Consider the following 47,117-nt stretch of genomic DNA (forward strand, 5'->3'; position numbering starts at 1 on the left):
CAACAGCGGATCCGCAAAATCGCCAGCGCGCTGGAACCGTGGTGTCGAGCCGGCTCGCTGGTGTTTGAACGCACCATGACCAGCTCGGTCACCACCGCCTGGGGCGTGGACTGGGACGAAACGCTGATTGCCCGCGACCTGATGCAGAATTTCTTCGACGCCAATCGGGAGCGCTTGGAGGAAGTGGTCGTGCAGCATGACGCTTCGACCGTCGCGGTCACGGCGCCGACGCGCTGCGTGCTGGAAAGACTGTTCTTTCTGGGCAGTGAAAAGGGAGAGCAAGACATTGGCCAATATGGAGAGGGTTTCAAAGCCGCCACCACCTGTCTGTTGCGCGATCATCGCACGACGCCGATTGTCGCCTCGGGCAACCGCGTGGTTTGCCTGCGGGTCGCGACCGAGGCGGTCGCCGACAGCCGACTCATGTTTCCCGTGGAATATGATTTTTACCGCACGAAGTCAGAAATTCCCGGAACCGTGCTGGTGCTGGATGGTGCCTCACGAGACTTGATCGCCGCCATGCGGGTCGGCCTGCAACATTTTTTGCACGACCAGAACCCGCTGTTGGGCGCGCTGCGCTGGGAGCATCATTCGGGAAACTTTTCCCTGTACGATTCCACGGATAAAGACGGCCATATCTTCTACCGCCGCTTGAAGCGCGGCCAGATTGAGGGAGTTCCGGTCATTTTGGTGATTAACCGGGAATACGCGGAAATCGAGCGTAAAACTCGTCAGGATCGTGACCGCAAAGCCTTTGGAGAGGAATTGATGCAGAAGTTCTATGACGTGTTTTCCAAACACGGTTCCAGTAGCGCGCGGATCGCCCAGCACGTGATCGTCGAAGCGGCCCGTCCGTTCTGGGAAAAAGGGCACCCGCTGCTGCGCGCCGTGGCCAGTGGTGCTCACTACTATGCGGCGTGGCCGGCCGAGTTAGTCGCGGAAGTGTTCGGCAACCGTTACTATGCCCGCAGTCAGCGCAGTCACGATCAGGCCCAGCAGTTGCAGTTCGAGACGATTGAGAGGTCGTGGCAATCGCAAGGCTGGCTGGGGTTGCCGTCTTATTTTCGCCAGTTTGGCGTGCCCTCAGCCGACGAGGAGGTCAAGAAGGCCAAGGACGAGGCGGATCGTGAAGCCCGTCAGCAAGGAAGTCGTGGTCCCACCGTAGCGGAGCAAGAGTGTCTCCGGCTGTTGAACCAGGTCCTGCACGATTTGAATCCGGCCACCGCCCAGGTCTTTGAGCGCGGCACGACAAAATATACGGTCGCCAAAACGGACGTGCTGCTTGGACAACTGCGCACCGCCCGCAGCTATCATTCCCATGAAGTATTTTTTGCGGAATCGGTGTTTGTCGGCGACTTCTCACACGCCCTGGCGGTCCACCTGCACGAGCACAGTCATATTTTCGGCTACGATGGCAGTCGCGGGTTCACCGACGCGCTGACGGAACTGATTGAAGCTGCCGTGGCGCATCGGGGCGATTTTGACGACTATGAGGCGCGTTGGAATCGGACTCGTGATGCGGTGCGATCGGAACGCGAACAACAAGGGATAGCCAGCCCAGAGGACGCCGTGGCTGCGCGACTCGCGAAGCTGAGCAAGGCGCAATTGCGCGAACTCGTCGGTCGAGTCCCGCAGGGCATTCTCAAGAAACTTTTCGATGATCACTAAAAGCACTGGCGCCCAATTGGCATCGAAGAACCCTTGCCGTTGGATGTCGCGCCGACCGATTGTTCGTGCAACTTTCCGGCGATTGTGGTAGAATCACTGGTGGAGGCAGATCAATGAATTTGATATTAACTTTACCCCCGGAAACCGAAGCCAAGCTCAAAGAGCAAGCTCGCACGCTGGGCAAGGCGCCCGAAGTGGTCGCTCTGGAAGCGCTCAATGATCGCTTGGCGAACGACGTTGAACAGCAGCCAACGCTCCCGCCCGACCAGTGGCGGCGGCAATTCAATGCTTGGCTGGGAAGTCTCAAGTCCCGAAACCCCAACGTGGATGATTCCCGAGACAGCATCTATCCGGACCGATAGCCATGTTGATTTTGGTGGACACCAGCGTCCTGGTCCGGACGGTTGAGCCGGGACATGCCCGGCATCTTGACGCCACCGCCTCGCTGCTCAAGTTGAGCGATGACGGCCACGCGCTGTGCGCGGTCCCCCAGGTCTATTATGAGTTTTGGGTCGTGGCGACGCGGCCCATTGCGAACAACGGATTGGGCATGACGGCGGACGAAGCAAAAGCCTCGCTCGAAAACCTTGGCCCGCCGCTATTTCGTTTCCTGCGCGATGAGCGGGCGATCTACGAACCGTGGTACGAACTGGTGTCGAGGTACCAGGTTCTCGGGAAGCCGGCTCATGACGCGCGCCTGGTGGCCGCCATGCTGCGGCATGGCCTGACGCACGTGTTGACATTCAATGGCAGGGATTTTACGCGGTACAATGAGATCGCTGTTCTGGAGCCCGCCGCGGTCATTGCAACATCATGATCGTTCGTTGCCCTTTAGGATTTGGCTCAAGCAGCCCGCTGAATCTGGGATTGCTGGTGTTTTGTCAACGCGCGGTACAGTCCAATCGTCGCCATCACATCGGCCAGGGCCTCGTGGGCGCTGGCGGCATGGAACGGCACTCCGAAATACTGGCACAGCGTGGCCAGCTTAAAATCTTTTGGCGGCACGCAATCCACTTCGCTGAAATACCACATCGCCCGCTGGAGTGTGCAAAGCACTTGCTTGCGAGCCGGCAAATAAATCCCCAATCGCTTGTACCAAGCTTGCAAGAACTCGCCGTCGAAACTGGCGTTGTGGGCGACCAGCTGGGCGACTTGGTATGCACTGCCGCTGGCGCCGATCATGGGAACGGTCGCGTGGCGGCGCAGGAATTCGGCGAATGACCGGGCCACATCTTCCGGTTCCCTTCCCTCTTTGGCCCAAATGCCCGGATGGTAGTGATTCTTTCGTAGGCTGTTTTTATTGGCTCGTCGCTCGTCGAAGCGGAGCTTGGCTTCAAAGGCTTCCAGCGGTTCTAGCGTTTCATCCACCGCCACGGCCGCAATTTGAATGATGGCATGGCGCTTGGGGTCCACGCCGGCGGTTTCTAAATCGAACGCGATCAGTTTGCGCGCACCTGCTTCCATGCGCCGATGGTCTCACAGTTTTTGGTGCTACTCAAATCGGGTTCACAAATATTTTTGAGTAAGGATCGGTGTTGTGGCATGATGCGTTTTGTCAACCTGTTTTCAAGGAGGAAGTATGGAAACGACGACGGAGAAACCAACCAACGCGAAGCACAGCCCGAAGCTAATTAAAAAACCCAAACCCAATGAGCCACATCAGGTGCTCTCTGCCGGCAATATCGAGATCGCTTTGTGGCTCAGCCAGACGCCCACCGGCATCACCTATCCGCAGTTTACTTTGAGCCGTACGTTCACCAGCCAAAGTACCGGCCGGCAAGCGGCCTCCAGATACTACGACGACACGAATGAAGCCGAACTTTTGGAAGCCATTCGCCAAGGCGTCGCCGCCACGCGGGCGCTCAGGGAGCGTTTAGCCGCCACTCGCAAGGCTGCCTAATGAAGCTGCCAAGCATGCTTGATGGAGGATCATGACCGGACCTGACGTAGAACAAAAAAACTCAATTCAACAGCCGGCGAGCGAGACTGCGCAATCGTCACTCACAGCGCAGCAGCAAACCGATCTCAATGATCCACAAACGCAGGCCCGCTACTGGGAAGAATTCAATGCTCAGATGCGAAAGCTGTATTGTCCCGGCTGCGGAGAAGGTTAGCCGCGGCTGCATTTACCGAATACATGCTGCGTCGCCGATGCGCATCTTCGGGGCCCCTTCACATCACAATGGCTTGCCGTTTCGCACATCGCCGTGCTAACTCTGGAAGCACTGCTTCGGGCTGTTAGGCCGAACTGTCGGACCGAAAATTTACGGAAGACATGAATGACGTTTCGCGCGCGAACTTTGGCCTAGTGATCGCTTTTGTGATCCCAGGCTTCATTGCTTTGTGGGGACTGGGCAACTACGAGCCGGCCCTCGGCGATTGGCTGGGTAGCGCCTCGGTTAAATCCACTTCGGTTGGAGGATTTTTGTACGTGATGCTGGCGGCCATCGCGGCGGGATTGACGATCAGCACCTTCCGCTGGCTTACCATTGACCGGCTGCATCATATGACAGGCGTTCGTCCGCCAGTGTCGGACTTTTCCCGGCTCGGCGAGCGCGTGGAGGCGTTTCAAGTGTTGCTCGACGGCCATTACAGGTTCTATCAATTCTACAGCAACGGTCTGACAGCACTGGTGTTCACTTACCTCTCATGGCGCATGACGCACGCGGTTACGCGAACCGGCGACCTGTGGCTGGACGCCGGCTGCTTGGCAGTGGCAATAGTGTTTTTCCTGGGTTCGCGCGACACGCTGAAAAAATACTACCAGCGCGTCGAAGGGCTGTTGAATTCAGGGCCTAGCGGTCGCTACGGCCAGGATGATAACTAGCTTCGATCCCCGCTTTCCGCCGTCACTCCAGCCCAGCCTGTCTTAAAAAGGTACTGAGGCGAATCCCGTACAGCCGGCAGAAATCCGCCAATTCCACCACATCCAATCGCCGTTCCCCCGACTCGATCTTGGAGACGAACGAGGCGTGGGCATCAAATTGCTTGGCGACCTGGACTTGCGTCAATCGGGCCGATTTGCGGGCCGCGCGCAGTGCCACCAGCATCTGGTCATAGCGGGTCGTATAGCGGGATTTGGACATGGACGCTGGCCGTGAGTGTTGCCAAAGCCTAGACGCGCCGCTAGAATTTCCCAAAATAGGAAATCCCGATGTTGGGAAATCGTATTTCCAGCGTCGCCGATCAGTTCCCTTTCCCCTTTTGCCTGGAGAACGTGACATGACCAACGGCATCGGCCATCCCCCGGCTAACCCCAAGAAATCCGCCATCACGAAAACTCGGGCCCAAAACGCGGGCACCAAGAAAGCCAGCCAGACGAAATCTGCCGCCCCCAAGGAAAAATAAGCCGTTTGCGACCGCTCCTTGACAGGCTGCCGCCCAGTGGCACAATGAATTGTCGTTTGCTTCGGCGAACGATCTGGCCCGTGGAGTACCTGCCCCACTTCACGGGCTTTTTCGTGCGCGCGCAAGAGGCGCTAGCGGAAAAATTTCAGCGCCATCTTGGCAAGCAGAAGCGAGCGGAACACAATGCGGCAAACTCCTTTGCGGTATTGCCTCGCAGGCACTCCGTGGAAGCTGGTCTGCCAAGTCCAGGGATGAATTTGGCGGATCGTTTTGCAATCGCTTGGAACACATGAAAACTGTTGGTGGCTCCCCGGTTCTCGCGCATGTTTGCACGATCAGCGTCAGGCCGCCTGACGCTGTGTCCCCTCTTCCACCGGCTCAAACACCTTGACGATGTCCCTGCGATAGCGGAATACGTCAGCCGGAACTCGGTTGTAGCCCGCGGTCCTTCGCTTCTGGTTAATCAAAAACAAGAGTTTTAATAATTGCTTGCGGACCGGTGCGTAGGGTTCGTAGGGGATCAAGCGCAGCTCGGCAGAAAGCCTCTCGACCGACCAGTTCCAGCGCTCCGCGAGGAAATATGCTCTCAAATCCCGATACGCTTCGCGGCTGATCAGCACCCGCACCCGATACTTGCCGTCGGGTGTCGCCACATCGTCGCCGGAGCCGCGCTTGAGGAAATTGCCACGTTTGACCCACTGCGAGTAGCCGACCGCTTGGATCGGGTGCTCACGCACGTCGCGAATGTTCTTCGCTTCTTCAACTTTGAAGAGATGGTCGCCGTGCGTCGCCAGTAAAATCCACCGTCGCTCGAATCGCAAATAATGAACGTTTGCAAGTCCCGAGAGCTTGCGCCGGGCTCTTTGACTCCGCGAGATTTCGACCCCGTACTTGGTCATGAGCTTCTTGTCGATCTCGCGCGGGTCTTTTCCTTCCGGCACGTAGCCCTGTACATAGAAGTAATACCCGTGCGTTAAAATGTTCGTCGCAAGTTGCTGGACGAACCCCTTTTCACTTGTTGCCTCGTACCTGTACTGCATACGCTGCACCTCCTTTTGAAGAGCCAGCGAACCATTTCGCAGACTCTTAAAAAGGGGGAAGCCATCGGCTTTCCCCCAGCGCAAATCCTTGGCTCGAAGCTTTTTCCATAGCGCTGCCGAGTCGTTCGACAGACGCTTTCGATTACGTCAAAAGCTCCCAGAAACCTCCACGAAAACCAAACCGTAGACGTTCTGGAACACCTCTTTTGAATGCCAACGCCGCACGGTGGCGGCGTGCCTGCTAGTTTCCTAGCAGCACGCCGCCCGATTCCATACGTGTTGCATCCTAAAAACCGCGAGATGAACGCCATCCGTGCAAAGGCACACGTGTGGCGTCCACCTCAACTCGCCGCCAAAGGACTGTTCCTCGCCAGAGGAACACTCGTTTGACCACTCTGCTTCCAACCAAGGAATGCCCAAGGCAGCGGCGGCCCAAAGCCACCGTGCCCTGCGCACCGAATCTTCTGACTGGCTCTAGGCCAGTCCCCGCTTTCGTCGGCTTAGGTATCGGGTTACCGGCCCGATACAGCACGATCCGTGAGTGCCTTCCCACGACAATCGCCAAGTGCATCACCATGCTTCCGCATGACAGCGCACTTGCTTTCTACTTGCGGGCCACTCCCAGACTGCTGCGTTTGAATTACCTGGTTGATACCAGGCGCCGATTACCAATCGGTAGCAACAGTCCTTCCTGCGTTAGCCATTCTCGTTATCTGCATGATCTCGTGGCTAGTCGGTGTGACCCGACGAGGCCAATCGCTCTATGCGGAGCCGCCAGGCTCCCATACTTTCCGCCATGTGAAATTTTGCACACGGCGATTTCAAAGTGCCGAAACTAGAAGCGCACTTTTACCAAATGAGCATTGGCCGTTCACCGTGTCGTGCAATCTATTGGCTGCACGACACCATTTCGGCGTCGACTTCATGCAAACTGACCGGTAAGCGCTTTCGCGCCTTTCCACGTTGAGCTATTTGCTGCCCAAGACTTGCTTGGGACACCGGAGATCTCACTCTCCGGCACGGCACATTGCTATGCGCATGACTCCCGTGACCGGCGCGCGTTAAACGGCCCACTATGTGGGACCGAATCCCGCGGGTGGATTTGAACTGCTAAATGAATGGCAGCTCTCACCAACTTCGAGGATGACGGGTCGCCGGCTGGCGACTATGTCCGCATCGCCCTGATTCAACAACAACCAAGGTGAGAACCTATCGGATAGAATCGTGAGATTACTCGTCTGGGCTACAAAGCCAGCCGGATTACTTCACGAAGCCTCCATCGAGCACGAGCAAGCATGTCTCCATGCACTCGGCTCTACCGGCAGAAAGCGTGACGGTTGGTAAATCTCCGTCCCCTTAGCGTGGTTGGTAGCCACGTTTACCGGGTGCTGTCCCCAATCAGAAGACCGTTTCAAAGCTCTACGAACATTGAAAGTCGAAGGGTATCCGACCCCTTCTGTGCCCGAATATAGCGCAGCCCCGTAAGTTACTCAAATTTTTGCGTAGCAATCGCAGCCGCGCTATGCTCCGACATGGACCACAAAATCATGCTCGGCTATTTGAAAGCCCGCCGCCGCGCACGTTGGACCGCGAGTGAATGGCCCTTTCGTCTGGCTGTCGTCATTGTTGCCGCAGCGATGTTGATGCGGATCGTTTGGCGTTAGCCTTTAGCACCGGGCGCGGAGTGCAACTCGATGGGCGGTCCAATGCGGTCCCTAATTCAACCACAGCAGCCAGCAGCACTCGCCAGCCAGCAGCACAATTCCGGTCAGCAGGATGCCCAAGAAGGCCAGGATGAAAAATAGGTTTTCTTGATAGCGTTGCCACCAGGAGCCATGCTCATCCGGTTGGATCGACCGCACGCTGCGTTTGGCAATCCAGTCGTTCATGTTCTTCCTGCTGCGCCGCCTTCAACGGATTCGCAGACTCTGAATTCACTACTTGCTGCCGTCGAAGATATGCTTGGATCAATCCCAGCCGCAACGCCTCATATGCCGGTCCACCGGTCGATTGCAGATGCCGATAGCGCTGTTGCGCAAACGGTGCAGCCGCGGCGACGGCGGCGTGTTCCAGCTCGCCGCACCGCTCGCCAGGCAGATGGGCTAGATATTCGCGCAGCTTTTGGAATTCATGGTTCAATGCGTCGGCGGATTCAACCTGGGCTGGGGCGCGATGACGCACCAACGTTGGCGATTCGTTGATTTCCGCTCGCTCGCTCAACAAACCGCTTGGCCACCACGTAATTCTTGCGAATCGCATTGACCAAAAACCCCGGCGCGTTGCGGCTGATCCGTTGGTCGGCGCGCCGCACCAGCCAATCGAACCAGGCGAGTTTTTCGCGGATTTGTGTTTCTGGACAAGAAGCGACGAGATTATGAGCGGTTTGCGAATGGACGCCGCGCTGGACCAATTCGTCAACCAATGGATTGGATTGCTCGGGTTGTACGGCACCGTTTGCCACAGCAGTTTTTTCGGCAATTTCAATCGACCAGGCGCCGGGCGCTTGTTTGCTATAGCGTGGCGAGTGGATTACGCCGACCGTTTGTAGTTCGTCGAGCGCCGGCTTGAGCCGAGCTTTGAGTTGGCCGGTGTCATAGTTCCGCGACAGGCCAATCTTCTCGAAGGCGAACGTTTTGAGGTCAAACGTCCAAACAGGCCGGTGGTAAAACCGCTTGGTCAAAAACCGGTAGGCCCGCTTGGCGGCTGGCCGCTTGAGCGACCGATACACGCCGAAATCGAGCCGGTTCAAATAACCACTCTGGAAGCTCTGAAAGAAGGCTTCGTTCCACATGAAGTAACTTTCGTCACTGTCATCACCGGTGGCCTTGCGCCGGCCGTCTCGAACGCGGAAGTAATCGATCACCCCCAGGGCTTCGCGATCGGTGAACACTTTTTTGGCGTTGTCCCACCAACCGCTGGTGTAGTAAATCGAGACGCCCTTCCAGCGGCACAGCGATTCTTCCAATCGCTCATAAGCCCAACTGCGGTTCTTCCAGCCCAGGATTTGAATCAACTGGTGCCGAGTGAAGGAAACTTTGGACTGCGTGAAGTTGTTGTGCTGGGCCGTGCGCTGAATCAGGCCAAACAGCACCTCATCGTCGATGGCGGTGGGCAAGCCAAACTTGTCGCTGCCGCTGACGGTCACTTTGCGATGGATGATCTGGCCGGTGCGCCAGTCCTCAATCGTGTCCTCGAATTCGATTGTCTTGACGCCAGAGGGCGCCTTGTCGCTGAGTAGTGAAACCGGGAATTCCGCGAGGTTCCCGTTATCAATCGCCGCCTCGAATTCTTTGGGATGGCGATTTACCGATGAATTGCTTTTCATGCCCCCTTTTCAAAAATCCCAACAACCGCCTGTTGTTGTTTTTTATTTACAGTTTGAACATAGATTACGGACGGGATTCGCCTGTCGTTTCGCTGACTTGCGGCCGAAAGGCTCGCCTGAATGCCGCGTATGGCGACAAATCTCTCGCCCGAATGTCCAATTGCCTCGCCCGAATGCTGTATCGTTTCTCGCCGCAATGTCGTACTCCCTGTCAAAAAACTCGCCGCAATCATGTATGTCTTTCGGTTAAAAAACTCGCTCCAATCGCACATGAACATTTCCCAAAAACTTCAAACGGTTTGAAGCAGTTTCGGCAACGCTAACGCGCGGCTAGCGGCTGGCGCAAGATGTTTTTTGAAGGCTCTAAATGAATGTCGGCTAGCCGGTTAACTTGCCAGCCAGCCGGCAAGCTTGCTGACAAGCTGACATGAATGCCTGCCGGAAATCTTGCTTGCCATGTGGACTGCCTGATTGCTTGTCGGCTGGCATTCCAGGCAGTCTGCTGAAAAACATGCTTGCCAGATTGCCGGCAGGCTGGTATTTGCCAGATATGATGATTTCGGTGACGAATTTTAAGGGCGGGGTCGGCAAGACGACGGTTGCCGTCCATTGTGCCATGTGGTGTGCCAGCCAAGGGATCACAGTCGGTTTCATTGACGGCGATACACAGGCCTCCAGCAGCCAGTGGCTCGCCGAAGCGCAACCCGATTTGCCGTGCCGACTGGTGACGACGCCCGAAGAATGTTTGGCCGCCGCGCGAGAATTGTCCGACCAGTGTGATGTGATCGTCGGTGATGGCCCGGCAGGATTAGGAGAAATCAGCCGCACGCTGTTAATCCTTTCGGAAATCGCGATCATTCCCGTCACTCCCAGCGCGCTGGACATCCGCAGCGTCCAGCAGGCGATTTCGGTCCTCAAATTCGCGAAAGAATTAAATCTGGGCCGGCCTGAAGGCTGGCTGGTTCTGAACCGGATGCGAAAGCGAGACACCATTAGTCGCGAGCTGATCGCCACCGCGCCGCAACTTGGTCTCCGCGTTGGTAATACATCGATCCGCGATCTGCAAGCCTACCGCGACGCCGTACAACAGGGGACAGTCGTGATGCGAATGGGGCTACGGGCCGCTGGAGCGGCACGGGATATGGAGCAGCTTTTTCAAGAGATTCTTAGCGAGCGGTTGCGCGGAATTGTCGGCAATCGGAATCAATCCATGAACTTCAAGAGGGCTCAAAATGGCTGACCGGCGTTCTTTGGCACAAGCGATCGAATTGACGCCCAGCACCTTGGCGTTTATCCAGGGTGGAGCGGCGGCAGAGCCCAGCGAAAATCAGTCCGCTATTGTGTCAAAGCCACTAGTAACCAAGCAACGCGGCACTAAACCGCGGAAAACGCCACTGGCCGGATCGGCTGGAACCAGCAATGGGCAATCCAGCCAGCCTCACAGTGAAATCGCCCCCGAAACGCCCGCTGTCGAAACGATCTTAGCGTCGCTGACGACCCGCATCCGCCCATCCACCGCCGAGGCTTTGCGACGTTTTTGTCTGGAAAACAAACTCCGTCGGCAAAAGCCGGACAGTGTCCAAGAAATCGTCCAGAATTCGCTGGATGGATGGCTCAAAGCGCATGCGTCGTGACGAGTTTTTGCGACTGACAAACCATCGGCTAATCCGGCGACGTTTCACTAGCTGTAGTGATCCCAAATTCTTCGGGCTAGGCTTGCGAAGCCGCCATGTCCGTCGAACCGAGGCGTCGCAGTCCGTAGGGCCGCCTCCACGGCAACCGTGTGGCCGTCGAAGGTCCAACCAGTCCGATCCAGCAAAACCGATTCACTTCGTGAGCGGGTCTTGACGGCGCGCCGCAGTGCTGCCCGGTAGTGACTGGGAAGTTGATGGCCTGTCAGGTGGTGGTAACTGGGGTCGATCGCCGTGACAAGAGTGCGCGCAATCAGTTTGGAAATCCGCGGATGCTTTGAATCTGCCCGCACCGCAAGATATGTCGAGCCGTCGATGCCGTGGGGTAGGGACAATAACCTCAGCCGCCGCACGGTTTGCTCGTCATCGTCCTCCAGACGGGCAATTCCCACATGGGACAGGAAACCAATTGTCCAAGCGGCCGCGCCTTGGGCTACCATATGGACTGCTTGAATGGGATCAAGTGAAAAGGGATCGACGATCGATAGCTCTCGCACCAAATCGGCGGTACTGCGCAGCGAAGCTTCCGTCTCAAGTGTTGTGGCTCCCTGCAATCTGGCCATTTGTATCGCCAGCGCGGCCAACGCATGAGGGTGATTGGCTGAAAACGCCGGACGCAGGGCAGGAGTTTTCCGCGCCGAAACCAGGCGCTGAAACGCATCCATCGGCCATTGAGACGCAGCTTCTTCCCCCGCAATATCAACGAGCCGCTCGGGCTGCTGTGGATTGATGACTAAGACGGTTGAGTTGCTGGAAAAAGGCAGTGGCTCACCGAGGGATGGACTGTACAGAGGCGAATTCAAGTACTCCGGCAGCCACGGCTGGTCCAATAGGATGATGTCAAATTTTACCTTACCCGATAAGAACTGTTCGTGGGCATCCAGATACCGGATCTCGGCAATTTCGATTTCAATTTCCCGCCGCATGGCCAGTGCCGCGCTGCGAATCAGGGAAATCGCTCGGCGAAAATAATTCGACCATTCCCGGCGATACGAATGGGTCAGTCCCAGCCTGAGCTTGACCAGGGCTGTGCTTCGCGGCCAGTGATGAATGCCCGCGACCAGCGGAATCGCCACGCGCGACAGATCGGCAATCTCTCGACGCCCGATGAGGCCGTCCAGAAAATCGCGAACCAATTTGCCGTATCCGGCTTGGCCATCGAACCAGGCAGTTTTGCCTGGATTGCCGAGTTCGCGAATCAACCGCTCCACAATCGGAACGTGTGGATGGCTAGCCGATGGCAGCAGGTGTTCCAATTCCCTGCGCACGCTGGCCACATGGCGGCCTGGATGCGAGGCGGTCGTGCCAAATGCCGCCATTCCCAGCGCCGCGAAGGCGACCTGTTTCGCGTGCCGTCCGAGAAGATCCCGCGGTGGAGTGCCTCGACTATCGATCGACAGCCCACCCAGTAGATCCGATAGCACTTCGATGGAATCGTCCTCATCCGGTTCCTGCTCGATCTCCGGGGCGTCGATCCGAGCGATGATATTCTTGGCGGCGTCATCGAACCGGATTCTGGCATCAGGCTTGATCAACCTCGACTGACCTTGAAAACGTGCTCTACGCATGGAATTCTCGCTGGTTCTGATTCCACCGACGGCTGCGCGCCGGCGACGTGCCTGGGCGGATCATTCCTTTCATCATTTCGCAATCGCTACGTGCGGGCAAATCCTGCGGCGGCAATTACTTCAGGCGAGCGGTGAAAATTGTTTTTCGAAAAGTACACCGCGGCCACATGTAGTAGGGGCCTGTTGCTTGCCTCATTCGCCGGGAAGGCGAGTGTTCGCTGGTAACACGGCCAGGAAAATGCTGCGTGCAAGGCAGCGCTATCTTGGCAAACAACCTCCCCAGTGACGGCGGCTGCAAGATCAGTCGCAAATCACTCGCCAGCACCACTCCGCGAAACCGTCGCGGTTAACGTCGCTATCCAACTCCCCAATGAAGAGGGTGAGTCGGCGGCAACGCTCCGCAGATGCCGCGCCCGTGCCGGAGGCACGGGAAGAACGTTGCCGTCCGCCGCGAGCGGACCAGTAAAACCGAACACGAACACTCGCTGTGGAACGATGGCACAACAGGGTGGAAAACACAAGCTGATGCTAGAGGAAATGGAACCGCTCCGAGCCATGCGTTTTGATCGAACCACATCGAAAATCGCCGTCAATCAACGGATGCACTGCTAAAGCAGTCAATATATGAACCAGGTCAAATTCAATTTTGGAAATGATTCAGGATCAGACGCTCCTGCGAACGGAAGACCTCCCGGTCTGACAGCGGACGAGCAGCCACCGGGACAAAGCCAGGAACCGAGCCTCGATGGAGTGATCCGACTCCAGTCACCGGTCAGCTACGCGGCCCCTGCAATCGGCGAGATCGCGCGCGGCACAAGTGAAATCGCCGAACCTCGATCCGCATGGGTTTTGGCCGATGGTCTGCCAAAACAGCTTTCGGTAAGCGAGCTGGGGCAACTCTCGGTCAATCGGCGCCGGGAGCTCTTGTTGCGGCACCACAGAGACTTCATCCGTGGCTCGTTTTTAATGTTGCTCAGCGCGCGAGCCGCAGGCGACGTTTTGCTGTTTGAGAAGAACGAAGCTGGGCATGGCAATTGGCTGACATCAAGCTTCCTGCGCGGGTCGGGATTAGATGGGCGGACCGCCCAGCGGTACATGCAAATCGCTGGGTACTGGGAGCCGCTGCTGGCGCTGCTGGCCAAGGAACGAGGGTGGGCAAAAACGACATGCGTGTCGGATTTGGAGATTTTGGTGGAGTTATTGCAGGACGTGAGCTTGAACCGAGCTCTGTCGCTCATTCTCAAGTATCGCATCAAAATCGGCGATCTCTCGCGCAGAAAGACTAGCTCAGCGTCGCGCGGCCCCGCCGATGAGCAGTGGCTAACGCCATCGCCGACTGTGAAGGCCGTCCAAGCATTTCATGGCACGATCGACCTGGACCCTTGCGCCGAAGAAACCGAGCGGCCCCACATCCCAGCTCGGTTCCGATACACACGTGCCAATGACGCGCTGCCAACATCGAGTCCGTGGAATGGCAAAGTATTCGCCAATCCCGGCAGTGATCGCCATGCCAGCCTGTGGATTGGCCGCGCTTGTTATGAATTCGCCGAGAAGCGGACGGTCTCCGAGGCCACCTTACTCCTGCCGGCGACATCCGATGCCAAGTGGCTACAGTACGTGGCTCGGTTTCCACGCGCGTTCATTCGTCAGCGGCAATCGGTAGTGTTTCTAACCAGCAAATCTCGCCGGCGGCGCCGACTTCCCTTTGCCTTGATGGTGATTCTCTTGGCCCCGCACGAGCGCTGGGATGCTTTCGCCGCGATATTTTCACCCATTGCCGATGTTTTTCTACCGTGGAACCAACCCAATTCCTAATGATGAGGCGAGTATATGTTGCACCCAAACGAGATCAAACGGCTCAAACGCCTGCGTGACGGCGTCGTCCGCATAGGAATTGTTACTGGTGGCGCATTCGCCGCCTGCGCCGAGCGACCCGAATTGCTCAACGTGGACGTGCTGTTGATTTTCGATGCGGTCAATGAATTGCGGATGCGCGTGCGCGGGGACTCGCGCGTCCGCACATTTGCATTTCCATTGGGCGCTCGCCATACCTCCCGCACGCTGGCTCGCCAGGCCACCAAAGCAGTCCGAGTGGCCCTGAATCGCTGTGGCCGGATGGATGCGTCCACCGGCTGCGGTCAGATTCGGGAAATCGGCGGCTTAGCGATGGACGATGTGATTCAGTCTCCTAAATTCGACCAGTTTTTGTCCGAGTTGATCGCCGTGATTGTCACCATTGCTGGCGGTGCCCTCAATAAAGTCGTGCTGGTGTCGTTGCGCGGCGCGTCGGGCGGAACTGGTTCCAAAGCGGGGCAAGTCGTCGCGGCGGCCATTGGCGAGGCGATCGTTCAGGCGACCGACAGCGTGGTGATCAACGACGATTTCTTGCTGCATTCGCTCACGAGTATTGGCCTGGGTCCGCGCGTCTTGACCAATAGCGCGGCCGCCACCGTGGAATCCGTAGCACAACTCATTTCGCCGGCGCTGAATGATCGCATCGTGCCACAACTCAGCCTACTGGAAATTACTCCCGTATTGCGCGACCGCCAGCTACGCGATTCGCTGGTTTCCCAAGCGCTGGAAGCTCGAAATTGTCAGGACGTCGAGGCATTTTGCGCCACGGTTGCCTCGAACGAGGCCGGCAACGGCCCACTGAGTAACGCAGCGCTGTTAAAGGCGGACTTTTTCCGACAACTCGATCCACAATTGATCGTCCGCCCGGCAGTCGCCCGCGCTTGGGCCGCGGAATTAGTGTCGGCCGAACAGGCCGCCAACGCCCATCAGCAGCACCTTAAGCTCTCGACCAAGGAGGAAATTACACCCTTCCAGCGGCCCTCGATCGCCGCCATTCTGGAATCGGCCCAAGACGAACCCGACCAGGATGACATTATCGATCAAATCGTCATGCCGGGGGCGGATCTGCGCTGCGCCGTCGAGGCGATCTTATCCACCGGGGCCAAGCTGGACGCCACGAATGCCAGCAGCACGTTTGCCCAAAGTCCAAACGACCTCGCGGAAACGTATCAACGGTTCTGCATCCAGCGCGCGATCGATCGCGTCGCGCGCGAAAAGTTAGCCGAGTTGGATGAACAGCGGTATACGCTCGACGACGAAGTTCAGCGGACAATGTCGTTGGCCAAACGTCTGCTGCGGGCAGTGCAAGGCCGTGGCTGGACACATCTGCTCATGGGATCATTTTCCAGCGACGCTAGCACACACCAGCGGCTGTTTGATTCGGCGCGACGCCTACGCGCGGTCTCTGACGACCTGCGTCTGGTCGAGGCGCGAATTGCGGCTCTGGAATATGCGGTGGCGCGGGTCGCGGAACAGGAAGAGGTCTTGGTCGATTGGGTGGGCGCCACCGTGGCGGCGTTGAACCGAGTCGCCGGGGAATACCCGTGTGATGAAGCTCACCCGCTGATCCAGCCCTGCGCGGTGGACGACCGCTGGCAGGAAGTGTGGCTGTTGCAAAATCTTCCCTTGGCCGAGCAGCAGAAAATTGTCGATTCGGGCGTGAAAGAGGTGACGGAGTTGGGTTTGGCGAGAATTGTTTCGGCGACTCCCAGCCGGCTGGAAATCGCCGCGCACAAAATTGTGGAAGGCGATTTTGTGCATCGCGGTCCGCCGTACGGAGGCGCCCCGCGCAGCGATCGCGGAGTCGTGGTGCATGTCTTGCCGCCGATGCCACTGCACGCGCGGGCGCAGTTGAAAGAGATGATCAAACGTCTCGACCCGGCAAGCGATGTCGCCTTCGCGGAAAACGGCGCTGGCCGGTGCCACATTGGTTCGCCTAACCTTTCACCGCGTTTCGGACGTCGCCGAGCTGTTTCCGGGAATGCTGCGGCGAGAGTTGGACAAGTTGCTTTCCGCGCCCAACCGGCACCTGTTTCTGAGCGATCCGGAAGGTTCGACCGGCGCCATTGGAATCAGCCGCAACGGCGAATTGACGTTCGGTCCGATTCCTGAACCCGTGGAGGAGGAATAGTCATGCACGCCTTCATACGCTGGCTGGCACGTCTGGCGCTCATTGTTAGCGGCACGGTCTGGCTTACCGATTTCGACTCACTCCGCTTCGCAATTGCCGGGTGCATCCTGCTGCTCATGGCGGTCGTGGAATTTCGCGTGGCGCGGCAAACTCAACCTGCTATCCGCCGGCGCCTCCGACTTCGATTAGGCAGGCTGGAACCGTTGCGCGAGTTCATTGCGGGAACGGTTCACGGAGTGGCGATCCTGGGCATTGTTCTCGCCGCCGGTGCGACCGCCGAACGCATTCCGGGATTGACCGAGGGTTGGTATGACCGTGACCGAGGGCAATTACAAAGTGTGCTTGACGCGCTCGATCGCACGGGCCAGTTCGAGGAAGTTTCACGAGTCATCGAGAAGCGACTGCCCGAACGCATGTCGAATCAGATGCGAGTTAACCTCATAGAGCAACTTTATCGTGCAGACGTCCATGTTGTTTGGTCTAGCAACGGTGACAAACAAGTCGCTTGGATTGAAAAAACCGAAGCGCTAGGCCGTCAACTCGGACACGATCCGACGGCGATCGACGTGCTGAAGAACAGCCTGTCAGACCGTATTGCAGTCCAGCAACTCACTGAACAGCAACAGCGTACCAGCCTGCAAGCGACTGAAGATTACGAGCAAGCCGAGCAGCAATTGCAGAAATCGTCGAAACAAAACGAGCAGTTGATGGTGCAGCAACACAAAACAGCCAGCCAAATCATCAATCAATTGCAAGCCTGGACGGAACAGGTCCAATGGCCCTTGTCCCAGCGCCGTGAGATCGGTCAGTTCGCGCTTCAATTTGCCGCGCAGCAATCTCTCGATTCGAGCCACATAAAGGCGTTGCTGGCGGCGATAGACAAAGCCCTAGCGGATCGACAGCCGCGCGATTTGCCGACCGGCGCGTTGGCGCGCCTGGTCAGCGTGAATAACCAACTCACACCGGCTGCGGTAGCGCTGGACGTCGAAATCCTGGATGCAGCCGGAAAACCGATTCATGGCCTAATGAGGAAAGATTTTCGGGTGCGACGAGGTGAAACGCTCAGCGAAGGATTATTGGCCACCGAGGCCCAAACCGCGCCGGACGACTGGAATGTTGTCCTGTTATTTGACCACTCCGGGTCCATGAAAGGCGCCGCGATGGATGCCGCGAAATCCGCGGCGTGTGACTTCCTGTTATCACTGCCAAGGGGTAGCCGTAAGTGCAGTTTTGCCTTTGCCAGCGATGTCGTGTCGCTCGGTGATTGGTCAACGAGCACGGCAACGCAGATCGCTCGCATTAGCCAATTGCAAGCCGCTGGAGGTACGGCCCTCTATCGCGCTGTCGCTGCCGCGTTGGACGCGCTTCGCAGTGCCCAAGGCCATCGTGCCATTGTCCTGTTTACCGACGGCGCCGACAACGTCGGCGGCGTTGAGCTCGAAACGTTGATTGGCCAGTGCCAGGGAGTCCCGGTGTTCGGTGTCGGCTTGAAGACGAACGAGTTGCGAGAAGACGTCCTGACGCATCTGGCGTCGGCCACCGGCGGCGTCTATCTGACTGCCGAAAACATCAGCACGATCAATACGCGGTTTGCACAGATTTCCAAGGAATTTCGCAAGGACGTTTACCGTCTTTTAATTCCCGTGGAATCAAATAACGAATCGTTCTCAATCCGCATCGGCCGCGCCAATTTTGTGGAAGTCGAGTATCGACCGACGAAAGAACAATTGGCCGCAACCACAATGCGATAGCTAAGTGCGAACCACAGTCAACCGATTTGCGACCATGAATCCCAGCTTATTTTCATCTGCGAGCGGCAATTGGTCGACGCCACAAGATTTTTTCGACCGGCTCGATGTCGAGTTTCAACCCGAAATCGATGTCTGCGCATTGCCATGCAACGCCAAATGCAAGAGATTTTTCACGCCGGAACAAGACGGTCTTGCTCAAACTTGGACAGGTGTCTGTTGGATGAATCCTCCCTACGGGCGTGAAATCGGCAAATGGGTGAAGAAGGCGTTTGAATCATCTCAAACAGGTGCGACCGTCATTTGCCTTTTGCCGGCGCGAACCGACACCGCCTGGTGGCAGGACTACGCTGCCAAAGGCGAGATTCGATTTGTGCGAAAGAGATTGCGATTTGGCAACGCCAAAAGTGCGGCGCCGTTTCCCTCGGCGATCGTGATTTTTCGAGACCGTTGGTGGGAGCACCGATAGAAAACAATAAATCGTGAAAAACAAATCAGTCACACCGTGGCACTGTGGGTGCATGTGGGTTGATGATTGTGGCTGCGTACTTAGCCACGAAAGTCAACGCGATGAAGCAGTGAACTGTTAATGATGAATAAGGATGGAAACCATGAACAAGAAAGAAAAAGAAACCGCCGACCGCCCGATCCATGAAAGGCGCCTGGGGCATATTCGCGTCACGTGCTGGCAGAATTTTGCCGAAGGGGGACGCAAATGGTACACGATCGTGCCATCTCGGAGATACCGCGATGGCGATCAGTGGAAGGAAGCGTTTTCGTTTAACGGACTGGCGGATATGGCCATCTTGATGGAAGCGATCCGCCTCGTCGCCGATTGGCTCGCACAACATGAGGACGAAACGGCCAACGATTAGCTGCTGTAACACCGCCGGTCTCGCCGGAGACATTTTGCGAATTGTCAGAACGCGAGGCCGGCATTTAGGCGTAAGGCCAGATGAATGAGCAGGATACAAAATATCAAGGCTGGACGAATTACGAAACGTGGTGCGTGGCACTTCATTTGGACAACACACGTGAAAGTTACCAGCGGTCGAGGAACGACGCCCAAGCAGCATTCGAGCGGGCGCCAAGCACGAAACGAGTCACGGAATGCGGCTGGACGGTTCGGGAAGCAGCACAATCGGAGCTTGCCACGCTGCTTTGTGATGCGGTCGAGTCGGAACAGCCAACCCTTAACGGCATGTTTCACGATTTATTGAATGGAGCTCTCTCGCAAGTGAATTGGTCGGAAATCGCAGCGAGTATCCTGAGCGAAATCGAAAGCGACCGTAGCGGAGACACGCGATGAGAAAACGCAAGGAGATTGACGTCGACGAAGTGTTGGCGCGGCGTCGGCAGGTGGCCATCATCTGGAGCGTCGAGGATGTACTGGAAATACGCCCGGATCTAAACAAGGAGCAAGCTTGGGAGGTGTTACAGAGGTGCCAGCATCAACATGACTGCGAAATGGGGTTTACTTGGACGTTCATCGAGTGCATCGCTGACGACTTATTTCCAGCCGATGCCACCAGAGAAGAAGATGATGATGAATCAGAAAACGAGTGATGGTGCAGCCGTGCAGACGAATCAGAGAGGCGGAGGGAGAACACAGTATGAGCGATTTGGATCATTATGAAACGGTCGCGTCAGCGGTCGCCGACGGAGTGCTGATCGATGTCTCGAAAACCGCAAACCAAGCCGGAATCCAAGTTCCGGTTTTTGTATCGCACTGGGTCTGGACTGTTTGCCTTGCAGCCGCTGGAGGCGAAACAGAATCTGCCGAAGAAAGGCGTCTACGGATGATCTTGAACCGATTGCCGCTGTCGGTGATTGAAGGAAAACTCTACGACGTGGCCCCATTCGAAGTCCCGATCACGATCGGTAACGACCCGCCTGTGTTGGCTGAGCTGCAGGCCTGCCGCAACCACGACGATGCCGGCCAACCGATCATTACGGTCATCCTCCGACGCAAGGAATCATGGGAGGAATGAAAGAATGAACGACATCCTATTTAGCTACTCCCGTGAAGCGGCAATTGCCGACGGAGTTTTGATTGATGTTTCAGCGCTGGCCGAGGAAGCCGGGGTCAAATATCCCACGGCGATGACAGCCGCGGTCTTTGCGGAATGCGTTCGCGTGCCCGATGGTGTCGAGGGACAAGATGAAGACGGGCGGCTCTGGAATGTGCTGACGATGTTCAGACTGGCGGCTCGTGCGAGCAAATCAAGTAGCACAATCAGATTCTCGGTATTGGTGCGGAATGCCAATAACCGAGCGCCACAGCCAGTCGAGCTTAAGGCGGTATGTGGCCCAGGGGACGACGTTTCCCCCGTCATCACCATCATGCTGCCGAATGAGGACTAGAAGAGGCACCGTATGAAATTTCGAGAACAAGAAGAATTCTTCGAGTTGCTGGGATCTGTCGTCCATGCCCAAAGTGGCTTGCGGAAATTGCTGGCGTGGCCGCCGATGCGACTACTCTCGAAATTCATGCCGGACTATGTCCGCAGTGGTATTCATTGTTTTGAAGGCAGCCTTGAGCGGGCTCAAGAAATTCTGATGCAATGGGACACCGACGATTGTGGGCCGCTGGAGCACGGCGAATGCCGCCACGAGAAAAAGTGGTTGATGTGAACACGAATAAGATCAATACCCGTCCCGACCGCCTTACGGCTTCCGCCCGGCGACGTTCGGAGGCAGTGCAGTTCGTTCGCTTGAGAAGGGAAAATTATTAACCCTTGATAGGTAGCGTCGCCTGATTGGTGCGTAGCCGGTTTGCGGCCGGTTTGGAAATGTTGGCGAACCTGCTCGACAAATGGGCTTGGTGCTGATTTGACGGGCATTGGTTGGATTGATTGAGACTGCGTTTTGATTTGCCGAGGAAAGGAACCAGTCGACCAAACCACCTGAACTTCAATTTACCAGCCGGTTGTATTTTACATTTCATAAAACATTTTCATGACCGATTTTTTGTTGTTGACAATTCCTACACACCGTGTCACCCGCGCTTGCGCGAGTGAGTTTTTTTGATTAGCAAGCTCAGACAAGTACACGGCTTAGCGCCGATTACAGATTGTAAGCCCGCGAATACATGCCATGCGACAAAGAACGGAAGTCATTTCGATTCGAGTTAAGCCGGAAGTGGCCGGCGCCATCGACAAGCTTCGCGAGCGCTATGGGAAGATTTCGCGCGGGGAATGGGTGCGGCATCTAATTGCCTCAAGTATCTATTCCGAGGAGCGCGAAAACCTGGCAGGCCAGTTGGCGGAGTTGCGTGAACTCACGGAAAAGCAACAAACATCGCTGGCCGAGCTGCGCATTTTAGGCTTGCGATCGATTCACTTGTTGTTGGCGACGACCGCCGACATGGACACCAAGGAGGCAAAACAACTCATTCGCCGGCGCATTCTGCGGAAGTAGGTGATCTGTGGTCGCATTGAATTTACTTCTCGGCGCAAGCGTTTCAACGCTGTGGGCGGCCATTGCCAGCGTGTGGCTTGCTGTGGCGTCTTATTCGGTTCTTGGCGCCAAGGGAAAAGGGGGCGCGGGCACCGTCGATGGCAGTTATTACGTCAGTCTTACCTCGGAATCCTATTACACCGATGGCGGGGAGCCGCCAGGCAAATGGTTCGGCCAGGCCGCCCGCGCACTGGGACTCGTCGGCACGGTCGATCGAGATCCGCTGCGAAATCTGCTGGCCGGCATGAGCCTCGATGGCAAGACCGAGCTGGTGAAGATTCAGCACTCCAAAACTGAAAAGCGGCGCAGCCGAGCACCGGGCTTCGATGTGACGTTCAGTGTCCCAAAATCGGTCTCCGTGGCGTTCGCGCTCTCAGGCGAAAACACACGCAAGATCATTCGCGCGGCAATTGATCGTGCAACGCTTGATGTGCTTTCGTTCGCGGAATCAACGTTACCGCTGGCACGGCGCGGCAAATGCGGAACACAGCAAGAAGCAGGCAAGCTGGTTTGTGCGCTGTTTGACCATTCAACTTCCAGGGCCGGTGATCCCCAATTGCATCGACACTGCGTGATCGTCAATCTCTGCCAGCGGCAGGATGGTACCTGGAGGACGATCAATTCCAAATTGCTGGCAAGCTGGGTAAGGACTCTCGGGCCTGCCTTCCGCCTGGCACTCGCCAAGGAATTACGAGAAAAGCTGGGCTACGAGCTATATCGACCGCTGCTGAAGAGCGGCAAGCGTTCAACCAGTTTTGAAATTCGCGGAATTTCCAAACGGGTTTGCCAGCATTGGTCGAGCCGCCGCGGGCAATTGCTCGATGTCGCCAGTGGCAAAGAGTTTGAAATCCTGGGCGGCGTGACCAGCGCTAAGGCACGCGAGCGCGCGAATCTGCTATCGCGTCAAAGTAAAGCAAAAGTTCTGCCGCTGGCCGTATTGCTGGAAGGTTGGCGTAACACCGCCCTCAGGCTTGGCATCAATCTCGATGAGATCACCAAGCTAGTCCGGCCGTTCAAAGCGCAGAATGTCGAAGCAGCTTATCGCAAGGCCTGGACTCGCGCGCTCCGGGAGCTAACTGAGCAGCATGCACACTTTAGCAACCGTGAACTGATTCAAAAGATGTGTGAGGCGCTGCAGACGACAGCCATCGGCTTGGATCAGTTATTGGCGTGGGTCGACCGAGATCTTGCGCACCACAAAGACATCGTTCAACTCAAGCAATTCGAGAACGAAGATCACTATACGACGCGTGAGATGTGGCAGCTCGAAGAAAAACTGCTCGCCGCAGCAGAACGTCTCACAAAGGCAACTGGTCCAGTGCTGGATTCCAGCTCAATTGATCTCGTGATTCGTCGCCGCAAAACTATTTCACCGGATCAGGAGAAAGCCGTTCGCGAGCTACTTGGATCTTCATCGCGATTGCGGATTCTGGCCGGCGTCGCGGGATCGGGCAAATCATTTACACTTGACGCCATGCGCTCGGGATTGCAGCTTGCCAATTATACAGTGATCGGTGGCGCCTTGGCCGGCACGGCCGCTGAAGAGCTGCAGAAAGCCTCCAAAATAAAATCACGTACGGTGGCCAGTTATCTCTGGCATCTTGATAAATCGACTCTGACCAAAGTGCGCGACCGAGTCATCCATGATGCGAAGCAACTCATTCGCGCCGCTTTCGGCAGGCCAACGGCCAAATTTAACGGAGTGAAGGTCGGTTCCAACACGGCCCTGGTCGTGGACGAAGCCGGGATGCTGGACACAAGAACGCTGTATCGCCTTATTCGCATCGCCGAACGTAAGGGATCGACTTTGATTCTCGCTGGAGACGACAAACAGCTCGCGCCGATTGAAGCCGGCGCGCCGTTTGGTTACTTGCTGAAAAAACATGGGCACTCGTTTCTTGCCGAAAACCGACGCCAGCAAGATGCCGCTGATCGCAAAGCAGTCGCCATGCTTCGCGCAGGCAAGGGGATCGAAAAAATGTTGCAAGGTTATGCCGAACGGGGCTGTCTAACAGTGGCCAAGGATAAATCATCGGCCGTCAACCAACTTGTCAAAACGTGGGCAGCCAACGGCGGAAAAAAGCGTCCCCAGGAACATGTCATCTTTACGGAGACTCGGGCTGAGGCCGAAGTGGTGAATCGCCTTTGCCAGCGCGAGCGGCTCAAATCGCTGAAAATCATGCCGTTGGTGCGTGTGCGAATCAACGGACAATCATTCCACCTCGGGGATCGAGTGAAATTCAACGAGCCCTTGGGAAAATACTCCATCCGCAACGGGTATCGCGGGAAAGTCGTGCGCATCAATCCGACCATCGGATTCTTGGGCACGATCACGATCAAGCTGGACAAACCGTTGCCGAAGCGCACCATCTTCTCCAAAACCATCGACATCGTGACGATCCCAGTCCACAAGCTGCGTGGGGGCAAAATCAGCTTGGGCTATGCGTCATCCACACACACTGGGCAAGGGCAGACCGTGAAAAACAGTTATCTGCTCTTGGGTGGCGCCATGACCTCGCGCGAAATCGCCTACGTCCAAGCGACCCGCGCCAAACATAAAACGCAGATCTTCACCGACGAATTGCACGCCGGCAAAGACCTGAAAGATCTTGCGCGCGCCGTCGAGAAATCAAAAGCCAAGAACTTGGCCCGCGACGTGGGCTTAAAGAACTCCGATCACCAGTTGGTTCAACGCCTGGAGATTGAACGCGGCCGCTCCTGAGCTCTCGGCTGAACGCCCCGCTTATATGCATTTTATGAATAACTTCTTACGCGACCTCGGCATCTCCGCTTCGGATTTAGTGCAAATGTCGACATTCCTCAATTTCGCGGCGGGCGTCGTAATTTTACTGTTCGCCTGGGGCTTTTGGCACTGGTCGCAAGACAGCAGCCGAGCACCGCCTCCCGTGCGTGGGCGCAGGTTGCAATCCACCGACGAGGCGCGGGCTGTCGCCCAACGCCGCTTAAAGCGGCACCAAACCGAGGAAGAGGAACAATCATGACCAGTGCTTTGAATATCGTCCGCTTACTCGTGATCGCCCTGGCGACGCTCTTCATGATCACCGCCATTCGTCTGTTGTTGCTGACGCACTTCGTCCAATACGCAGTGCTAGTAGTACCCATCGTACTGTGGAAAGTATCGCTGTATTTCGGCCGTGTGCTGTTGGGAAATAATCCAGACGACACCGGGGCGCAACTTTGGATCGGAGTGATGTTTATCGTGGTAGCGGTCGTGGCTCTGAATGCGGTCGGCTTTGTGCCACCTGCATTGCGCTGGCCTCGACTACCAACCATGAAAATGACCAAGCGCCGTAAGTACACTCCGACTCGGCGATCGGCGCCGCCGGTTCGGTCACGTTTCCGCGCCACCAGGAGATAATTCGATGTTTCAACGAAAGCGGCAACCCGTGAGTCAGCCTGCCGGAGACGAACCGTGCCAACTTGATGGCGATCCACTGATCCAGTGGGGTGAAGTGCCGTTGCCCGCCAGCGACGCGACTGCGGGATTCGTGGCGTTCGGCGCCCCCGGCAGTGGAAAATCCATCATGCTACAGTTGCTGGAGCAAAGCGTGCTGCCACGCATCCCGGCTGGGAACGACATGCGGGCGCTGGTTTACGATGCCAAGGGAGATGCAACTTCACGGTTGGCGGCCGTTTGTCCGCACGTCGAACGACGAAACTCCAATCCGTTTGACCAGCGCGGCTGGGCGTGGAACATGTGCGCCGATATCCGCGAGCCGCGCGTCGCCGTCGAGATTGGCTTCACATTGATTCCCGAAACGCACGAATCGCAACCGTTTTTTAGCGACGCCGCGCGCGCTTGGCTGATCGGCGTGATGTTGAGTTTTATGTTGACTGGCGCCGATTGGACATTCGGTGATTTGGTGCGCGTGCTTAAGTCAGAACGGCGGATCAAGGCCGTCTTGAAACGTCATCCCCAAACCCGCGATATCATCGAGCAATATTTTAGTCGACACGATCAGCGGCTTGTCGCCAATATTATGTCGACCGTGGCGACGAAGTTACTGCGTTTTGAACCAGTCGCCGCGGCCTGGGACACGGCCACGAATCGGTTCTCGCTCGAAGACTGGATCAAGGAAAATTGGATTCTGATTTTGGGCAACAGTGAAGCGAGCCGCATTCCGATTGACGCGATCAATCGTTGTATGTTTCGGCGCAGCGTTGATCTGCTCTTGGGTCAGTCGGAGAGTTTCACCCGGCAGACGTGGTATTTCTTGGACGAAGTGACCGAGATTGGAGGGCGGCTCCCGAATCTCGTTTCGTTGATGAAAAAAGGAAGGTCGAAAGGCGGCTGCGTGGCTATGGCAATGCAGTCAATTAGCGCCTTACGTGACCAATCGAATTACGGCCAGTATTTTGCTTCAGAAATCCTTGGCCAGATCGCGAATCGCTGGATTGGTCGCTTGGAGTGCGTCGATACCGCTGAGTTTCTGTCGCGACTGATCGGCGATCAGGAACGGACCGTCGTTCACGAGAGTTTTACCAGCGGTAAAAACGGCAATTCAACAACGACCTCCAAGCATTTGGAAACCCGGCGACTGGTGATGCCCAGCGAACTGATGTCGATCGACGAGTGCAACTACGAAAACGGCATCTCTGGGTACCACGTGATGCGCTCGATTGGCACCTTTAAGGCCAACATCCCCAGCGACCAGCTTTTCGACGAACTGCTCATACCCCGCGATGCATCGGTGCCCGACTTCGTGCCACGGCCAAGCGAAGCGCAATTCCTGCGTCCATGGACCAAAGATGACACGCGACGTTTCATCGGCCGGCGTATTCCAAAGTGTCCTAGCCGCGATCGTGACGAAGAACGACGCGACCGCCGGCGCCGTCGTCCGAAGCACAAACGCGACCGCGATACCCGAGACGATGAAAAGAAGCGTGACAATGACCGTCAAGCATGACCAACCAGTGACAGCTGGCGATCAAAACAATCGGGAGCGCCTGCGATGAAATCTCGATCATCCATCGAAACAATTTCGGCCAGTTCCGCTGCCAGTTCAGTATCGCTCATTTCCGCCGACGAGCTAGCTACAATTTTGAGCGTTTCCAAACGCACGATTTGGCGATTGCTCAGCGGTAAGAGGCTGCCTGAACCGTTGCGGATCGGCGGCAGCGTTCGCTGGCGGCGTGAGCAAATCGACCGCTGGATCGAACAAGGTTGCCCATCGGCCGCTAGTAGCGGTCCATATCACAATTTGCCCTGAATTACGAGCAAGCGGTTGTTTATGGAAACCAATCACAATTCCGTTGGAGAAAATTATGAGCGCTAATTCTCAAATCGAATGGACCGATGCAACTTGGAATCCGGTGCGTGGCTGCACAAACATCAGCCCGGGTTGCAAGCACTGTTACGCAGCAACCTTTGCCGAACGTTTTCGGGGAGTTCCAGGCCATCCCTACGAGCAGGGATTCGACCTTCGCCTGGTTCCCGAAAAACTCGCTGAGCCACTCAAATGGTCCAAAGCCAAAATGGTTTTCGTCAATTCGATGAGCGATTTGTTTCAGCAGGGTGTGCCGGACAGCTACATCCGGCAGGTCGCGGTGATAATGCAGATGGCCGATTGGCATACGTACCAGGTGTTGACTAAACGCGCCCAAAAAATGCGAGAGATGCTGCAAACGCAGCTTGGGTACGTTGCCGGACTCGACCATATCTGGTGGGGTGTCAGCGTCGAAGATCGCAAATACGGTCTGCCGAGGATCGAAGTTCTTCGCCAATCCCCGGCGGCAGTCCGATTTCTTTCCATCGAGCCACTATTGGAAGACCTGGGAACAATCGATCTGACCGGCATTCATTGGGTCATTGTCGGCGGCGAGAGCGGTCATGGTGCTCGGCCCATGGAAAAGTCCTGGGTCGTAAGCATTCAAGAGCAGTGCTGCGCCGCCGGTATTCCGTTCTTCTTCAAGCAGTGGGGCGGAGTGCATAAATCAAAAACTGGCAGATTGCTGGACGGTCAAACATTCAACGAGATGCCGGCACGAACATGCAAAAGTGCGCCGGATCGCACACAACGTGCTGTTCTACTGCGCGAAGTTGGCGGCTGGAATTTCCAGGAACATTTACCCGTGGCTTGAAAGAGGGAAGGCATTTTCTCATTGGTCGGCTTCTAGCGGGAATTCAATCATGAACGGCGAACAACGTCTAGGTGAACCACAATTGCCTTTGCTGTTGTCCATTAAACAAGCCGCTCGAACGCTGAATCTGTCGGAGCGTACTGTTTGGACACTGGTTCATACTCAGCAACTACCGCATTTGCGCATCGGTCGCCGACTGCTATTTAGCCGATCGGCTTTGGAAGCATGGATTACACGTCAACAAACTGGGGGCGATCCCAATGCACGCGCAATTGGATAGAATGATCCAGTCGCCACAGCTTATACAATCCGCTTTTCTTTCGACGAATCCATAACGAAAGGCAAAAAGGACAATGGCCAGCATTTCGCGGGATAGAAATGGAAATCGAACGATTCAGTTCGTTGCCGCAGATGGCAAACGGCGGTCAGTGCGCCTCGGTAAAATGCCCATGAAGATGGTGAACGAAGTCAAATTGAAGATTGAAGCCTTGAATGCGGCGGCGGTAACGAAGATCAGTGTTGACGGCGAGACCGCAAAGTGGATTAGCACGCTCGACTCCGTGTTGTACGACAAACTGTCCGCAGTTGGATTGGTGCCGAAACGAACCCAATCTGAACTCGCCGAACTGGGCCCATTTATCGACGATTATCTGTCCAAACGAACCGATCTTAAGCCCCGAACCCATATTAATCTGTTGCAAGTCCGCCGCAATTTGCTTGCCTATTTTGGAGCTAACAAGCTCATGGCCGAAGTGACCGAAGGAGACGCCGAAGAATGGCGTATTTGGCTTCTGCAACACGAAGTCAAGCAGGGCAGCAAAGTCGTCAAGCAAAAGTTAGGGATCAACACTGCCCGCCGGCATTGCGGCCGGGCGAGACAATTCTTCCGGGCGGCACTGAAGCGCCGACTCATCGAAAGTAATCCGTTTGGGGAGATGAAGGGCATTACGGTGCAGGCAAACAGCGAAAAATTCTATTTTGTTAGCCGGGCCGAGGCCGAGAAGGTACTCGCAGCGTGCCCTGGTAACCAGTGGAAGTTGCTGTTTGCTCTCAGCCGCTTTGGCGGACTGCGATGTCCCTCAGAACATTTGGCGTTGCGGTGGGGCGACGTTGATTGGCAGCGCGGTCGCATTACCGTGCGTTCGCCAAAGACCGAGCACCACGAAGGAAAGGAAAGTCGGGTCGTGCCGCTGTTCCCAGAATTGCGGCCTTATTTGGAGCAGGCCTTTGACGAGGCGGAACCAGGAACAGAATTTATCATTACCCGGTATCGAAATGAGAATCAAAACCTGCGAACCCAATTGGAGCGGATTATTGCCAAAGCGGGATTAAAGCCTTGGCCCAAGCTTTTTCAAAATCTTCGCAGCACCCGGGAGACGGAACTGGCAGAATCATTCCCGCTGCATGTAATTTGCGCCTGGATTGGGAACAGCCAAGCCGTGGCCACCAAGCATTATCTTCAAGTGACCGATGACCACTTTGATGCAGCGTGCCAAGCGGTGCATAATCCGGTGCAGCAACCGGCCGAAACGACACGCAACAACTCGCAAGAATCAAGACCACCCATCGTTTTTACCGGGAGTTGCGACACCTTGCGTAACCATGCCAATGGTGGAGTACCCCCGGCAGGACTCGAACCTGCAACCGCCGGATTAGAAATCCGATGCTCTATCCAATTGAGCTACGAGGGCACAAATGCCAAGCCAACCATCATCCTAGTTCATCGAGCAGCAGCCGAATAGCGAAGTTCGCCGAGCCGCCCCGGCAAAGTTGCCAAACTCTCCGGACGGCGAATAATGCTGTACATGCCATGAACTATTTCGCCCACGGTTATCGCTTTATCGAAGACCCTTATTTGCTGGCCGGCACGGCCGTGCCCGATTGGCTGAGCGTGGCCGATCGGCGTGTGCGAACTCGCCCCAGCCAAGCGGCGGAATTTGCCACTGCCAGCGATCCGCAGGTGGCGGCCGTGGCGCGGGGCATCGCTCAGCATCATCACGACGACGCCTGGTTTCACAATACCGAAGCCTTCAATCAGCTTTCCTGGAAATTGGCCGTTCTCTGCCGCGATGCGCTTCCCACGGAAGAAGGCGTGCGGCCTAGCGTCTTGGGGCACATTTTGTTGGAACTGCTGCTCGATGCCGCCCTGATCGAGCGCAATCCGGCCCTGTTAGACAAATATTATGCCGCGATGGAAACGGTCGACCCTACGCTTATCGAGCGCACCGTCAATGCCTTGGCGCGAAACACCACCGACCGGCTGGCATGGTTTATCGACCGGTTTCGACAAGTCCGCTTCTTGTACGATTACGCCGACGATGCGAAACTACTGTTCCGATTGAACCAGGTGCTGTTTCGCGTGCAACTGCCCCCGTTGCAGGAAGCGTTTGTTGGCGTGATTGCTGCTGCCCGGCAGCAAATCAACGCCCAGGCCGCGGAGCTGCTCCTGGAGAACAACCCGGAGCAAAAGCGGCTGGCCGGCTGAGCGGACTGGGGCTAGTTGTTTTGTGATTTCAGTTCTGGGATTTAAGCACACCAGGCTGGGGACAGCCCGGCTCGGACATCGCTTCTCATCACCCCAACTCCTCACCGTCGCCATGCCCTTTGGCATCAACCTGCTGTTGTGGACCGATCGGCTGCACGAAGGCCTGCTGCCGGTGTTGGAGATGTTGAAGCAGCAGGGCTGGGACGGCGTGGAAGTGCCCATTCACGATCTGAGTGTGGATTATCGTGCCTGGGCGCGGCACTTAGATAATCTCGATTTGCGGCGCACCGCTTCCACGGTTCGCACTGCGGCCGATAACCCCATTAGTGCCGATCCTAAAATTCGCGCCGCCGGCGTAGATGCTACCCGGCGCACGCTTGATTGCTGCCAGGCTTTGGAAGCCGAAATTCTGATGGGTCCCTTTCACTCGGCGCTGGGAGAGTTCACCGGCTGCGGCCGGACGGAAGACGAATGGCGCTGGGGTGTCGAAAGCATGCGGCAAGTGGCCCAACATGCCGACGAAGTGGGCGTAACACTGGCGTTGGAATTCTTAAACCGCTTCGAGTGTTATTTTCTGAACCATACGGCCGACATGATTCAATTTGTGCAGGCCGTCAATCATCCGCGCTGCCGAATGGTGTTCGACACGTTCCATGCCCATGTTGAAGAGAAAAATTCTGCCGCGGCCCTGCGGGCGTCTGCACCGTATTTGGAAATGGTGCACGTTTCGGAAAACGACCGCGGGACGCCGGGCCAGGGGCAAATCGCCTGGCCGGAAGTTTTCGACGCACTTCGAGAAATGGATTTCGACGGCTGGCTCGTGGTCGAGGCATTTGGCATGGCGCTGCCGGCAGTGCAAGCGGCCACCAAAATTTGGCGCCGCATGTTCGAATCGGAAGAACAGTTGGCGCACGATGCCCTGGCGCATCTGAAAGTCGGCATGCGGATTTGAAATTCAACGATTTCAAATATTTGGATAATTTACACATAGCCCGACTGTGTCAGTCGGGCGATTCGGCCATACTCAAATTGTCCGACTATCCGATTTCATCTTGTCCCGCCCAGACGGCGAGCGCTATAGTTCTATCATGGCTAACTCAACCGACAAGTCGCAGCCGGCGGCGCAGGGCGAATCGTCCGGCATGTCGCTGGATCAACTCAGCCAGGCGTTTGCGGCCATGCTGGGGCCGTCCAGCCAATCGTCCGGTACGCCCCTGGTTGTCGCCGGCGATCCGGTTCTGGCGGCAGACACCAACGAAGTCGCGCAGAACCGCGCCCAGCCCGATTCGCCGGTCCCCGCGGAGGCCACGCCCGACGATGCCTTTCCCATCACCCCCCGCGCAATTTTGGAAGCCATGCTGTTTGTCGGCCGGCCCGACAATCTGCCGCTCACCAGCGAGCAAATGGCCGGGCTGATGCGCGGCGTAACTGCGGAAGAAATCGATGCCTTAATTTGCGATTTGAATGCCCAGTACTTGGCCAACGGCGCCCCCTACACCATCGCTTCTCAAGGCGCCGGCTATCGTTTGGTGCTAGAGCGCGAATTCGGCCCCGTTCAGGAACGAATGCTGGGGCGAACTCGGGCGACTCGGCTCTCGCCCGTGGCCATCGAGGTGCTGGCCATGGTCGCCTACAACGAGCCGCTGACCGCGGCGGAAGTGAATCGCCTGCGGGGGGCGCCCAGCGGGCATGTTCTGCGGCATTTGGTCCGCCGCCGGCTTCTGCGGCTAGAGCGCGGAGAAGGCAAACCAAGCCAGGCGAAATACTTCACCACCCCGCGATTTTTGGAAGTGTTCCGGCTCCAAAGCCTGGCGGATCTTCCCCGCAGCGACGATTTGGCCAAACACTAAAGCCGTGCCCCCTAGATGGCGTGCGGGCGGCAAAATACATCCTTTGAGGGGTATTTGACTGATCGCAATCCAATTGCCTGAAATCAACTCACCAACACTTAAATTCTTTCACCGCATTGCTTTATGGAAAATCGCGATTGGTCCGCATGGCTCGGTTCAAAAAAAGCTGCTACAATCAAGTTTACGGCCGGAGCCTTTGCAGGACAGTGGGAATCAGTTCGGCCGACACGGTCAGCATGTTTTGACCGCCAAAATCGGGAGTGCAAACACTTACTATAAAGTCGTCCTCCGGCTGCCCAAGGTGGGCAGTTGTCTGACGACGCGGCACTTCCATCCCTCTTCCATCACTTTCGTGATAGCAGCCTTTGTGGTCGCGCATTGCGATTGGCAGATGCTTGATTCATGCGGGACACGTTCCCGAACCGTCCATGCCAGGGGCACGGTATCAATCTTCGTTGGTTTATTGCCGTCCCATACGCCGCGGATGTTCCGCGGCTGCCGGATGGTTGTAAATTCACACCTCCTATATGGCCCAATTAATACTGGTTCGACCCGGTAAAACCGATTTCGACTTTCAGGCGCGAATTCAAGGCATCCTCAACATTCCATTGAGCGATGCCGGTCGAGAAGAAGCCGCTCAAACCGCCGAGAAGCTGCAGCCTCTGCAGGCCAAAGCGTTGTATTGCGCCCCGTCGCAAGCCGCCGAGGAAACCGCCGCCATTATCGGCCAACGCCTGGAATTAAAGCCAAAATCCATCGACCGCCTGCAGAATGTGAACATGGGGCGTTGGCAGGGAATGCTGGTCGAGGAAGTTCGTTTGAAGCAGCCCAAGGTTTATAAGCAGTGGCAGGAGCGACCCGAAACCATCCAGCCTCCCGACGGAGAAATGCTGGCCGCGGCCATCGAACGGGCTACCGAGGCCCTGGTAAAGTTGGCTCGCAAACACCGCACCGGCACCATCGCGCTGGTCATTCCGGAACCGCTGGCCAGCTTAATTCAGCACCGCATTCAAGGCACGCCCTGGAGCGATTTATGGCAGGTATCGAACGGCGGTAGCCGGATCGAGATTATGAACTTGGATAAAGACGCGCCCCCCCAACCCGCCCCGGCAATCAATGGCACTGCGGTGAACGGAAAGCCGACAAATGCCGCCGCCGGGACCGTGGAAAAAAATCGCGTGGATGCGCCCGCTCCGCCGGCCAAGCAAGCCCATGCCCCCGTGCTGGTCTACCGTGGGGCAAAGTTCACGCCGCAATAACTCCCGTGCAGCGGCTTGTACATAGCCCGACTGTGTTATTTACATAGCGCGTTATTTACATAGCGTTATTTATATAGCCCGACTGTGTCAGTCGGGTGGCTTCGGCCAGATAATACCCGATCGACGCACCCCCCAGAAATCTGCCCGCAGCGGCTGTCACCCCGGCCAATTTCCGCAAAAACCATGTGACGCTGGCCGGAATTGGGCACTCTAATTCCAATAAACGCCGCAAATTCCCAGCGACATGCGGTTAAAAACCGGTTAAACTTGGCTTGTTCCGCTGATCGGAACCTATCTGCGGACCGAGTGCGGCCGAGCACCTAGAATACAGCCGAGGATTTTGCGTCCAGGGAAAGCGAGCCAATTCGTGGCCACAGGCGAAATTGAATCCGCAGCCGGGGAGCCTCCAGCCCCCCGTCGTCCCAAGCGCGGGGTGCCCGAGGGGCTCTGGGTACCATGCCCCGGTTGTCAGGCCACGCTCTACAAAAAAGAGGTTGCGCGGCGGCTGAACGTCTGCCCGGAATGCAATTATCACTTGTACGTGTCGGCCCAGGAGCGCATTGGGCAAGTGCTGGACGAGGGCACCTTCGAGGAATGGTTTGAGGAATTGTTGCCCACCGATCCGCTGGGCTTCACCGATAAAAAGCCGTATGCCGAGCGTCTGAAGGCCGAGCAAAAACGGACCGGCTTGAGCGATGCCGCCCTGACCGGCACCGGCATGATTCGCGCCCGCCGCGTGGCTTTTGGCGCGACCGATTCCGCGTTCATCATGGGAAGCATGGGCTCGGTCGTAGGCGAAAAGCTCACCCGCCTGACCGAACGCGCCACCGAGGAAAAACTGCCGCTCATCATCATCAGCGGGTCGGGCGGCGGCGCCCGAATGCACGAAGGCATTTTATCGCTGATGCAAATGGCAAAAGTTTCCGCCGCCTTGGCCCGCTACCATAAGTCTGGCGGATTGTTTATTTCCGTCCTTACGAATCCGACGATGGGGGGCGTGGCCGCCAGCTTTGCCTCGCTGGGAGATTTAGTTTTTGCCGAGCCGAAAGCCCTGATCGGCTTTGCCGGGCCGCGCACCATCAAGGCCACCATTCGCATTGAGCTGCCCAAGGGCTTCCAAACTAGCGAATTTCTGCTGGAGCACGGTTTCGTCGATCGCATTGTGGCCCGCCCCGATTTGAAAACCGAAATCGCCCGCGCCATCGACTACTGCGGCAAGTAGTTTGGTGCAATCTGCGGGCCCTAAAGCCGGGCATGTTATGCCCCAGCGGGTGACCGAACTGCCCGACTGACACAGTCGGGCTATGGGCAAAAAAATCTTGGGAAAATTGGGCCACTCGTTTGGTAAAATGCGCGAACACAGGACAGTGGCTAGTGGCTAGAGCTGAGGAACCAGAGCCGAGGGCTTGTGGCTGAAGTTGTGCAATGCACTTCCTCACCGCCTCACCTCTTTACCCGATCACCTGCTCACCCACTCACCCCATCACGCTGTCACACACTAGCCACTAATCACTAGCCCCTAGCCACTAGTCCTAACCACTAGCCCCTAGTCACTTCCCTCGCCCAACAATCAACCGAAAATGCACAATTCCGTACGCAAACTCGATGCGTTCTGTCACTGGCAAGCGGACGACCATCCGCGGATTTGCCGCACCGGCGAGATTGCGCACCAGGCAAACGAGCGCGGTTTTGGCGCGAAAATAAAAATTCGGGATAAAAGTGCCCATGGTAGCCCATCCGGTAGTGCACCGCGGCGATTTTCGCTCTCGCAAGTAAGCCTGATGGAAAGCGCCCGGAGGTGCGAAGCGCTGGCCGCGGATGCAACAGGCGGCCCCGTTCGATATACTCAAGCCATGCTGTTCACTTTCACGTTGCCTGTCGCTGCGGATGGTAATCGTCGGCCTGTTTGGCAGGCGATGGCGCTGGTTTGTCTTGGGCTCTTGGCATGGTCGGCCGGGCGAATTTCCGCGGCAGGCGAGAATTGGCCGCAGTTTCGCGGACCGGCCGGCGACGGCATGTCGGATGCCACGGGCTTGCCGACCACCTTCGGCGAAACGGAAAACGTGCGCTGGAAAACCCCCATTCACGGCAAAGGCTGGAGCAGCCCGGTGGTGTGGGGCAATCAGATTTGGCTCACCACGGCTCCGGAAGATGGCAAGCAAATGTTTGCCATGTGCGTCGATTTGAAAAGCGGCGAAATTTTGCGCGACATTAAGCTCTGGGACATCGCCGAGCCGCAATTCTGTCATCCATACAACAGTTATGCTTCGCCCACCCCGGCGATTGAAGCGGGCCGGGTGTACGTGCACTTTGGGGCGCACGGCACGGCCGCCATTGACACCGCCAGCGGAGAAAAAGTGTGGAGCCGGCAGGATTTGCCGTGCAACCATTTCCGCGGGCCGGGTTCCTCGCCGATCATTGTCGACGATTTGTTGATCCTCACCTTCGACGGATTCGATTACAACTACTTGGTCGGTCTGAACAAACACACCGGCGAAACCGTGTGGCGGCGCGATCGGAATATCGATTACGGCACCGACAACGGCGATTACCACAAAGCATTTAGCACGCCGCAAGTGATCGAATCCGACGGCCGGCGACAGTTGATTAGCCCCAGCGCCGGGGCAACCATTGCCTACGATCCGGCTACCGGCGATGAACTATGGCGCATTCGCTCCGGCGGCATGAATGCCGCGGCCCGGCCGCTCTACAGCAACGGTTTGGCCTATTGCATTGCTCCAGCCGGCGGCTTTGGTTTGTTCGCGTTCAAGCCCAACGGGTCCGGCGATATCACCAAGCAAGTGGTTTGGAAAGCCAAAGCGGGCCGAAGCATTCCCTCGCGCGGGTCGCCGATTTTGCTGGACGGATTGCTGTACATTTCGAACGACACGGGCATTATGTCGGCCATTGACGCCCTTACCGGCGAGAGCATATGGACGCAACGTCACGGCGGAAACATTAGCGCTTCGCCCGTGTATGCTGACGGGAAAATTTACTTTTTCGACGAAGACGGCACCGCGCCGGTGTTAAAGCCCGGTCGAAAATACGAGCTGCTGGCGGAAAATCATTTGGATGCCGGGTGCATGGCATCGCCGGCGGTTGTGGGGCATTCGTTGATTGTACGCACGAAGAAAGAGCTATATCGAATTGAAAATGCAAATTGACGATGCTGGGTAGCCCCGATAGGAAACACAAAAGGACGATTGGAAATGTTCAAAGTTGGCAATCATAATGAAAGTTCCAAACCAACTTGAACTTCAGCGAGCTGCACCATGAATTCCCCAACTACCGATTTGCCTGCAATGTCCGATGACGCTGGTTACCTGCGAAGTATTCGTGCGGTTGTGTTGGGAGCCGCCGCCATAGTAAGTGGATCGCTGGCGATGACGACCATCTTGGGCGTGGCCGCAATTGCAGGAATGCTTGTCCGCGGCAGTGGGGCGGAAACCATCGTGGCACAATTACCCAGTTCGCTGTTGTTCGCAATTTTTTGCGCAGCCGGCGGGTTAATCATGTGCGTCATTGGAGGGTATTCAGCCGCTATGATCGCGGGTTGCAATCCAATTCGCCACGCCTTGTGCGCCGGGGCGCTGGCCACACCGTTGAGCTTAGCGGTGCTGGCGATTTTGGGTGATTCCGGGCCAGTTTGGCTGACCGCGCTGGCCACGGCGCTGATGATTCCTTGCGCCACAGTCGGCGGATGGTTCGCGACCCCCGTTGCAATCACCCTGGCCGCTCCTGTGCACCAGCGGTAGCACATGTTCACAGCTCACGAATACGAGCTCCTCGATTTCGGCCACGGTCGGAAGCTGGAGCGTTTCGGAACTGTTGTACTAGATCGGCCTTGTCCTGTGGCCGATGGGGTTAAATTTGCTCGACCGGAATTATGGAACGAGGCGGGGGCGCGATTCGAGATTTCTTGCGGCAAGAGTTCTCGAGCCGAGCGATTCAAATCCGAACGCGGTCGCTGGATTATTTCGAGCGAGATGGCGGCCACATGGATGATTCGCCATCACAAAATCCGGCTTGAACTTAAACTCACGCCGTTCGGCCACGTGGGCGTATTTCCCGAACAGGCCGAAAATTGGGATTGGATTGGAGCACAAACGAGTGGAATGCGGTTGCGAGTTCTGAATTTATTCGCTTACACCGGGGGGAGCACGCTGTCGGCGGCGGCTCAAGGGGCAGAAGTTACTCACGTCGATGCCGCTAGAAACGTCGTAACCTGGGCTCGCCGCAACGCAACGCTTTCTGGCTTGTCGCCTGCCCCAATTCGCTGGATTGCGGACGATGCATTCAAATTTGCCCGTCGAGAGCTCAAACGTGGGCAACAATACGATGCCGTAATTCTCGATCCGCCCAGTTACGGCCACGGTTCCAGAGGTGAGCCGTGGAAACTTGACAATCACTTACCAGAAATACTGAGCATGTGCCGCGAATTGACTGGTTCGCAGCCACGCTTCCTGCTGCTCACTTGCCATGCACCAAGCTACCATTCGCGCCGTTTAGCCGAGTGCCTGATCACCGCTGGCTTTGCCCAGCGCGTCGGGCAAGTTGAGATGGGAAAATTATCGCTCTGTGCGGTCGGCGGCCGCCGATTAAACGCCGGGGTGTTTGCACGAATGTCAGTGAATTGAACACTACACTGCAGCGCATCAGTTCGCTTGCATCCGCACAGCTCCATCCAGTCGAATGACGGTGCCGTTGAGGTAGGTATTTTCGATGATCGATTGCACCAATTGGGCGAATTCCTCCGGTTTGCCGAAGCGCGGTGGAAAGAGAATTTGCTCGCTGAGCGACTTTCGCAATTCATTGGTCGTGGCGGCCATCATGGCAGTTTCGAAAATGCCCGGTGCAATTGCCAACACGCGAATACCAAACCGCGCCAGTTCCCGGGCCGCGGGCAGGGTGAGGCTGGCGACCGCACCTTTGCTGGCGGCATAAGCAGCCTGTCCGATTTGCCCTTCGAATGCAGCCACAGAGGAGGTGTTGACAATGACGCCACGCTCGCCGTTGCTATGGGGCGTGTTGGTTGACATTGTTGCTGCCGCCAACCGCAGCATGTTGAAGGTGCCAATTAAGTTTACTCGGATCACGCGCTCAAACAGTGCCATATCGTGTGGACCGTGTTTACCGACAAGCCGCGCTGCTCCCAAAATTCCTGCGCATTGTACCAAGCCTTGAAGCGGACCAAATTCGCGTTGCACCGTCTCAATTACTACCTTTGCGTCGTGTTCGCTGGTTACGTCAGTATGAACAAACCGTGCGGCCCGGCCCAATTCCACTGCGAATGCTTGGCCGATCGCTTCGTTCAAATCAGCTATCACCACTTGTCCCCCGGCTGCAACTAGTCGTCGAGCACAAGCCATGCCCAATCCGCTGGCTCCCCCGGTGATGAGGAAAGTATTATCTTTGATTTGCATGGTTGGAGGCTGGGCCCAATTGTCGCTTGGTGTCTGAATGTTTAACGGCGTACTCTTGAATGTTTGACACCGGGGGCGTCGAAATCTTTGTTCGTCAATCGCCGTCCTGTAGTTGGTTGTTGGTCCCACGATCGCGCAAAATAGGCTTCACTCGCGTGCCGTCTTTCAACCCGCTTTCAGGAGCCAGGACAACCAATTCGCCGGGCTGCAGGCCATGGGTGATTTCCGCCATTTCGTCGTTCATTAAACCGGTTTCGATCGGTTGCAGTCGGGCGTGACCCTCGCGAATGGCAAACACTAACCACTTACCGTCACCACCGCGAAAAAGTGCAGAGCGAGGCACCGTCAGCGCATTGTCATTTTGTGCAGTAAATACCCGAACTCGAACGCGATAGTCGATTCCCAAATAGCGGTCTTTTCGCAAGCGCGCCAAATCGTCCGGATTGAACGCCATGATCACTTTCACACGTTGTTGTTCGACTCCAAGGGAACTAACTTTGGTAAAACCTGCGGGATAAATTCGCTTTACCAGGCCACGCGCCGATGTGGCGCCAATGGCTGGACCGGTGACTTCTACTGGGTCCCCTTCTTTCACGTTGACAACGTCTTGACTAAGAATATCGGCTTCTAATTCTAAATTTTCCAACCGGCCAATTTTCAAGAGGACGGTGCCGGCAGCGACTTGACGTTCATCGCTAATGTCGCGTTCCAACACCACGCCATCGACTGGAGAACGGAGTTCACCGCGGTTACGATCCCGGTCCATTTCCTTCAACCGCACATTAGCTTCCTCGAGCTGCATTTTTAGCACGTCATGGGTAAGTCCTTTGCGGTCGATATATTGTCGCACGCCTGTGGGCAGCAGTGCGGTGGCCGCTTGCAAGGCCTCAATAGCACGTTCAACCAGCAAATCTTGCTGATATTCGACGCCGGCCTGCACTTGCTGCAATTGGACCTGCTCGTACTCGTCCTGTGTGGCAGTCTTGGTTTGGTACATTTTGCGGACTCGATCAGTATTATTATTGGCGTAATCGAGTTTTGCCCGGCCGGATTCCACTTGGGCCTTGGCAGCTTCCACGGTGCGGTCGATCGAGTCAACGTAACTAAGCGATTGCTTTAATCCGGTAGTTTCCACGCTGACATCGTCTTTTTCACGTATCGAAGCTTTCAGACGCTCGACGGCAGCAGTCGCCGCCTCGACCGCCAAATCTAAATCAGAAGTGATAATGTGGGCCACGATCTGGCCTTGATGCACTGGCGTTCCTTCGACCAAATCGATAGCGGAAATGCGACCGTCCTGCGGCATCGTAATATTGTAAGTTTGCGGCAACCGGGTTTTACCCCGCTCCTCGACAAACTCCTGAATCTTGCCGCGGACCACGGCCGCGACTTCCACCGGCAATCCTCCATTGAGCGCGCTGGCAACGATTGCCACCAGTATGATGGCAACCGCGGCGAGGGCAGCAATCATCCAAGTACGCATAGGCGGGTTCAGGACTCAGGACTTTGTACGACTCTTGAAATTGTACGTTATTCGAATACCGGACAAATGCCGCCAAATGTCAATTTCTGCGGTTGGCAGATCACTCCTTCACATTTAAGGCCTCGCGCCAATCCATGCGGTTAATTGCTGCCTGGACGAAAAAATGTGCGGCCAAGCAAAAGACAATTGCTAAGCCAATCACCAACAACCACACTGCCGGCCGCGTGACCAACGGAAAGCGAAACATTTCGGTATCGAACCGCACCTTCGTTAGCCACAACGTTAAAGCATATCCTGTAGGCAAGCCCAACAGTGTGCCGAGTAAGTTCACCAACATGCTTTCGCGCAAGAAATAGCCACCGATTTGAAAGCTGGTATAACCTACGACCCGCAGGGTCGCCACTTCTCGTCGTCGCTCTGCCAAACCAATCAGCGATGTGTTAAGCAGACTGCAGAAAAAAATAATGCCCGCAAACAGCGACAGCAGCACGATGAAAATCATCTGAGTTTTCAGAGCGGTTTCCACCAAATTGTGAATGGCGTCTGCTTTAGCCGAATAATTCTGCAATGCCGGCAATTCTTTGATCTCCTTCAGCATTTCGCTTAATTTGGTTGCGCGCGGATCGGTCTGAATTTCAACGCCCGTAAGGGCCAATTCTTCGCCGATCAGCCGACTCAGATACTCGATGTTGGCATATACTGCCAGACCCACGTAACTGTCGGAAATGTTCGCGATGGGCACTTCACAAGTTCGCCGTAAGCCTTTGATGGGTTGCATCAGCACGGTGTCGCCGCGGGTGACTTGTAATAAATCGGCAAGTTTGCGACTCATGGTCAATCCAACAGGCTCGATGGTCACGATGCGGCCTGCTTGATCGTGCGGAACAAGCAGCCGCCCTGCCGAGACTAAGCCTGTGACATTCCCTTTATGACGATTCGAACCATGAAAAAATTCGCATGCTACGTCCAAAGTGGGTTCGGCATAATCAACGCCCGACAAATTTCGAACTTCCTGTAGTGCATCCCAGCCATGTTCGTCCTTGAAGCCCAAATCGACATCACTGTGCATTACTTTTTCGAATTGGAAATCGATGATGTATTCGATGCCGAATCGAAGCATGAAACCGGTAGTTAAAATCGCTGCTCCCATACAGGCCGCGAAAATTCCCACAGCCGTGCGTGCTTTGTGTCGAATGACATTCCGCAGCACCATTCGCCAACCGAAACTTAGCCGCTGCCAAAAGTGAGTGAATTGCTCCAGCCAAATGCGCCCACCGGCGACCGGCGGCTTGGGACGCATGGCTTCCGCCGGACTCAGCCTCAAAGCTCCGCGAGTTCCCTGCCATGAACCGACGAGTGAACATCCCAGGCTGATGGCCAAGCCGGTCATATACAAGTCGGGATATACCACATTCTGCAGATGCGGAAATTCGAAAAAATTGCGCAGCACCGACGTGACAAACGTCGCCATGCCATAACCAAGCGGCAATCCTAGCACGCCGCCGCACAAGCCAACCGCGCCGCCAAACTTTAAAAAGTGCCAAAATATCTGTGAGTTGGAATAGCCTAAGGCTTTCAGTGTGCCCACTACGTTTCGTTGCTGGTCGATTAAGCGAACCATGAGCATGTTCAAAACTAGTGCGGCCACGGCAAGAAAAATTGCCGGCATAAATTGGGCGAACACTCCCAGCCCGCGAATTTCGTCGCTCAAAAACCGATTTGAAGGTTGATCTTTGCGGGCTGTGGTGGAAAAGACACCATAATCGTTTAACAAATACTCCGCGCGGCGCAAGATTTCGTCGGATCGATCGCGCCACTCTGCGTCCAGCACGCCAACTACTTGATTGGCCGCTCCGTCCATGTCGAATACTTCTTCCGCATAGGTTTGCTTCACATAAAACACGCCAAAATGTTCCCGGTCGGGGGCCAAGCTGCCAGGATTCATCAAGTACACAAATTCGCTGGAAATCGCTGTGCCGGCAATGAATAACTGTTCGCGGCGATTGTTCAGCAAAAGATGAATCCATTGGCCTGGATGTAAGCCGTGGAGCCGGGCAAACGTGTCGTTAATAATCACTTCATTCCGATGCTGTTCGGTGAAATAGCTGCCGCGAGTGAGAACAATGTCGTTGATGATCGACTGCTGCACGTCAGGCAATGACAGCACCAACGCGTTGATTGGCTCGACAACATTTGGCAAGTCTACCGTGGCATAGGACTGGATGCGGGGACGAATTTCGCTGACGCCGGGCAACTGTGCGAGCATATCGAGTTCAGCCAGCGGCACTTTTTTCAGGTCGATCCAAAAATCAGCCATCCGGCACTGTTGGTAGTATTCTTGCTTGGCTTGATCTAAATTGTTGCAGGCCGATCGCATGTAAATAAAACACATAACGCCTACAGCAATCAGACTAGTAATGGCCAAGAGCAAGCCCCGAGAAACCACCAGTTCGCGCAGAACTTTGCGATTGAGAACTTTCACCAGACGATTTCCTCCGGCGGTTTGGGCATCGGGTTGTCGTGAATTTCGACGATTTGTCCGCTGCGCAACCGAACCACACGATTGGCTGTATCAGCCAATGCGCCGTTATGGGTGATGATCATAATGGTTTTGCCCAGGCGGTTTTTCAAATCGACCAACAGCCTCAGGACATTTTTCCCGGTTTCAAAATCAAGTGCTCCGGTGGGTTCGTCGCACAACAATAATCCTGGGTTTTTTGCCAAGGCACGGGCAATAGCCACACGCTGCTGCTCGCCGCCCGACATTTGCGCTGGAAAATGATCGGCCCGATCGGTTAGTCCGACCAGTTCCAGCACCTCGTCGACATCCATCGGTCGAGTACTAATTTCTGTGCTTATCAACACATTTTCGCGTGCAGTAAGATTGGGCACCAAATTGTAAAACTGAAAGACAAAGCCAATTGTTTCGCGGCGGTATCTTGTCAGTTCGCGTGGCGTAGCACCGGAAATGTCGCGCTCTTGATACCACACTTGGCCGACCGTGGGTGTATCGAGCCCACCGATCAGATTCAAAAGTGTAGTTTTTCCCGATCCGCTTGGCCCCACCAGCACCAGCAACTCTCCGCTAAAGATTTGCAAATCAATGTGCTTAAGCACTTCGACCGAGACTTCGCCCATCCGATAAGTTTTGCCAATGTTATCCAAATGCAGCAACACTTGCTGAGGGGGCACTAACGTCGGGGCAAGCGAAGCGAATGAATTCATGGAAGGCTGCCCCTGATATTTCAACCTGGAAAAAATTGCGTATTGATGCACTTTCCTTCAATTTTACCTAGAATTTGTCTTTGCCGAAGCACTTCCTTAGGCCGCCAAAACGCAGCGAGAAATTATGTGCGCAAAAGAGACAGCCCGTCGGTTAAGAAGTTGGCGGGGCTGGATAAAAGCCAAGAAAACCGCGTGCGGCTTAGCGAATAGGGATAACGCCGGAGTCCGCAGATGCTGCAATCGGCTCGCCGGTAACAACCGGAGCCAACACCGGGGCCGTGGCCAACGCTTCTGGCAATGTCACTTCTCGAGCGGTTTGATTGGTGGCCAAGTAGCGACGGACATAATCCACCGTTTCGTCGACGGTGTCAGCTTGCAGCAGTAGCAAGTCGCCGGGCTGCAACACGGATAAAGCTGCTTCAATCGCTTTTATGGCCCCGAAGACTTCTTCAATGTGCTCGACTCTTTGGGCGCGAGACAGACCTTCGCGGAAACGGGTCATGATCTCGCCGGGAGTGCGGCCGCGCACATAATGATCTTCATACAAAATCACACGATCGAATGCCTCGCCGAGCAATTCGCCTTGGCGAACCATGTCGACGTCACGCCGATCGCCCGCAGCAGTATATACGGCAATTCGATTCTGGTGCGGAAAAACTTTTAGCACATCGAGGATGGCCATCAGCGATGATGGATTGTGGCCATAGTCCACCACAACTGCCGCGCCGTTAACTTCCAACAGATTGAACCGACCAGGTACGTACTCCAAACCAGCGGCAAACGTTTCCAACCCGGCACGTATAATCTCGCGGGTAAATCCTAAGCTCCAGGCAGCACCAACCGCCGCCAACGTATTTTCCACTTGGAAGCCGGCGCGACCACCGTGCGTGAGCGGCACTCGATCAATGGGCATTAGTGGTATTTCATGGTTGCCTTCCGTCAAGACGATGATTCCATCGTGCACTGAAACGGCACGGCCACCAGCGGCACAATGCTGCAACAGGACAGGATGCTGAGGATCAATCGCAAAAAATAGCACACTGCCAGGACAGGATTTTGCCATTTCTGCTGTCAGCGGATCGGCCGCATTGAGTACTGCAGTCCCACCTTTGGAAACTGCTTCCACTGGAACCCGTTTGACGCGGGCCAGTTTATCGAGTGTTTCGATGTCGTTCAGTCCGAGATGATCTCCCTCTCCGATGTTCGTGACTACTGCGACGTCGCAGCGATCGAACGCCAAGCCGGCACGGAGGATACCACCACGAGCGGTCTCTAGCACTACGGCATCGACACCGGGATTCATCAACAACTTCTGTGCGCTTTGCGGGCCACTACAGTCGCCCGTTTCCAATCGACGATCGTCTAGGAAAATGCCTTCGGTGCACGTCATGCCCACCTTGCGACCGGTTTGTCGCACAATGTGAGCTATAAACCGCGTCGTCGTTGTCTTGCCATTCACCCCGGTAACCGCGACCACCGGAATGCGACCGTTGTGTCCCTCGGGGAACATTGTAGAAATGATGGTTTCGCCGACGGACTGTGGTTGGCCTTTGGACGGCTGCAAGTGCATACGCAAACCCGGAGCGGCATTAACTTCGACAATCACGCCGCTTTGTTGTTCCAAGGGACGGCCAATGTTTTCACAAACCACGTCGACGCCGGCCACATCAAGCCCAACCATGCGGGCTGCTTCAATGGCGCGGGCGGCAATTTCGGGGTGAACAAAATCGGTGACATCAGCCGCTGTGCCGCCGGTGCTCAAATTCGCATTGCGGCGGATCAGCACTTGTTGTCCAGCGGCCGGAATGGAATCGAGCGTGTAGCCTTGTTCGGCAAGCACTTGCAGGGATACAGCATCTAAGGGAATTTTACTCAGGCACGTAGCGTGATCTTCACCGCGGCGCGGATCGCTGTTGACTTCATCGACCAAGGCTTGAATAGTGTGCTGGCCGTCGCCGGTCACCTGAGCGGGCTGTCGTTGAGCCGCAGCAACCAATTTGTCTCCGACAATTAACAGCCGGAAATCGCCTCCAGTGGCATGCTTTTCAACGATAATGTTTCGGCTTTCTTCTCGAGCGGCAGCATACGCAGCGGTCACTTGCTCTTGAGTCCGCAAATTCGTGGCGACGCCACGGCCTTGATTTCCATAGCGCGGCTTCACGACGACGGGCAGGCCAATTTCAGCAGCGGCTTCCCAAGCATCGGCTGCATTTTCGACAGGTCGGCCTTCTGGCACCGGCACTGCGATGGAATGGAGGAGTGATCGCGTCAACTCTTTATCTTGAGCAATGGTCTCGGCCATGGCCGTCGTGCGATCGGTTTCTGATGCTAAAATGCGCCGTTGTTTGGAGCCCCAACCGAGTTGAACTAAGCTGCCATCATTGAGCCGCCGCACGGGAATGCCACGCTGAAGAGCAGCATTCACAATTGCATCTGTGCTTGGGCCTAGGCGTGTGTTCTCGTACAACGAACGAAGCCGCTTGATGGTGCTGTCGACATCAAACTGCTGGTCGTCCACAGCCGCCAGACACAATTCGCGGCCGGCCTCCAAAGCAGCTCGGCACAGCGTTTCTTCTTGATACTCAATGGCAACTTTATATACACCGTCTTCATTCGACTCCCGAGTGCGGCCGAATCCGCAATCACTGCCGGCCAGAGTTTGCAATTCCAACACCACATGTTCCAAGATATGCGCTAAATATGTGCCGCGGCGCAGCCGTTCGAAGAAGCCCCCGCGCTCACCAACACTGCATCGATGTTCGATCAAGGACGGCAAAAATGCTTTTAGCCGTTCATTAAAACCAGACAATTCGTCAGAGGCGCAGTCTTTTAGCGCGCCTAGGTCAACCCATGCTTCCAAAACAGGGAAGTTCGCCCATATATTCGGTCCACGCAACGTCTGCACTTTCCGAATTTGCATAAATCATCAATTCATTCTCTGCACATTTATTGGCAGCTAATAGCCTGGGTGGGTAGAAGCAAACCGCCGTCAGCCCCGGGCAGCATGAACTAACGGTTCTATGAATTATTATTGCTAGAACTGTAAACGTGTAATGTATTCAGGCATGCTCAAGCGCGTGTGAGTTGTGAAAATCGGGCGAAGAAATTCGTTTTGAAATTCACGTCCATGCAACCATGCCAACTCCATCGCGCTCTCGAATTGGGGGGAGGAATCTCTCCGATTCCTAACAAAGAACGCTAACCGGCAGGTAAATCAATTTGGGAGTCGATCATCGTTGGACTATCTCAACTTCAACTTCCTGCAAAAACTTATGCACTACTGAAATGTGTTGTATTTCCTACTGCGCTGCGCCATCATCTTTGCAGCGCGGTTGTTTTTCCTAAAACTGAGTATATTCGAAGCGTCACATTCTGGCCTCAAAGTACTGTACCTATTATAGTTGGGACAAATGTCGCCCTGTCTTACCTATCTCCCGCCATCGCTACCATTAACCATG

The 47,117-nt window shown here is 55.9% G+C and carries 49 protein-coding genes and 1 tRNA gene; 35 read left to right on the forward strand and 15 right to left on the reverse strand.

The window, feature by feature from the left end:
- Window positions 1-75 precede the first annotated feature (75 nt).
- The 3 genes from VFE46_01645 (at window position 76) to VFE46_01655 (ending at window position 2,485) form a co-directional block, all read left to right on the forward strand.
- Window positions 76-1,668 carry a hypothetical protein gene (locus VFE46_01645; GenBank protein ID HZZ26683.1) on the forward strand — a complete coding sequence of 531 codons (1,593 nt, stop codon included), beginning with the start codon at window positions 76-78 and terminating at the stop codon, window positions 1,666-1,668.
- A 113-nt stretch (window positions 1,669-1,781) separates the two neighbouring features.
- Window positions 1,782-2,030 (forward strand): hypothetical protein, encoded by a 249-nt coding sequence (locus VFE46_01650; GenBank protein ID HZZ26684.1) that lies wholly within the window; start codon window positions 1,782-1,784, stop codon window positions 2,028-2,030.
- Between the two features lie 2 nt (window positions 2,031-2,032).
- Entirely contained in the window at window positions 2,033-2,485 is a 453-nt protein-coding gene (locus VFE46_01655) for a PIN domain-containing protein (protein HZZ26685.1), read from the forward strand.
- 26 nt (window positions 2,486-2,511) lie between these two features.
- Here the strand turns inward: VFE46_01655 and VFE46_01660 are convergent, their stop codons facing one another.
- Complete coding sequence (locus tag VFE46_01660; GenBank protein ID HZZ26686.1) at window positions 2,512-3,132, reverse strand: 3'-5' exonuclease; 621 nt, start codon at window positions 3,130-3,132, stop codon at window positions 2,512-2,514.
- A 115-nt stretch (window positions 3,133-3,247) separates the two neighbouring features.
- Between VFE46_01660 and VFE46_01665 the strand changes: the two genes are divergently transcribed.
- From VFE46_01665 to VFE46_01675, 3 genes are all read left to right on the forward strand, one after another.
- Window positions 3,248-3,568, forward strand: coding sequence for a hypothetical protein (locus VFE46_01665; GenBank protein ID HZZ26687.1), 321 nt, complete (start codon window positions 3,248-3,250; stop codon window positions 3,566-3,568).
- Window positions 3,569-3,599: 31 nt separating this feature from the next.
- On the forward strand, window positions 3,600-3,782 hold the full coding sequence (locus VFE46_01670) for a hypothetical protein (protein HZZ26688.1): 183 nt from the start codon (window positions 3,600-3,602) through the stop codon (window positions 3,780-3,782).
- Between the two features lie 161 nt (window positions 3,783-3,943).
- Window positions 3,944-4,495, forward strand: a complete 552-nt coding sequence (locus tag VFE46_01675) for a hypothetical protein (protein HZZ26689.1) — start codon at window positions 3,944-3,946, stop codon at window positions 4,493-4,495.
- A 22-nt stretch (window positions 4,496-4,517) separates the two neighbouring features.
- Here the strand turns inward: VFE46_01675 and VFE46_01680 are convergent, their stop codons facing one another.
- Window positions 4,518-4,754, reverse strand: a complete 237-nt coding sequence (locus tag VFE46_01680; GenBank protein HZZ26690.1) for a helix-turn-helix transcriptional regulator — start codon at window positions 4,752-4,754, stop codon at window positions 4,518-4,520.
- Window positions 4,755-4,890: 136 nt separating this feature from the next.
- Between VFE46_01680 and VFE46_01685 the strand changes: the two genes are divergently transcribed.
- The gene (locus VFE46_01685) at window positions 4,891-5,016 is read left to right on the forward strand and encodes a hypothetical protein (protein HZZ26691.1); all 126 of its coding nucleotides are present in this window, start codon (window positions 4,891-4,893) and stop codon (window positions 5,014-5,016) included.
- A gap of 341 nt (window positions 5,017-5,357) precedes the next feature.
- Here VFE46_01685 and VFE46_01690 read toward each other — a convergent pair whose 3' ends face one another.
- The 4 genes from VFE46_01690 to trfA all read right to left on the reverse strand — a co-directional run bounded on the left by VFE46_01690 (window position 5,358) and on the right by trfA (window position 9,381).
- Entirely contained in the window at window positions 5,358-6,056 is a 699-nt protein-coding gene (locus VFE46_01690) for a hypothetical protein (GenBank protein ID HZZ26692.1), read from the reverse strand.
- A 1,715-nt stretch (window positions 6,057-7,771) separates the two neighbouring features.
- Window positions 7,772-7,945, reverse strand: a complete 174-nt coding sequence (locus tag VFE46_01695; protein HZZ26693.1) for a hypothetical protein — start codon at window positions 7,943-7,945, stop codon at window positions 7,772-7,774.
- Window positions 7,896-8,237, reverse strand: a complete 342-nt coding sequence (locus VFE46_01700; GenBank protein ID HZZ26694.1) for a hypothetical protein — start codon at window positions 8,235-8,237, stop codon at window positions 7,896-7,898. The genes VFE46_01695 and VFE46_01700 overlap by 50 nt, the downstream gene beginning before the upstream one ends.
- Entirely contained in the window at window positions 8,209-9,381 is a 1,173-nt protein-coding gene (gene trfA / locus VFE46_01705; GenBank protein ID HZZ26695.1) for a plasmid replication initiator TrfA, read from the reverse strand. The genes VFE46_01700 and trfA overlap by 29 nt, the downstream gene beginning before the upstream one ends.
- Before the next feature lie 511 nt (window positions 9,382-9,892).
- On the opposite strand from trfA, the gene VFE46_01710 reads away from it, so the two are divergent.
- Both VFE46_01710 and VFE46_01715 read left to right on the forward strand, forming a co-directional pair.
- The gene (locus VFE46_01710; GenBank protein ID HZZ26696.1) at window positions 9,893-10,621 is read left to right on the forward strand and encodes a ParA family protein; all 729 of its coding nucleotides are present in this window, start codon (window positions 9,893-9,895) and stop codon (window positions 10,619-10,621) included.
- Window positions 10,614-11,015 carry a hypothetical protein gene (locus tag VFE46_01715; protein HZZ26697.1) on the forward strand — a complete coding sequence of 134 codons (402 nt, stop codon included), beginning with the start codon at window positions 10,614-10,616 and terminating at the stop codon, window positions 11,013-11,015. Before VFE46_01710 ends, VFE46_01715 begins: the two co-directional genes overlap by 8 nt.
- A gap of 47 nt (window positions 11,016-11,062) precedes the next feature.
- On the opposite strand, the gene VFE46_01720 is transcribed toward VFE46_01715, so the two are convergent.
- Window positions 11,063-12,640: a hypothetical protein gene (locus tag VFE46_01720; protein ID HZZ26698.1), complete on the reverse strand. Its 1,578-nt coding sequence runs from the start codon at window positions 12,638-12,640 to the stop codon at window positions 11,063-11,065.
- An 849-nt stretch (window positions 12,641-13,489) separates the two neighbouring features.
- On the opposite strand from VFE46_01720, the gene VFE46_01725 reads away from it, so the two are divergent.
- The 18 genes from VFE46_01725 to VFE46_01810 all read left to right on the forward strand — a co-directional run bounded on the left by VFE46_01725 (window position 13,490) and on the right by VFE46_01810 (window position 28,214).
- Entirely contained in the window at window positions 13,490-14,455 is a 966-nt protein-coding gene (locus tag VFE46_01725; protein HZZ26699.1) for a DNA N-6-adenine-methyltransferase, read from the forward strand.
- Window positions 14,456-14,470: 15 nt separating this feature from the next.
- Window positions 14,471-16,606: a hypothetical protein gene (locus VFE46_01730; protein ID HZZ26700.1), complete on the forward strand. Its 2,136-nt coding sequence runs from the start codon at window positions 14,471-14,473 to the stop codon at window positions 16,604-16,606.
- A 21-nt stretch (window positions 16,607-16,627) separates the two neighbouring features.
- Window positions 16,628-18,376: a VWA domain-containing protein gene (locus VFE46_01735; GenBank protein HZZ26701.1), complete on the forward strand. Its 1,749-nt coding sequence runs from the start codon at window positions 16,628-16,630 to the stop codon at window positions 18,374-18,376.
- Between the two features lie 34 nt (window positions 18,377-18,410).
- The gene (locus tag VFE46_01740) at window positions 18,411-18,842 is read left to right on the forward strand and encodes a DNA N-6-adenine-methyltransferase (GenBank protein ID HZZ26702.1); all 432 of its coding nucleotides are present in this window, start codon (window positions 18,411-18,413) and stop codon (window positions 18,840-18,842) included.
- A 142-nt stretch (window positions 18,843-18,984) separates the two neighbouring features.
- Window positions 18,985-19,248 (forward strand): hypothetical protein, encoded by a 264-nt coding sequence (locus tag VFE46_01745; GenBank protein ID HZZ26703.1) that lies wholly within the window; start codon window positions 18,985-18,987, stop codon window positions 19,246-19,248.
- An 80-nt stretch (window positions 19,249-19,328) separates the two neighbouring features.
- Window positions 19,329-19,682, forward strand: coding sequence for a hypothetical protein (locus tag VFE46_01750; protein ID HZZ26704.1), 354 nt, complete (start codon window positions 19,329-19,331; stop codon window positions 19,680-19,682).
- Window positions 19,679-19,939 carry a hypothetical protein gene (locus VFE46_01755; GenBank protein HZZ26705.1) on the forward strand — a complete coding sequence of 87 codons (261 nt, stop codon included), beginning with the start codon at window positions 19,679-19,681 and terminating at the stop codon, window positions 19,937-19,939. Before VFE46_01750 ends, VFE46_01755 begins: the two co-directional genes overlap by 4 nt.
- A 47-nt stretch (window positions 19,940-19,986) precedes the next feature.
- Window positions 19,987-20,364, forward strand: a complete 378-nt coding sequence (locus VFE46_01760) for a hypothetical protein (GenBank protein ID HZZ26706.1) — start codon at window positions 19,987-19,989, stop codon at window positions 20,362-20,364.
- 4 nt (window positions 20,365-20,368) lie between these two features.
- Window positions 20,369-20,737 (forward strand): DUF6573 family protein, encoded by a 369-nt coding sequence (locus tag VFE46_01765; protein ID HZZ26707.1) that lies wholly within the window; start codon window positions 20,369-20,371, stop codon window positions 20,735-20,737.
- Between the two features lie 12 nt (window positions 20,738-20,749).
- Window positions 20,750-21,007 (forward strand): hypothetical protein, encoded by a 258-nt coding sequence (locus tag VFE46_01770; GenBank protein HZZ26708.1) that lies wholly within the window; start codon window positions 20,750-20,752, stop codon window positions 21,005-21,007.
- A gap of 462 nt (window positions 21,008-21,469) precedes the next feature.
- Window positions 21,470-21,793: a hypothetical protein gene (locus VFE46_01775; protein HZZ26709.1), complete on the forward strand. Its 324-nt coding sequence runs from the start codon at window positions 21,470-21,472 to the stop codon at window positions 21,791-21,793.
- A gap of 82 nt (window positions 21,794-21,875) precedes the next feature.
- Window positions 21,876-24,554, forward strand: coding sequence for a MobF family relaxase (mobF, locus tag VFE46_01780; GenBank protein HZZ26710.1), 2,679 nt, complete (start codon window positions 21,876-21,878; stop codon window positions 24,552-24,554).
- A gap of 34 nt (window positions 24,555-24,588) precedes the next feature.
- Window positions 24,589-24,834, forward strand: coding sequence for a hypothetical protein (locus VFE46_01785; protein ID HZZ26711.1), 246 nt, complete (start codon window positions 24,589-24,591; stop codon window positions 24,832-24,834).
- Window positions 24,831-25,211: a hypothetical protein gene (locus tag VFE46_01790; protein ID HZZ26712.1), complete on the forward strand. Its 381-nt coding sequence runs from the start codon at window positions 24,831-24,833 to the stop codon at window positions 25,209-25,211. The genes VFE46_01785 and VFE46_01790 overlap by 4 nt, the downstream gene beginning before the upstream one ends.
- 4 nt (window positions 25,212-25,215) lie before the next feature.
- On the forward strand, window positions 25,216-26,760 hold the full coding sequence (locus tag VFE46_01795) for a type IV secretion system DNA-binding domain-containing protein (protein ID HZZ26713.1): 1,545 nt from the start codon (window positions 25,216-25,218) through the stop codon (window positions 26,758-26,760).
- Between the two features lie 45 nt (window positions 26,761-26,805).
- Window positions 26,806-27,063, forward strand: coding sequence for a helix-turn-helix domain-containing protein (locus VFE46_01800; protein HZZ26714.1), 258 nt, complete (start codon window positions 26,806-26,808; stop codon window positions 27,061-27,063).
- A 55-nt stretch (window positions 27,064-27,118) separates the two neighbouring features.
- Window positions 27,119-27,934 carry a phage Gp37/Gp68 family protein gene (locus VFE46_01805; GenBank protein ID HZZ26715.1) on the forward strand — a complete coding sequence of 272 codons (816 nt, stop codon included), beginning with the start codon at window positions 27,119-27,121 and terminating at the stop codon, window positions 27,932-27,934.
- A gap of 49 nt (window positions 27,935-27,983) precedes the next feature.
- Window positions 27,984-28,214, forward strand: coding sequence for a helix-turn-helix domain-containing protein (locus VFE46_01810; protein ID HZZ26716.1), 231 nt, complete (start codon window positions 27,984-27,986; stop codon window positions 28,212-28,214).
- Between the two features lie 145 nt (window positions 28,215-28,359).
- Here the strand turns inward: VFE46_01810 and VFE46_01815 are convergent, their stop codons facing one another.
- Both VFE46_01815 and VFE46_01820 read right to left on the reverse strand, forming a co-directional pair.
- Window positions 28,360-28,767, reverse strand: coding sequence for a hypothetical protein (locus VFE46_01815; protein HZZ26717.1), 408 nt, complete (start codon window positions 28,765-28,767; stop codon window positions 28,360-28,362).
- A 784-nt stretch (window positions 28,768-29,551) separates the two neighbouring features.
- Window positions 29,552-29,625: transfer RNA gene (locus tag VFE46_01820), tRNA-Arg, on the reverse strand.
- A gap of 119 nt (window positions 29,626-29,744) precedes the next feature.
- Here VFE46_01820 and VFE46_01825 point away from each other — a divergent pair.
- From VFE46_01825 to accD, 5 genes are all read left to right on the forward strand, one after another.
- Window positions 29,745-30,419: a hypothetical protein gene (locus VFE46_01825; GenBank protein HZZ26718.1), complete on the forward strand. Its 675-nt coding sequence runs from the start codon at window positions 29,745-29,747 to the stop codon at window positions 30,417-30,419.
- 112 nt (window positions 30,420-30,531) lie between these two features.
- Window positions 30,532-31,371: a sugar phosphate isomerase/epimerase family protein gene (locus VFE46_01830; protein ID HZZ26719.1), complete on the forward strand. Its 840-nt coding sequence runs from the start codon at window positions 30,532-30,534 to the stop codon at window positions 31,369-31,371.
- 136 nt (window positions 31,372-31,507) lie between these two features.
- Window positions 31,508-32,269 carry an SMC-Scp complex subunit ScpB gene (locus tag VFE46_01835; GenBank protein ID HZZ26720.1) on the forward strand — a complete coding sequence of 254 codons (762 nt, stop codon included), beginning with the start codon at window positions 31,508-31,510 and terminating at the stop codon, window positions 32,267-32,269.
- A 527-nt stretch (window positions 32,270-32,796) separates the two neighbouring features.
- Entirely contained in the window at window positions 32,797-33,528 is a 732-nt protein-coding gene (locus VFE46_01840; GenBank protein ID HZZ26721.1) for a histidine phosphatase family protein, read from the forward strand.
- A 367-nt stretch (window positions 33,529-33,895) separates the two neighbouring features.
- Complete coding sequence (gene accD, locus VFE46_01845) at window positions 33,896-34,750, forward strand: acetyl-CoA carboxylase, carboxyltransferase subunit beta (GenBank protein HZZ26722.1); 855 nt, start codon at window positions 33,896-33,898, stop codon at window positions 34,748-34,750.
- Window positions 34,751-35,078: 328 nt separating this feature from the next.
- On the opposite strand, the gene VFE46_01850 is transcribed toward accD, so the two are convergent.
- A complete protein-coding gene (locus tag VFE46_01850) occupies window positions 35,079-35,255 on the reverse strand; it encodes a hypothetical protein (protein HZZ26723.1) in 177 nt (58 codons plus the stop codon).
- 126 nt (window positions 35,256-35,381) lie between these two features.
- Between VFE46_01850 and VFE46_01855 the strand changes: the two genes are divergently transcribed.
- From VFE46_01855 to VFE46_01865, 3 genes are all read left to right on the forward strand, one after another.
- Entirely contained in the window at window positions 35,382-36,692 is a 1,311-nt protein-coding gene (locus tag VFE46_01855) for a PQQ-binding-like beta-propeller repeat protein (protein HZZ26724.1), read from the forward strand.
- Between the two features lie 108 nt (window positions 36,693-36,800).
- The gene (locus tag VFE46_01860; GenBank protein HZZ26725.1) at window positions 36,801-37,283 is read left to right on the forward strand and encodes a hypothetical protein; all 483 of its coding nucleotides are present in this window, start codon (window positions 36,801-36,803) and stop codon (window positions 37,281-37,283) included.
- Between the two features lie 3 nt (window positions 37,284-37,286).
- Window positions 37,287-38,165, forward strand: a complete 879-nt coding sequence (locus VFE46_01865) for a class I SAM-dependent methyltransferase (GenBank protein HZZ26726.1) — start codon at window positions 37,287-37,289, stop codon at window positions 38,163-38,165.
- An 18-nt stretch (window positions 38,166-38,183) separates the two neighbouring features.
- Here VFE46_01865 and VFE46_01870 read toward each other — a convergent pair whose 3' ends face one another.
- The 5 genes from VFE46_01870 to cphA form a co-directional block, all read right to left on the reverse strand.
- Window positions 38,184-38,951: an SDR family NAD(P)-dependent oxidoreductase gene (locus VFE46_01870; GenBank protein HZZ26727.1), complete on the reverse strand. Its 768-nt coding sequence runs from the start codon at window positions 38,949-38,951 to the stop codon at window positions 38,184-38,186.
- Between the two features lie 94 nt (window positions 38,952-39,045).
- Window positions 39,046-40,434 (reverse strand): HlyD family efflux transporter periplasmic adaptor subunit, encoded by a 1,389-nt coding sequence (locus VFE46_01875; protein HZZ26728.1) that lies wholly within the window; start codon window positions 40,432-40,434, stop codon window positions 39,046-39,048.
- A gap of 100 nt (window positions 40,435-40,534) precedes the next feature.
- Window positions 40,535-42,916, reverse strand: a complete 2,382-nt coding sequence (locus VFE46_01880; GenBank protein ID HZZ26729.1) for an FtsX-like permease family protein — start codon at window positions 42,914-42,916, stop codon at window positions 40,535-40,537.
- Window positions 42,913-43,659: an ABC transporter ATP-binding protein gene (locus VFE46_01885; GenBank protein ID HZZ26730.1), complete on the reverse strand. Its 747-nt coding sequence runs from the start codon at window positions 43,657-43,659 to the stop codon at window positions 42,913-42,915. Before VFE46_01885 ends, VFE46_01880 begins: the two co-directional genes overlap by 4 nt.
- A 199-nt stretch (window positions 43,660-43,858) precedes the next feature.
- Window positions 43,859-46,579, reverse strand: a complete 2,721-nt coding sequence (cphA, locus tag VFE46_01890; protein ID HZZ26731.1) for a cyanophycin synthetase — start codon at window positions 46,577-46,579, stop codon at window positions 43,859-43,861.
- Window positions 46,580-47,117: the final 538 nt, after the last annotated feature.

It is taken from the genome of Pirellulales bacterium, assembly GCA_035656635.1.
GTDB lineage: Bacteria > Planctomycetota > Planctomycetia > Pirellulales > JADZDJ01 > DATJYL01.

What these genes read in the sequence shown, in the direction of transcription:
- VFE46_01645 (HZZ26683.1), top strand. Translation starts at nt 76, where the DNA reads ATGACCAGCTCGGTCACCACCGCCTGGGGCGTGGACTGGGACGAAACG.
- VFE46_01650 (HZZ26684.1), top strand. Translation starts at nt 1,782, where the DNA reads ATGAATTTGATATTAACTTTACCCCCGGAAACCGAAGCCAAGCTCAAA.
- VFE46_01655 (HZZ26685.1), top strand. Translation starts at nt 2,033, where the DNA reads ATGTTGATTTTGGTGGACACCAGCGTCCTGGTCCGGACGGTTGAGCCG.
- VFE46_01660 (HZZ26686.1), bottom strand. Translation starts at nt 3,132, where the DNA reads ATGGAAGCAGGTGCGCGCAAACTGATCGCGTTCGATTTAGAAACCGCC.
- VFE46_01665 (HZZ26687.1), top strand. Translation starts at nt 3,248, where the DNA reads ATGGAAACGACGACGGAGAAACCAACCAACGCGAAGCACAGCCCGAAG.
- VFE46_01670 (HZZ26688.1), top strand. Translation starts at nt 3,600, where the DNA reads ATGACCGGACCTGACGTAGAACAAAAAAACTCAATTCAACAGCCGGCG.
- VFE46_01675 (HZZ26689.1), top strand. Translation starts at nt 3,944, where the DNA reads ATGAATGACGTTTCGCGCGCGAACTTTGGCCTAGTGATCGCTTTTGTG.
- VFE46_01680 (HZZ26690.1), bottom strand. Translation starts at nt 4,754, where the DNA reads ATGTCCAAATCCCGCTATACGACCCGCTATGACCAGATGCTGGTGGCA.
- VFE46_01685 (HZZ26691.1), top strand. Translation starts at nt 4,891, where the DNA reads ATGACCAACGGCATCGGCCATCCCCCGGCTAACCCCAAGAAATCCGCC.
- VFE46_01690 (HZZ26692.1), bottom strand. Translation starts at nt 6,056, where the DNA reads ATGCAGTACAGGTACGAGGCAACAAGTGAAAAGGGGTTCGTCCAGCAA.
- VFE46_01695 (HZZ26693.1), bottom strand. Translation starts at nt 7,945, where the DNA reads ATGAACGACTGGATTGCCAAACGCAGCGTGCGGTCGATCCAACCGGAT.
- trfA (HZZ26695.1), bottom strand. Translation starts at nt 9,381, where the DNA reads ATGAAAAGCAATTCATCGGTAAATCGCCATCCCAAAGAATTCGAGGCG.
- VFE46_01710 (HZZ26696.1), top strand. Translation starts at nt 9,893, where the DNA reads ATGCTTGCCAGATTGCCGGCAGGCTGGTATTTGCCAGATATGATGATT.
- VFE46_01715 (HZZ26697.1), top strand. Translation starts at nt 10,614, where the DNA reads ATGGCTGACCGGCGTTCTTTGGCACAAGCGATCGAATTGACGCCCAGC.
- VFE46_01720 (HZZ26698.1), bottom strand. Translation starts at nt 12,640, where the DNA reads ATGCGTAGAGCACGTTTTCAAGGTCAGTCGAGGTTGATCAAGCCTGAT.
- VFE46_01730 (HZZ26700.1), top strand. Translation starts at nt 14,471, where the DNA reads ATGTTGCACCCAAACGAGATCAAACGGCTCAAACGCCTGCGTGACGGC.
- VFE46_01735 (HZZ26701.1), top strand. Translation starts at nt 16,628, where the DNA reads ATGCACGCCTTCATACGCTGGCTGGCACGTCTGGCGCTCATTGTTAGC.
- VFE46_01740 (HZZ26702.1), top strand. Translation starts at nt 18,411, where the DNA reads ATGAATCCCAGCTTATTTTCATCTGCGAGCGGCAATTGGTCGACGCCA.
- VFE46_01745 (HZZ26703.1), top strand. Translation starts at nt 18,985, where the DNA reads ATGAACAAGAAAGAAAAAGAAACCGCCGACCGCCCGATCCATGAAAGG.
- VFE46_01750 (HZZ26704.1), top strand. Translation starts at nt 19,329, where the DNA reads ATGAATGAGCAGGATACAAAATATCAAGGCTGGACGAATTACGAAACG.
- VFE46_01755 (HZZ26705.1), top strand. Translation starts at nt 19,679, where the DNA reads ATGAGAAAACGCAAGGAGATTGACGTCGACGAAGTGTTGGCGCGGCGT.
- VFE46_01760 (HZZ26706.1), top strand. Translation starts at nt 19,987, where the DNA reads ATGAGCGATTTGGATCATTATGAAACGGTCGCGTCAGCGGTCGCCGAC.
- VFE46_01765 (HZZ26707.1), top strand. Translation starts at nt 20,369, where the DNA reads ATGAACGACATCCTATTTAGCTACTCCCGTGAAGCGGCAATTGCCGAC.
- VFE46_01770 (HZZ26708.1), top strand. Translation starts at nt 20,750, where the DNA reads ATGAAATTTCGAGAACAAGAAGAATTCTTCGAGTTGCTGGGATCTGTC.
- VFE46_01775 (HZZ26709.1), top strand. Translation starts at nt 21,470, where the DNA reads ATGCGACAAAGAACGGAAGTCATTTCGATTCGAGTTAAGCCGGAAGTG.
- VFE46_01785 (HZZ26711.1), top strand. Translation starts at nt 24,589, where the DNA reads ATGAATAACTTCTTACGCGACCTCGGCATCTCCGCTTCGGATTTAGTG.
- VFE46_01790 (HZZ26712.1), top strand. Translation starts at nt 24,831, where the DNA reads ATGACCAGTGCTTTGAATATCGTCCGCTTACTCGTGATCGCCCTGGCG.
- VFE46_01795 (HZZ26713.1), top strand. Translation starts at nt 25,216, where the DNA reads ATGTTTCAACGAAAGCGGCAACCCGTGAGTCAGCCTGCCGGAGACGAA.
- VFE46_01800 (HZZ26714.1), top strand. Translation starts at nt 26,806, where the DNA reads ATGAAATCTCGATCATCCATCGAAACAATTTCGGCCAGTTCCGCTGCC.
- VFE46_01805 (HZZ26715.1), top strand. Translation starts at nt 27,119, where the DNA reads ATGAGCGCTAATTCTCAAATCGAATGGACCGATGCAACTTGGAATCCG.
- VFE46_01810 (HZZ26716.1), top strand. Translation starts at nt 27,984, where the DNA reads ATGAACGGCGAACAACGTCTAGGTGAACCACAATTGCCTTTGCTGTTG.
- VFE46_01825 (HZZ26718.1), top strand. Translation starts at nt 29,745, where the DNA reads ATGAACTATTTCGCCCACGGTTATCGCTTTATCGAAGACCCTTATTTG.
- VFE46_01830 (HZZ26719.1), top strand. Translation starts at nt 30,532, where the DNA reads ATGCCCTTTGGCATCAACCTGCTGTTGTGGACCGATCGGCTGCACGAA.
- VFE46_01835 (HZZ26720.1), top strand. Translation starts at nt 31,508, where the DNA reads ATGGCTAACTCAACCGACAAGTCGCAGCCGGCGGCGCAGGGCGAATCG.
- VFE46_01840 (HZZ26721.1), top strand. Translation starts at nt 32,797, where the DNA reads ATGGCCCAATTAATACTGGTTCGACCCGGTAAAACCGATTTCGACTTT.
- VFE46_01850 (HZZ26723.1), bottom strand. Translation starts at nt 35,255, where the DNA reads ATGGGCACTTTTATCCCGAATTTTTATTTTCGCGCCAAAACCGCGCTC.
- VFE46_01855 (HZZ26724.1), top strand. Translation starts at nt 35,382, where the DNA reads ATGCTGTTCACTTTCACGTTGCCTGTCGCTGCGGATGGTAATCGTCGG.
- VFE46_01860 (HZZ26725.1), top strand. Translation starts at nt 36,801, where the DNA reads ATGAATTCCCCAACTACCGATTTGCCTGCAATGTCCGATGACGCTGGT.
- VFE46_01865 (HZZ26726.1), top strand. Translation starts at nt 37,287, where the DNA reads ATGTTCACAGCTCACGAATACGAGCTCCTCGATTTCGGCCACGGTCGG.
- VFE46_01870 (HZZ26727.1), bottom strand. Translation starts at nt 38,951, where the DNA reads ATGCAAATCAAAGATAATACTTTCCTCATCACCGGGGGAGCCAGCGGA.
- VFE46_01875 (HZZ26728.1), bottom strand. Translation starts at nt 40,434, where the DNA reads ATGCGTACTTGGATGATTGCTGCCCTCGCCGCGGTTGCCATCATACTG.
- VFE46_01885 (HZZ26730.1), bottom strand. Translation starts at nt 43,659, where the DNA reads ATGAATTCATTCGCTTCGCTTGCCCCGACGTTAGTGCCCCCTCAGCAA.
- cphA (HZZ26731.1), bottom strand. Translation starts at nt 46,579, where the DNA reads ATGCAAATTCGGAAAGTGCAGACGTTGCGTGGACCGAATATATGGGCG.